At 60.3% G+C, this 55,956-nt stretch carries 57 protein-coding genes, 4 pseudogenes and 1 other annotated feature (2 of these 62 cut by a window edge); of the genes and pseudogenes, 18 read left to right on the top strand and 43 right to left on the bottom strand.

Annotated features, from left to right (window positions below):
- Window positions 1-508, bottom strand: the beginning of a protein-coding gene (locus tag IVB23_RS28400) for an alginate export family protein (protein WP_247800847.1). 917 nt of this gene lie to the left of the window's left edge; 508 of the gene's 1,425 nt are visible here — the first part of the coding sequence; its start codon is at window positions 506-508; its stop codon lies off the left edge, out of view.
- Between the two features lie 265 nt (window positions 509-773).
- Window positions 774-1,445: pseudogene (locus tag IVB23_RS28395) on the bottom strand (IS5 family transposase); the annotation flags it as partial.
- Between the two features lie 78 nt (window positions 1,446-1,523).
- On the opposite strand from IVB23_RS28395, the gene IVB23_RS28390 reads away from it, so the two are divergent.
- Window positions 1,524-2,275, top strand: a protein-coding gene (locus IVB23_RS28390) for an IS5 family transposase (protein WP_247800519.1) whose coding sequence is annotated in 2 segments (ribosomal slippage) — window positions 1,524-1,854 and window positions 1,854-2,275 — 753 coding nt in all. Because the reading frame shifts where the segments join, the coding sequence is not laid out codon by codon here.
- An 18-nt stretch (window positions 2,276-2,293) separates the two neighbouring features.
- Here the strand turns inward: IVB23_RS28390 and IVB23_RS28385 are convergent.
- Window positions 2,294-3,856, bottom strand: a complete 1,563-nt coding sequence (locus tag IVB23_RS28385; RefSeq protein WP_247800846.1) for a site-specific integrase — start codon at window positions 3,854-3,856, stop codon at window positions 2,294-2,296.
- A 129-nt stretch (window positions 3,857-3,985) separates the two neighbouring features.
- Here IVB23_RS28385 and IVB23_RS28380 point away from each other — a divergent pair.
- Window positions 3,986-4,081: pseudogene (locus tag IVB23_RS28380) on the top strand.
- A 193-nt stretch (window positions 4,082-4,274) separates the two neighbouring features.
- Here IVB23_RS28380 and IVB23_RS28375 read toward each other — a convergent pair.
- Window positions 4,275-4,703 (bottom strand): helix-turn-helix domain-containing protein, encoded by a 429-nt coding sequence (locus IVB23_RS28375; protein WP_247800845.1) that lies wholly within the window; start codon window positions 4,701-4,703, stop codon window positions 4,275-4,277.
- A gap of 147 nt (window positions 4,704-4,850) precedes the next feature.
- On the opposite strand from IVB23_RS28375, the gene IVB23_RS28370 reads away from it, so the two are divergent.
- From IVB23_RS28370 to IVB23_RS28360, 3 genes are read left to right on the top strand one after another with little or no spacing between them, the layout of a single operon-like run.
- A complete protein-coding gene (locus IVB23_RS28370; RefSeq protein ID WP_346659119.1) occupies window positions 4,851-5,462 on the top strand; it encodes a cation transporter in 612 nt (203 codons plus the stop codon).
- Window positions 5,459-6,709: an efflux RND transporter periplasmic adaptor subunit gene (locus tag IVB23_RS28365; RefSeq protein WP_247800843.1), complete on the top strand. Its 1,251-nt coding sequence runs from the start codon at window positions 5,459-5,461 to the stop codon at window positions 6,707-6,709. The genes IVB23_RS28370 and IVB23_RS28365 overlap by 4 nt, the downstream gene beginning before the upstream one ends.
- 4 nt (window positions 6,710-6,713) lie before the next feature.
- Window positions 6,714-9,932 (top strand): CusA/CzcA family heavy metal efflux RND transporter, encoded by a 3,219-nt coding sequence (locus tag IVB23_RS28360; protein ID WP_247800842.1) that lies wholly within the window; start codon window positions 6,714-6,716, stop codon window positions 9,930-9,932.
- An 85-nt stretch (window positions 9,933-10,017) separates the two neighbouring features.
- On the opposite strand, the gene IVB23_RS28355 is transcribed toward IVB23_RS28360, so the two are convergent.
- Window positions 10,018-10,812 (bottom strand): nucleoside phosphorylase, encoded by a 795-nt coding sequence (locus IVB23_RS28355; protein WP_247800841.1) that lies wholly within the window; start codon window positions 10,810-10,812, stop codon window positions 10,018-10,020.
- 8 nt (window positions 10,813-10,820) lie between these two features.
- Entirely contained in the window at window positions 10,821-11,462 is a 642-nt protein-coding gene (locus IVB23_RS28350; RefSeq protein ID WP_247800840.1) for a class I SAM-dependent methyltransferase, read from the bottom strand.
- Window positions 11,463-11,606: 144 nt separating this feature from the next.
- On the opposite strand from IVB23_RS28350, the gene IVB23_RS28345 reads away from it, so the two are divergent.
- The gene (locus IVB23_RS28345) at window positions 11,607-11,858 is read left to right on the top strand and encodes an SHOCT domain-containing protein (RefSeq protein WP_247800839.1); all 252 of its coding nucleotides are present in this window, start codon (window positions 11,607-11,609) and stop codon (window positions 11,856-11,858) included.
- Window positions 11,859-11,912: 54 nt separating this feature from the next.
- Here the strand turns inward: IVB23_RS28345 and IVB23_RS28340 are convergent, their stop codons facing one another.
- The 4 genes from IVB23_RS28340 to IVB23_RS28325 are packed head-to-tail and all read right to left on the bottom strand — an operon-like array spanning window position 11,913 to window position 15,406.
- A complete protein-coding gene (locus IVB23_RS28340) occupies window positions 11,913-13,028 on the bottom strand; it encodes a cysteine desulfurase family protein (RefSeq protein WP_247800838.1) in 1,116 nt (371 codons plus the stop codon).
- A 2-nt stretch (window positions 13,029-13,030) separates the two neighbouring features.
- Window positions 13,031-13,384, bottom strand: coding sequence for a DsrE family protein (locus tag IVB23_RS28335; RefSeq protein ID WP_247800837.1), 354 nt, complete (start codon window positions 13,382-13,384; stop codon window positions 13,031-13,033).
- A gap of 12 nt (window positions 13,385-13,396) precedes the next feature.
- Window positions 13,397-14,662, bottom strand: coding sequence for an MFS transporter (locus IVB23_RS28330; protein ID WP_247800836.1), 1,266 nt, complete (start codon window positions 14,660-14,662; stop codon window positions 13,397-13,399).
- Between the two features lie 3 nt (window positions 14,663-14,665).
- Complete coding sequence (locus IVB23_RS28325; RefSeq protein WP_247800835.1) at window positions 14,666-15,406, bottom strand: MBL fold metallo-hydrolase; 741 nt, start codon at window positions 15,404-15,406, stop codon at window positions 14,666-14,668.
- A 72-nt stretch (window positions 15,407-15,478) separates the two neighbouring features.
- Between IVB23_RS28325 and IVB23_RS28320 the strand changes: the two genes are divergently transcribed.
- The 3 genes from IVB23_RS28320 to IVB23_RS28310 all read left to right on the top strand — a co-directional run bounded on the left by IVB23_RS28320 (window position 15,479) and on the right by IVB23_RS28310 (window position 17,710).
- On the top strand, window positions 15,479-16,147 hold the full coding sequence (locus IVB23_RS28320) for a metalloregulator ArsR/SmtB family transcription factor (protein WP_247800834.1): 669 nt from the start codon (window positions 15,479-15,481) through the stop codon (window positions 16,145-16,147).
- A gap of 109 nt (window positions 16,148-16,256) precedes the next feature.
- Window positions 16,257-17,069, top strand: coding sequence for a methyltransferase domain-containing protein (locus IVB23_RS28315; RefSeq protein ID WP_247800833.1), 813 nt, complete (start codon window positions 16,257-16,259; stop codon window positions 17,067-17,069).
- A gap of 53 nt (window positions 17,070-17,122) precedes the next feature.
- Entirely contained in the window at window positions 17,123-17,710 is a 588-nt protein-coding gene (locus IVB23_RS28310; RefSeq protein ID WP_247800832.1) for a Crp/Fnr family transcriptional regulator, read from the top strand.
- Between the two features lie 9 nt (window positions 17,711-17,719).
- Here IVB23_RS28310 and IVB23_RS28305 read toward each other — a convergent pair whose 3' ends face one another.
- A complete protein-coding gene (locus tag IVB23_RS28305) occupies window positions 17,720-18,268 on the bottom strand; it encodes a nuclear transport factor 2 family protein (protein WP_247804980.1) in 549 nt (182 codons plus the stop codon).
- A gap of 20 nt (window positions 18,269-18,288) precedes the next feature.
- Between IVB23_RS28305 and IVB23_RS28300 the strand changes: the two genes are divergently transcribed.
- The 5 genes from IVB23_RS28300 (at window position 18,289) to IVB23_RS28280 (ending at window position 22,045) form a co-directional block, all read left to right on the top strand.
- Window positions 18,289-18,708 carry a transposase gene (locus IVB23_RS28300; protein WP_247800831.1) on the top strand — a complete coding sequence of 140 codons (420 nt, stop codon included), beginning with the start codon at window positions 18,289-18,291 and terminating at the stop codon, window positions 18,706-18,708.
- Window positions 18,702-19,055 (top strand): IS66 family insertion sequence element accessory protein TnpB, encoded by a 354-nt coding sequence (gene tnpB, locus IVB23_RS28295; RefSeq protein WP_247342129.1) that lies wholly within the window; start codon window positions 18,702-18,704, stop codon window positions 19,053-19,055. Before IVB23_RS28300 ends, tnpB begins: the two co-directional genes overlap by 7 nt.
- Before the next feature lie 51 nt (window positions 19,056-19,106).
- Window positions 19,107-20,672, top strand: a complete 1,566-nt coding sequence (locus IVB23_RS28290) for an IS66 family transposase (protein WP_247800830.1) — start codon at window positions 19,107-19,109, stop codon at window positions 20,670-20,672.
- Window positions 20,669-21,271, top strand: coding sequence for a plasmid pRiA4b ORF-3 family protein (locus IVB23_RS28285; RefSeq protein WP_247800829.1), 603 nt, complete (start codon window positions 20,669-20,671; stop codon window positions 21,269-21,271). Before IVB23_RS28290 ends, IVB23_RS28285 begins: the two co-directional genes overlap by 4 nt.
- 240 nt (window positions 21,272-21,511) lie before the next feature.
- Entirely contained in the window at window positions 21,512-22,045 is a 534-nt protein-coding gene (locus tag IVB23_RS28280; RefSeq protein WP_247800828.1) for a hypothetical protein, read from the top strand.
- A 352-nt stretch (window positions 22,046-22,397) separates the two neighbouring features.
- Here IVB23_RS28280 and IVB23_RS28275 read toward each other — a convergent pair whose 3' ends face one another.
- The 8 genes from IVB23_RS28275 to IVB23_RS28240 form a co-directional block, all read right to left on the bottom strand.
- Complete coding sequence (locus IVB23_RS28275) at window positions 22,398-23,756, bottom strand: site-specific integrase (RefSeq protein ID WP_247800827.1); 1,359 nt, start codon at window positions 23,754-23,756, stop codon at window positions 22,398-22,400.
- Between the two features lie 472 nt (window positions 23,757-24,228).
- Window positions 24,229-25,167 carry an NAD(P)H-binding protein gene (locus tag IVB23_RS28270; RefSeq protein WP_247800826.1) on the bottom strand — a complete coding sequence of 313 codons (939 nt, stop codon included), beginning with the start codon at window positions 25,165-25,167 and terminating at the stop codon, window positions 24,229-24,231.
- A 73-nt stretch (window positions 25,168-25,240) separates the two neighbouring features.
- On the bottom strand, window positions 25,241-26,062 hold the full coding sequence (locus IVB23_RS28265) for an alpha/beta hydrolase (RefSeq protein WP_247800825.1): 822 nt from the start codon (window positions 26,060-26,062) through the stop codon (window positions 25,241-25,243).
- A gap of 134 nt (window positions 26,063-26,196) precedes the next feature.
- Complete coding sequence (locus IVB23_RS28260) at window positions 26,197-27,207, bottom strand: nitrilase-related carbon-nitrogen hydrolase (RefSeq protein WP_247800824.1); 1,011 nt, start codon at window positions 27,205-27,207, stop codon at window positions 26,197-26,199.
- A gap of 138 nt (window positions 27,208-27,345) precedes the next feature.
- Window positions 27,346-27,855, bottom strand: coding sequence for a hypothetical protein (locus IVB23_RS28255; protein ID WP_247800823.1), 510 nt, complete (start codon window positions 27,853-27,855; stop codon window positions 27,346-27,348).
- 27 nt (window positions 27,856-27,882) lie between these two features.
- Window positions 27,883-28,257, bottom strand: a complete 375-nt coding sequence (locus tag IVB23_RS28250; RefSeq protein WP_027533783.1) for a hypothetical protein — start codon at window positions 28,255-28,257, stop codon at window positions 27,883-27,885.
- Between the two features lie 43 nt (window positions 28,258-28,300).
- Window positions 28,301-28,753: a hypothetical protein gene (locus IVB23_RS28245; protein ID WP_247800822.1), complete on the bottom strand. Its 453-nt coding sequence runs from the start codon at window positions 28,751-28,753 to the stop codon at window positions 28,301-28,303.
- Window positions 28,750-29,622 (bottom strand): alpha/beta hydrolase, encoded by an 873-nt coding sequence (locus tag IVB23_RS28240; RefSeq protein ID WP_247800821.1) that lies wholly within the window; start codon window positions 29,620-29,622, stop codon window positions 28,750-28,752. Before IVB23_RS28240 ends, IVB23_RS28245 begins: the two co-directional genes overlap by 4 nt.
- A 144-nt stretch (window positions 29,623-29,766) precedes the next feature.
- Between IVB23_RS28240 and IVB23_RS28235 the strand changes: the two genes are divergently transcribed.
- Complete coding sequence (locus IVB23_RS28235; RefSeq protein ID WP_247800820.1) at window positions 29,767-30,723, top strand: GlxA family transcriptional regulator; 957 nt, start codon at window positions 29,767-29,769, stop codon at window positions 30,721-30,723.
- A gap of 169 nt (window positions 30,724-30,892) precedes the next feature.
- On the top strand, window positions 30,893-31,924 hold the full coding sequence (locus IVB23_RS28230) for a GlxA family transcriptional regulator (RefSeq protein WP_247800819.1): 1,032 nt from the start codon (window positions 30,893-30,895) through the stop codon (window positions 31,922-31,924).
- Here the strand turns inward: IVB23_RS28230 and IVB23_RS28225 are convergent.
- From IVB23_RS28225 to IVB23_RS28165, 13 genes and pseudogenes are all read right to left on the bottom strand, one after another.
- Window positions 31,921-33,015: pseudogene (locus IVB23_RS28225) on the bottom strand (tyrosine-type recombinase/integrase); the annotation flags it as partial. The gene IVB23_RS28230 and the pseudogene IVB23_RS28225 sit on opposite strands and share 4 nt — an antisense overlap.
- A gap of 178 nt (window positions 33,016-33,193) precedes the next feature.
- The gene (locus tag IVB23_RS28220; RefSeq protein ID WP_247800818.1) at window positions 33,194-33,382 is read right to left on the bottom strand and encodes a hypothetical protein; all 189 of its coding nucleotides are present in this window, start codon (window positions 33,380-33,382) and stop codon (window positions 33,194-33,196) included.
- 46 nt (window positions 33,383-33,428) lie between these two features.
- Window positions 33,429-34,660 (bottom strand): IS3 family transposase gene (locus tag IVB23_RS28215; protein ID WP_247800019.1). Its coding sequence is split into 2 segments (ribosomal slippage): window positions 33,429-34,369 and window positions 34,369-34,660, totalling 1,233 coding nucleotides; the frame shifts between segments, so codons are not numbered across the junction.
- Window positions 34,260-34,376, bottom strand: a sequence feature (AL1L pseudoknot). It overlaps the preceding gene by 117 nt.
- A gap of 233 nt (window positions 34,661-34,893) precedes the next feature.
- Window positions 34,894-35,865 (bottom strand): GTP-binding protein, encoded by a 972-nt coding sequence (locus IVB23_RS28210; RefSeq protein WP_247800817.1) that lies wholly within the window; start codon window positions 35,863-35,865, stop codon window positions 34,894-34,896.
- A 297-nt stretch (window positions 35,866-36,162) separates the two neighbouring features.
- Window positions 36,163-37,377: a peptide antibiotic transporter SbmA gene (gene sbmA, locus IVB23_RS28205; RefSeq protein ID WP_247800816.1), complete on the bottom strand. Its 1,215-nt coding sequence runs from the start codon at window positions 37,375-37,377 to the stop codon at window positions 36,163-36,165.
- A 125-nt stretch (window positions 37,378-37,502) separates the two neighbouring features.
- Window positions 37,503-38,438, bottom strand: coding sequence for a penicillin-insensitive murein endopeptidase (gene mepA / locus IVB23_RS28200; RefSeq protein WP_247800815.1), 936 nt, complete (start codon window positions 38,436-38,438; stop codon window positions 37,503-37,505).
- A gap of 5 nt (window positions 38,439-38,443) precedes the next feature.
- Window positions 38,444-39,556 carry a nickel/cobalt transporter gene (locus IVB23_RS28195; RefSeq protein WP_247800814.1) on the bottom strand — a complete coding sequence of 371 codons (1,113 nt, stop codon included), beginning with the start codon at window positions 39,554-39,556 and terminating at the stop codon, window positions 38,444-38,446.
- Window positions 39,553-40,161, bottom strand: coding sequence for a DUF1007 family protein (locus IVB23_RS28190; RefSeq protein ID WP_247800813.1), 609 nt, complete (start codon window positions 40,159-40,161; stop codon window positions 39,553-39,555). The genes IVB23_RS28195 and IVB23_RS28190 overlap by 4 nt, the downstream gene beginning before the upstream one ends.
- Before the next feature lie 291 nt (window positions 40,162-40,452).
- The gene (locus IVB23_RS28185; protein ID WP_247800812.1) at window positions 40,453-40,863 is read right to left on the bottom strand and encodes a DUF2946 family protein; all 411 of its coding nucleotides are present in this window, start codon (window positions 40,861-40,863) and stop codon (window positions 40,453-40,455) included.
- A gap of 529 nt (window positions 40,864-41,392) precedes the next feature.
- Complete coding sequence (locus IVB23_RS28180) at window positions 41,393-41,734, bottom strand: hypothetical protein (RefSeq protein ID WP_247800811.1); 342 nt, start codon at window positions 41,732-41,734, stop codon at window positions 41,393-41,395.
- Between the two features lie 45 nt (window positions 41,735-41,779).
- A complete protein-coding gene (locus tag IVB23_RS28175; protein WP_247800810.1) occupies window positions 41,780-42,052 on the bottom strand; it encodes a hypothetical protein in 273 nt (90 codons plus the stop codon).
- Between the two features lie 193 nt (window positions 42,053-42,245).
- On the bottom strand, window positions 42,246-42,689 hold the full coding sequence (locus tag IVB23_RS28170; RefSeq protein ID WP_247800809.1) for a YbgC/FadM family acyl-CoA thioesterase: 444 nt from the start codon (window positions 42,687-42,689) through the stop codon (window positions 42,246-42,248).
- A 199-nt stretch (window positions 42,690-42,888) separates the two neighbouring features.
- The gene (locus tag IVB23_RS28165) at window positions 42,889-43,512 is read right to left on the bottom strand and encodes a class II aldolase/adducin family protein (protein ID WP_247800808.1); all 624 of its coding nucleotides are present in this window, start codon (window positions 43,510-43,512) and stop codon (window positions 42,889-42,891) included.
- Window positions 43,513-43,589: 77 nt separating this feature from the next.
- Between IVB23_RS28165 and IVB23_RS28160 the strand changes: the two genes are divergently transcribed.
- A complete protein-coding gene (locus tag IVB23_RS28160) occupies window positions 43,590-44,999 on the top strand; it encodes a DUF2130 domain-containing protein (RefSeq protein WP_247800807.1) in 1,410 nt (469 codons plus the stop codon).
- Between the two features lie 473 nt (window positions 45,000-45,472).
- Here IVB23_RS28160 and IVB23_RS28155 read toward each other — a convergent pair whose 3' ends face one another.
- From IVB23_RS28155 to IVB23_RS28105, 11 genes and pseudogenes are all read right to left on the bottom strand, one after another.
- Complete coding sequence (locus IVB23_RS28155) at window positions 45,473-45,778, bottom strand: PIN domain-containing protein (protein WP_247800806.1); 306 nt, start codon at window positions 45,776-45,778, stop codon at window positions 45,473-45,475.
- 80 nt (window positions 45,779-45,858) lie between these two features.
- Window positions 45,859-46,110 (bottom strand): annotated as a pseudogene (locus IVB23_RS28150) (helix-turn-helix domain-containing protein); the annotation flags it as partial.
- Window positions 46,111-46,113: 3 nt separating this feature from the next.
- Window positions 46,114-46,842 (bottom strand): ABC transporter ATP-binding protein, encoded by a 729-nt coding sequence (locus IVB23_RS28145; protein WP_247800804.1) that lies wholly within the window; start codon window positions 46,840-46,842, stop codon window positions 46,114-46,116.
- The gene (locus IVB23_RS28140) at window positions 46,839-47,588 is read right to left on the bottom strand and encodes an ABC transporter ATP-binding protein (RefSeq protein WP_247800803.1); all 750 of its coding nucleotides are present in this window, start codon (window positions 47,586-47,588) and stop codon (window positions 46,839-46,841) included. Before IVB23_RS28140 ends, IVB23_RS28145 begins: the two co-directional genes overlap by 4 nt.
- Window positions 47,588-48,577: a branched-chain amino acid ABC transporter permease gene (locus tag IVB23_RS28135; RefSeq protein ID WP_247804979.1), complete on the bottom strand. Its 990-nt coding sequence runs from the start codon at window positions 48,575-48,577 to the stop codon at window positions 47,588-47,590. Before IVB23_RS28135 ends, IVB23_RS28140 begins: the two co-directional genes overlap by 1 nt.
- On the bottom strand, window positions 48,577-49,446 hold the full coding sequence (locus tag IVB23_RS28130; protein ID WP_247800802.1) for a branched-chain amino acid ABC transporter permease: 870 nt from the start codon (window positions 49,444-49,446) through the stop codon (window positions 48,577-48,579). The genes IVB23_RS28135 and IVB23_RS28130 overlap by 1 nt, the downstream gene beginning before the upstream one ends.
- 37 nt (window positions 49,447-49,483) lie before the next feature.
- Entirely contained in the window at window positions 49,484-50,659 is a 1,176-nt protein-coding gene (locus tag IVB23_RS28125; RefSeq protein ID WP_247800801.1) for an ABC transporter substrate-binding protein, read from the bottom strand.
- Window positions 50,660-50,683: 24 nt separating this feature from the next.
- Window positions 50,684-51,856 carry an acyl-CoA dehydrogenase family protein gene (locus tag IVB23_RS28120; protein ID WP_247800800.1) on the bottom strand — a complete coding sequence of 391 codons (1,173 nt, stop codon included), beginning with the start codon at window positions 51,854-51,856 and terminating at the stop codon, window positions 50,684-50,686.
- A gap of 3 nt (window positions 51,857-51,859) precedes the next feature.
- Complete coding sequence (locus tag IVB23_RS28115; RefSeq protein WP_247800799.1) at window positions 51,860-53,344, bottom strand: acyl-CoA synthetase; 1,485 nt, start codon at window positions 53,342-53,344, stop codon at window positions 51,860-51,862.
- 72 nt (window positions 53,345-53,416) lie between these two features.
- Window positions 53,417-54,415, bottom strand: coding sequence for an NADPH:quinone oxidoreductase family protein (locus IVB23_RS28110; protein ID WP_346659118.1), 999 nt, complete (start codon window positions 54,413-54,415; stop codon window positions 53,417-53,419).
- Window positions 54,416-54,458: 43 nt separating this feature from the next.
- On the bottom strand, window positions 54,459-55,670 hold the full coding sequence (locus IVB23_RS28105) for a cytochrome P450 (RefSeq protein WP_247800797.1): 1,212 nt from the start codon (window positions 55,668-55,670) through the stop codon (window positions 54,459-54,461).
- A gap of 130 nt (window positions 55,671-55,800) precedes the next feature.
- Here IVB23_RS28105 and IVB23_RS28100 point away from each other — a divergent pair, with 130 nt between their 5' ends.
- Window positions 55,801-55,956, top strand: partial view of a TetR/AcrR family transcriptional regulator gene (locus tag IVB23_RS28100; protein WP_247800796.1) — the beginning only. Its footprint extends 579 nt past the window's final position; only the first 156 of its 735 coding nucleotides appear in the window; its start codon is at window positions 55,801-55,803; its stop codon lies off the right edge, out of view.

The following is a 55,956-nucleotide window of genomic DNA, read 5'->3' as shown; positions in this document are numbered from 1 at the left end:
CGAGACGCACCGCAACATGGGTGTTGGCGAATACGGGCACGTCGAATTCGGCGAACGCCTGCTCGAGCCACAGCCGATCTTCATCCACCGGACGAGGCCCCCCGTTGCGTCCGGCTTCGGTAGCGCTGGAGAGCTGGCCGAACAGGCGGATTCCGCTGCCCAAATGCCAGTCCGCGTACGCGGAAAGGCGCTGAAGCAGGTAACCGTTGTGGTCCTGCGGCCCGACACCCCAATTAGCGTTCTGGAATACGTCGTACCATTCACGCACCTCGCCGCCCAGGGTCAGATACTGATCTTTCTGAGAACCTAGCGGAATGAATTTGATGGGATCCATATAGTCGTGTCTGCATCTGGCATCTCGAAGATAACTGTAGTCTTCGTCTTGACGCAGCAATGCATAGGGTGGCGGTGCCGGACAGGCCGGGGCTGCCCACGCGCCGATCGGGATCGTGCTGAGGACGAACGTCCAAAACGTTGAGCGGCCCCAATATTTTGTCTGCATCCTCATTGGCGCGGGCTCCACTCTCTCAGGAGGTCAATCGCGCGAACAAGCATCGGGACCGAAATAGGTCTCCCACCGCGCGGCCAAATTCGTGCCGTGGCCGCGATTCTGCTATCCGAGGACTAAAATATTTGCCATGACGCTCCGCTTAGCTCTTACATATCGTTCCGACGCAAGATGAGGTAGTTTCACAATCTGCCAATCTGTGTCGCAGAATGTGGAACGCAGATCTTGGACGCGAACGCTTGTCGAAGTCGCCGATGAGGCCGCCTCGTATCGACGCGAGCTGGACAAAGGCAAGGTCATTCCGCGGCGAGCTTGTCGTACCGCGTCGCGATCCGACGGCTCTGCTTGATTCTGTTGAAGCGTTCGACGAGGTTGCGGGGCTTTATAGAGGTAGGGACTGAAGCAATCGGTTTGTTGCGACTGCTTTTCGGCGAGATGCCATGCTCCCTAGTTGACGACGAGTTCTCTGATCCAGTCGGCGTCATAGCCATGATCGGCAAGCAGCATCGATCGACTTTAGGTGAGACAGAAGTTTGCCGGCAAGCCAATTGTCGTGGGCCTCACCGGCCGTCAGCGCGAGCCGGACAGGCAGGCCATTGGCATCAACCACCGCATGAATCTTGCTCGTCAACCCGCCCCATGGCTGTCTTCCGTTCCGAGTGATGCATGCACCGTGCTGATGCACGCGGACAATCGAGGTGTCGATCATCTGTACAGCGGCATCATGGGCGGCGCCAAGTGCGTCTATGATACGACTCCACGCCGGGCCGCCGCCAGCGAACGAAGCGGTTTTAGCAAGATGTTTAGGGATCGAACGCATCCGGCAGATCGCGCCATGGTGGCTTCGGATCGCAGGACCCAGAAAATGCCATTGAGAACACGGCGATCGTTCACCCGAGGAACTCCACGCGGCTTGTTGGGGCAGAATCGGCTTGATCGCGTCCCATTCATAGTCGGCTAGGGCCTGTTTGGATTCAGGATTCTCATTTGGGCTTGGCTGTGATTCAAGCTTGGGATGAACCGATTCGTTTTGACTGACGCCCAATGGGCGAAGATGGAACCACATTGTCTTGGCAAGCCGGCTGATCCCGGCCGGAGCGGCAAGAACAACCGGCTATTTGTCGAAGCAGTCTTGTGGATCGCCCGGACAGGCAGCCCATGGCGCGATCTGCCGCGCGCCTTCGGCAACTGGATAACCGTATACACGCGTTTCCGCGACTGGGCGAAGGCAGGTGTCTGGAAGCGTCTGTTCGATGCGGTCTCGGACGAGCCGGACATGGAATACGTCATGGTCGATGCCACCATCGTCAAAGTCCACCGCCACGGACAGGGCGCAAAAGGGGGACGCAAAACCAAGCCATCGGCCGCTCGAAAGGCGGTATGACCACCAAAATCCTGGCACTTACCGACGCGCTCGGTAATCTCGTGCGTTTCGTGCTGCTGCCCGGCCAGCGCTTCGACACGGTCGGCGTCTCGCCGCTTATCGAAGGGCTGGCCTTCGATGCGCTGATCGCAGACAAGGCGTTCGACAGCAATGCCATCATCGCCGACCTCGACAAGCGCGGCGCCAAGGTGGTCATTTCCCAGCACCCACGTCGCGCCAAGCCTCTCGCCATCGACAAGGAAATGTACAAATGGCGGCATCTGATCGAAAATTTCTTCTGCAAGCTCAAGGAATTCAAGCGGATCGCCATGCGCGCCGACAAAACCGATTTGAGCTTCGAAGCAATGATCAATCTGACCGCCGCCGTGACAAACTCAAGATGAATCCAAACAGACCCTAGTTCATATCGCTGCTGCTTTGTGATTCTTGACTTGGCTTGCCCGAAGCGTTGACAAGGTCGCGCACGGCCGAATGGTTCTCAGCTTGTCGTTACCGCGGATCGACGAAACGTGTTGGGTGTCGCAGCCGATCGGTCCCAGCGGCCCGCGCACCTCAACAAAGACATCCGCTTCGTTTGAGGTTGCATGACAGGCTTGGCGCACCACCCAGGCGGCCAGGCGGCGCTCCTCTTCGACCTCGTCTGGATCGCTACCCGAAGCCCTCTTGAGGAAGCGGGCCAGCGCGGCTTTTCGTGAGTCGCGGTCCAACGCGTAGGCGGTCTGCTTGAACTCGATGCCGTCAAGGAGTCCTTGAATGTAGCCGGAGATCGTGTCCGCGGCCATGATAAGGGCCGTGTCAAGCGTATGGATGTATTTGCTCGTCACCGAACCCTTGGCATGACCAACGAGCGCCGCGATGGTTACCTCGGTAAAACCGAGATCGTTAGCGATGCTCGCGAAGCTGTGACGGAGCACGTGCGGCGTCACATCGGGTAGCGGGGAATCCTCGAAGAGATGCTTCCAATGGTTCGGGAAGCTGCCGAACGCGTTGTCCTCACCTTTCCCCGGGAAGACGTACGTGCCGACGTCGTCGGTGCGACGTCGTTCGAGATATTCGACGACAGACAATCCGATTGGACGAATGGATTCGCCTTCCTTACTGTCCTCCAACCGCAAGCAACTCGCCTCGGTGTCGGCCTCCGTCCATTTCAGGCCGATCATCTCGCTACGCCGGCAGCCCGTCAGCGCCAACTGACGAACGATATCCACGATCGTGGTGTATTTCTCCTGCTTGGCGGCGTCGCGGAGCACCCGACCCAGTATTCGGTACTCCGCTTCCGAGAGCCGACGCTTCCGCACGTTGTCCTTTGGCTTGCGGATGCCATGAGCCGGGTTGCTCTCGATGATACCCGCATCGACGGCGTAGGTGAGAATGCCGCCAAGGAGACCCACGGTGCGCGTGGCCGTTCCAGCGCCGCCTCGGACGATGGCCTTCCCGCGCAGCTTCTTCGTCTTGACCGAAACGCGCGTCTTTCCGGCCATGATGTCCTTGAGAACCTTGTTGATGTCGGTCTTGGTGAGATCCTTGACCCGCCTCGTGCCTATGAGCGGAATGATGTGACGCTCGATGCGGCCTGTGTCGGTGACGATCGTTGAGGCCTTCTTCGGTCGCCCTCCCTTTCCCAGGATAAGGCCGGCCTGCAGATCAGCGAGATAGCGGGTGCACAGGTCCTTCACAGTGATCGCCTTGTGATCGAGCTGGCGATCTTCGACGGGATCATCGCCCCCAGCGACCCGACCGAGTTGCACCTTTGCCTCTCGGCGGGCAGTCTCTGGCGCCCAAGCTCCGTGTAGGCCAATTGTGTAGCGACGAGAACGACCTCCCGTTCGATACTGGATGACGTAGCTGCGCTTTCCAGAACTAAAGACCCGGAGTCCAAACCCCGGCAGTTCGTCGTCCCAGATCAGGTAGTCCTTCTCTCGGGCATCCGCCGCTTCGACAATCCTCTTCGTGATCTTGACCATGACGTTCCTTCGTTCCGGGCATCATCTCTCGCGTAAGCAGGACGTAAGCAGGCGGGAGAAAATCGGTGCGTGTTTTCGGATAGGAACGTCGCTTGTGTTGTTGAGAATATCCAGTTGCTTCAGCCGGATAGCGTAGTCTGGCGTGCCCTATCGCATTTTTCGGACGGGCACGTTATCTTGCTCCGAAGGCAAAGGTCACACGTTCGAATCGTGTCGGGTGCGCCAGTTTTTTTTTATTTTACAGCGCGATATGTGCGCTCGGACTGAAACTCCAGCTTCGCCTCATTCGACCGAGTAAGCATGTCGGTCAGAAACTCGCCAGTCTAAGAACCGTAAGCGGCTGGATTGGCGCGCTCGCGGGCCGCCGCTCACGCCAAATCCGAGTTGGAAGCACGGCGGCACAAAATTCGTATGTTCTCTAGTTCTGAGGCGCGTGTTTTGGGGCTTCGCAGTTGGAAATTGATTCGATGACGCGGCACTCAGCCACGCGACCTCCTTTGCAGCACGCCAATATGTGCTGAAGTTCCCCACGAAGTGCGACGAGCCGCTGAATTTTGCTATCGACGGCCTCAAGGTGCTCGCCGACAAGGGCGTCGATCTGGCCGCAGGAGTTCTCGGGCTGGTCCTGTAATGTGAGCAAGGTGCGGATAGCCTCGACCTCGAAACCCAACTCGCGCGCGTGCCGGACGAAGACAAGGCGGCGGACGTCACTGTCGCGGTAACAGCGACGGTTGCCTTCGGACCGCGGCAAGCGTGGCAGGAGGCCAATCTGCTCGTAGTAACGGATCGTCGGCACCTTGAGTCCGGTACGCCTAGCAACCTCGCCGATGGGGCATTCCTCGCCCATTTTTGGACCTTTCCCTTGCTCCTCTAGTCACTAGAGGATGCAGGATTTGAGCTCACATGTCGAGGATGAAGCATGGCGGGTTGCTGCAATGACGTTTCGTGTTCCCCTGGCGGGCCAGGGCCTAATAACTCCGCGTGGCGCCGTGTCTTGTGGATCGCCCTCGCCGTCAACGGGGTTATGTTCCTGGCTGAGATCGGAAGCGGCATCGCGGCTGGTTCGGCTTCCTTGCAGGCCGATGCACTGGACTTTCTCGGCGATACGGCGAATTACGCCATCAGCCTCGGGGTCGCCGGCATGGTTCTGGTCTGGCGAGCCCGCGCGGCGCTTTTGAAAGGCATCACTTTGCTGGCGCTCGCCTTCTGGGTGATCGGGATCACGGCCTTTCAGGCGCGGTCCGGGACTCTACCGAAAGCAGAGGTGATGGGTGTCGTCGGCACGCTTGCGCTCGTCAGCAATGCTGCCGTGGCCGTCATGCTTTTCCGCTACCGCGCCGGGGACGCCAACATGCGCTCGGTCTGGATATGTTCGCGTAACGACGCTATTGGCAATCTCGCCGTGCTGTTGGCGGCAGCGGGCGTGTTTGGAACCGGCACGGGTTGGCCGGATATCATCGTTGCAGCGATCATGGCCGCGCTGGGGATTTCCGGCGGTGTCCAGATCATCCGCCACGCCGTCTCCGAACTTCGCCCTTCGACGGCGGTCATACTGCCGGTATCAGCGAGGCAAGCCAGCGGCGCCGCAGGTATGTTAAGCAAATGACCGTACGCTTGAAGGTGGCGCGGTTGGCATTTGTGGGTCTCGGGTTTGCAGTCGGGATCGCCGTCGCAAGCCTGGCGCCCGGCGTTCCGCAAACCGTACGCAAACTCGCCGGATTGGCCTTTGGGCCAGGCACAGTGCAATCGCCCGAGCAGCCGCGTGGCGAAGGCAGCAAGGCGCCCGACGATAAGCAAGCGCTCGTCAGCTTGACCGACGAGCAGTTGACGGAAGCGCACATCGATCTGGGACAGGTCGAAGGCGGCATCCTCGCCCACCGCATCATCGTTCCCGGAACGATCATGCCGGTCGCCGACCGGATCGCGAGGGTGGCCGTGAAACTGTCTGGCACTGTGGCGGAGCTGCGAAAGAATATCGGCGATCCAGTGACCAAAGGCGAAGTGCTCGCCATCCTCGAAAGCCGTGAGGTCGCCGATGCAAAAAGCGAATACCTCGCCGCGCGCCTCGCCAATGAGTTGCAGCAGACATTGTTCCAGCGCGACAAAATGGTGTGGGAAGGCCGCGCATCCACCGAACAACAGTTTCTCAGGTCCCGGAGTTTGACTGCGCAAACTGAAATGAAATTCAATATTTCTCGCCAGAAGTTGTTCGCTCTCGGTCTCAGCGAAAGCGAAATCGCGGCTCTCCCAAACGAGCCGGAAGCCTTGCTGCGCCGTCAGGAGGTTCGCGCGCCGATGGCAGGCCGCGTGGCCGAGCGCAAGGTCGATCTCGGCACAGCGGTCGGACGGGATAATCTGGAAACCGAACTGTTCGTGATTGTCGATCTCGATCGTGTCTGGGTCGAGCTCGCAGTCAGTCCGACCGATCTCCCCGCCATCAAGGAAGGTCAGCCCGTGTCAATTGCGGCGCGCGGAATCGCGGAAAAGGCCGACGGCAAGGTCGTCTTCATCACTCCGCTTGTCGACAAGGACTCGCGCGCGGCGCGGGTGGTCGCCGACGTTGCCAATGGAAGCGGCATCTGGCGGCCGGGATCGTTTGTGACGGCGGCGGTCGCGACCGCCGAACAGCCGGTTTCCGTCGCCGTGCCGACCAATGCCATCCAGACCATCGGTGCCGGAAAAGCCGTGTTCGTCCGCACCGCGGAAGGTTTCGAAAAGCGCGCGGTAGTGACGGGCCGCAGCGACGATCGCCTGGCCGAGGTGCTGACGGGTTTGAAAGTCGGCGAGACCATTGCCCTCACCAACACGTTCTTGCTCAAGGCAGAACTCCTCAAGTCCTCCGCCGAGGACTGAGGAGATGATCGAATACGTCCTCGCCGCATCCGTACGTCGCCGGTGGTTGGTTCTCCTCGTGACGCTTGCTGCCGGGCTGTCCGGCGTGTGGTCTCTTACCAAGCTGCCAATCGATGCCGTTCCTGACGTGACCAACGTCCAGGTTCAGATCAACGCCCTGGCTCCGGCGCTCTCGCCCGTCGAGATCGAAAAACAGGTCACATTTCCAATCGAAACGGCCCTTGCCGGCACGCCCGGTCTGGAATCGACCCGTTCGTTTTCGCGCAACGGTTTTGCCCAGATCACCGCCGTCTTTACCGACAGGACAGACATCTACTTCGCGCGCCAGCAGGTAGCGGAGCGCCTCACCGAAGCAAAGGCGAGCCTGCCGCCCGGTGTCGACGTTCGGACGGGCCCGATCTCGACGGGGCTCGGCGAAGTCTATTGGTGGTCGGTGGAGTATCTGCCCGCCGGGGATACCAGTTCGGCCCGCGACGGCAAGCCGGGATGGCAGAGCGACGGTTCGTATCTCACGCCCGAAGGCGAGCGCCTCGCCGACGAATTTCAACGCACCGTCTATTTGCGGACCGTGCAGGACTGGATCATCCGTCCTCAGATGAAGACCGTGCCGGGTGTAGCGGGCGCCGACGCGATCGGCGGATATGTGAAGCAGTACGTCGTGCAACCGAATCCCGCGCGCCTGATCGCCTACGGGCTGTCGTTCGGCCAAGTCGTGCATGCCATCGAAGCCAACAATGTCAGCCGTGGCGCAAACATTATCGAACGTAACGGCGAAGGCTATGTGGTGCGCACCAGCGGGCGCGTCGAGAACCTCGGCGAGATCAAGGAAATCGTCGTCGCGACCCGCCACGCCGTGCCTGTGCGGATCAGGGATGTGGCGGAGGTAGCGCTTGGCCGCGAACTGAGAATCGGCAGTGCAAGCGTGAACGGGCGCGAGGTGGTGCTCGGGACGGCCCTGATGTTGGTCGGCGGCAACAGCCGGACCGTCGCGGCCGCGGCGGCGAGCAAGCTCGACCAGGTCAACCGCAGCCTGCCGCCTGGCATCCGCGCACGCACGATGCTCAATCGCACGCAACTCGTCGATGCCACGATCCACACTGTGGCGACGAACCTCGCCGAAGGGGCGCTGCTGGTGGTGCTGGTGCTGTTCTTGCTGTTGGGCAATTTTCGCGCGGCAATGGTGACGGCCATCGTCATTCCCGTCACCATGCTGATCACCGCGACTGGCATGTTTCAGGGCAGGATCAGTGCGAACCTGATGAGTCTCGGAGCATTGGACTTCGGGCTGATCGTGGATGGCGCGATCATTATCTCCGAGAATTGCCTGCGACACATGGCGGAACGCCAGCGTGATCTTGGCCGGACATTGTCGTTGAGCGAGCGTCTTGACACCGTGACGATGTCAGCGACCGAGATGATCAGGCCGACCGTGTACGGGCAGGCCATCATTATTCTCGTCTACGTTCCGCTCCTGACCTTCACCGGCGTGGAGGGCAAGACGTTCGAACCGATGGCCATGACGGTCATTATCGCCCTGATCACGGCTTTCGTGCTTTCGTTGACCTTCGTGCCAGCAATGATCGCGATCTTCGTCAGCGCACGCGTGCAGGAGACCGAGAGTTTCATCGTCAGCAGTTTGAAGACGCTGTATCAACCTGCGCTTGGCGCGGCGACACGATCACCCATCGTGGTGATCACCGCCGCGATCTTCCTGTGCGTCGGGGCGGCCCTGCTGTTCGCACGGCTTGGCCAGGTGTTCACGCCAACGCTCGACGAGAAGAATATCGTGATGGAAGTCAGGCGGATTCCCAGCACGTCGCTTGCGCAATCGCAAAACATGCAGTTCGGCATCGAGAAGGCCGTCAGCCAACTGCCGCAGGTCGCATTTGTGTTTTCCCGTGTCGGCACGCCGGACCTGGCAGCCGACCCGATGCCGCCGAATGCGGCGGACACTTACGTCATCATGAAGCCCCGGGACGAATGGCCCGATCCACGGATGCCCAAGGACGAATTGATTCGACAGCTCGAAGCCGAGGCATCGAAATCCCCTGGCAACAAAGTTGAGTTTTCCCAACCCATCCAGATGCGCTTCAACGAGCTGATTGCCGGTGTGCGCGCGGACCTGGCAGTGAAGGTCTTCGGCGACGATTTTTCCTCCATGCTGCGCGCGGCCAACCAGATTGCCGCCATTCTCAAGGAAATCGAGGGTGCGGCCGACATCAAGGTGGAGGAGGTGCAAGGCCTGCCGGTTGTGGAGGTCAGAATCGACAAGCAGAAAATCGCCCGTCGCGGCTTGAACCTAGTTGACGTGCAGGATGTTGTCGGCGTCGCCATAGGTGGCAGCCCTGCCGGGCTCGTGTTCGAGGGCGATCGCCGTTTCCAGATCGTTGTCCGACTTGCCGATTCGCAACGCAGCGAAGTCTTGGCGCTGGAAAATCTGCCGGTCACCCTGCCACAAACGGGGTCGGGCACCGGGGCGGTCACCGTTCCGCTGCGTCAACTTGCGAGCTTCCATGTGGGCGAAGGCCCCAATCAGGTCAGCCGGGAAAACGGCAAGCGGCGCGTGGTGGTGACGGCCAACGTGCGCGGTCGCGACATCGGCTCGCTTGTCGATGAGGCACAAGCCAGGATCGCAGAGCAGGTTACGTTGCCTGCCGGGTATTGGTTGGCTTGGGGCGGTCAGTTCGAGAATTTGACCGCGGCGCGGCAGCGGCTCACGATTGTCGTGCCGCTCTGTTTTGGGCTGATATTCCTGCTCCTCTTCGGCGCGCTGGGTTCTGCCCGCGACGCGCTAATCGTGTTCAGCGCCGTTCCCCTGGCGCTTACCGGGGGAGTGGCGGCATTATGGTTGCGCGATATGCCTTTTTCGATTTCGGCAGCCGTCGGTTTCATCGCGCTGTCCGGCATTGCCGTTCTCAATGGACTCGTGATGTTGAGCTTTATCAGACAGCTCATCCATGACGGAGTATCCAAACAGGAGGCCATTGTCGTTGGTGCGCTTACCCGCCTGCGCCCTGTCGTCATGACCGCGCTGGTCGCCTCTTTGGGATTCGTGCCGATGGCCATCGCAACAGGGACCGGAGCCGAGGTACAGAAACCCTTGGCCACCGTCGTGATCGGAGGTCTGATCAGCGCGACGTTGCTGACGCTCTTTGTTCTGCCCGCGCTGTATGCACGATTTTCGAGCGAGCCCAGCAATGCACGAAAGGAAGGCGACCTTTAGACCCCCCAAGGGCTGCAACGATAGAATGAGCGGTGTCTGAGTCCGATTTGAAGCGGAAGACGTCGACGCGGTTGGCCGGGCGTGGTTATGAAGCGTCCTCAAGCGTCCGGAATACCTCGACAAGGCGCGCAAGCACCCCAAGCGCATCCCGCGTGCCGTCGGCCTCGCCCTTCTCAAAATCGTCGCCGGCCTGTCCCATCGTATTGGTGACATGGGCAAGGCATAGCACTTGGGCCTTGGCCGAAGCAGCGAACGCATAAAGCGCGGCGGCCTCCATCTCGACGGCCAGCACACCCTTCGATTTCGCCAGATCGATTGCATCGGCCGTTTCCCGAAACGGCGCATCAGTCGTCCACGTCGCACCGACAAGCACGTGTTGTACCGCGCCACCGAGCGCATCGGCCGCCATCTTCACCAGCAACGGCTGGGCTTCGGCGTATTCGGCGGGCGCAGCATAGTGGTAGCTTGTTCCCTCGTCCCTCAGCGCCCGGTCGACGATGACGAAATAAGGCGGCGGTGTGCTCGCCGTGATCTGTCCGGCAGAAGTCACGCTGATCAGCAAGCGGCAACCGCTGGCGAAAAGCTGCTCGGCGACAAGCACTGCGAACGGTGCGCCGACCGCGCACCCGACCACGCCGACCGTCTGGCCGGAAAGGGTGAACGTATCGAGTTGCGTATGGTAACAGGCCCACGGCTTGAAAGGCTCGGCCTCGCCGCTCTCCCGCAGCCGTCGCACCATGTCGCCATCGGGATCGAGAATGCAGATCGAGGGGACATCAGCGGTCGGCAATCCCTTTTGCCGGCGGGCCTCGCGCAACAACGCGGCCGGAAGAAAGACCGACGGCGCCGCCGTGTTTTTATTGTCCAGGATGGATGGCATGACTGTCCTCAGGCCGGCTGATCTTGCGCGCGTGCGCCAATCACGAAACTGATTTGCAAAGCGCCGCGTTTATGCCGGCGAAGTTCGACCGCTTCGAAGCCGACGTCTCTTGCCGATTGAGCGACTTCGGCTTCGGGCCTGATGTGGTAGATTTCGCTGGGGAACGTCGCCTGAAACCCGGCATCTTCCGCTGGACGGAAACCAAGAACGAAACGGCCGCCCGGTTTCAACACCCGGCGTGCTTCGGCGAGATGATCGAGCGGCGTCTTCCAGAAATAGATCGTATGGACAGCGAAGACCTTGTCGAACGACTGGTCAGCGAACGGCAGCCGGTCACTGTTTCCGAGATGAAACTCCAATCGCTTCTCGGCCACCAACCGCCGATGCCGGCGGGTCGCGTGTCGGTGCATTACCGGCGAGAAGTCTATTCCAGACAGAGAACCGCGCGAGACGAATTTGGCCGCCTTTGCCAGGGTTTCCCCGTGACCGCATCCAATCTCCAACACGGCATCCTCGGGTTGAAGCTGCAGCAGTTCCAGGGCGAACGCATTTTCGTCGGCCGTTTCCTTCGCCATCACGCGCGCAACGATCCGACCGAGCAGGCCAGACGGCTTGCGGCCTTGTTCGGCTATGAATCTCGGTTTGCGCATTGGTACTCCCGGTATTTCGATTGTAGAGCTGCATGGTTGTTTGAGGGACGGTTTCTCGGGGAGTATCCACCTTGATACAGATCAAAGAGGTAAGCCCTATCAAGGTTTACATGCTCAACAGTCCGCTCAATACGGAGCAAAGCCATGATGTATGGTTGGTGGGACGGTTCTCCTGCACCTTGGTATGGCATGATTTTCGGTCCGATCATGATGATCGTTTTTGTCGTCCTGACGGTCCTGATTATCGCGTGGGCGTTGCGCGCGCTCGGTCTTGGATGGCAATCCGGCACACAGGGACGAGACACCCCCCTCAACACCCTCAAGCACCGCTTTGCGCGCGGTGAAATCGATCGTGCGGAATATGAGGACCGCAGAAGACTATTATCCGATTCCTGACGCGTGACAGCGAGAGCACATGCAGGCGACCCGCCGGAGCGGCACGGATACGGATTAGAGGACAGCACTAAGGCGCTCCGCAACCGAGGCGATTTCCTCGCGCGTCGTCCCGCGCCCGAGACTGAAGCGGATGGCCCCCATGCCTGCTTCGGGCGCGACGCCCATCGCCTCGAGGACCGGCGATAGCTCGATACGCCCGGCATGACATGCCGAACCTGTCGAAGCTGCGACACCGTCCAGCCGATCCAGTATCTCCGCACCGACGCGGCCAATGAAGGAAACGTTGAGCGTATTCGGCAGACGATGCGCAGGGTGTCCGTTGAGGGCGATGCGATTGCCGAAACGTTCCTGAAGGTCGCTCCAGAAGTGGTCGCGCAGGGCGAGCACCCGGTCCATCGACGGGAGATTACGCGCCAGTTCGCAGGCCTTGCCGAGACCGGCCGCCAGCAACGCGCTCTCGGTGCCAGCGCGCCGCCCGCTCTCGTGTCCGCCCCCGTGAAGGAGCGGTTCCAGCCGGACGCCACGGCGTACGAACAGGGCGCCGACGCCCTTGGGCGCATAGAGCTTGTGTCCGGCGATCGACAGCAGATCGACGCCGAATCCGTTGACGTCGGTTGCAATCTTGCCGACAGATTGAGCGGCGTCGGTGTGAAAGAGCACGCGATGTTCGCGGGCGACGCGCGCGCATTCGTCGATTGGCTGGATGGTGCCGACCTCGTTGTTGGCGTGCATGATGCTGACAAGAATAGTGCGCGGCGTGATGGCCTGAACCAGGTCATCGGGATAGACGCGCCCGAATCCATCGACAGGCAGGTAAGTTATCCGCGCGCCTAGCCGCTCAAGAAACCGGCATGGCTCCATGATCGCGGGGTGTTCGACCCGGGTCGTGATGATGTGATCGCCGATGTCGCGTCGCGCATAGTACACGCCTTTGAGCGCAAGATTGTTGGCCTCGCTTCCGCCGCTGGTGAATATTACCTCATCTTCGTGACAGCCGAGCAGAGCCGCGATTTTCCCGCGCGCGCCTTCAATAGCGGCTTTCGCCGGCGCAGCCGCCCAATGCCCGCTCGACGGGTTACCAAAACTCTCAGAAAGAAATGGTATCATCGCAGCGGCGACCGCCGGATCGACTGGCGTACTTGCGTTGTAGTCGAGATAGATGGGCTGCAAGGTCAAAATACCAGAACCTTGTCGGCCGTCGCCGTTTCCGTCGCGAGTTCATCCATGGTGCTCCGGCGCGTGCCCGGCATGAGGGCGGCTTCGTCGAGGCCGCGCGCGTCCATGCAAGTACCGCACAACAGCACCTTGCCGTTGCCGGCGAGCACGCGCTTCAGCATTCGTTCGACGTTGTAGAACCCATCAGGCGTTTTTTGGCCTGATCTGGCGGATGTGACCGCGTCCGCCATCAGGAACACGGTCACGCCCGCCTGTGGGTCCTTTTTGGCGAGCGCGTGCGCCAGCCTCAGGCCGTTGTAGACACGCTCGGTACCGAAGGGCGGATCGTTGAGAATGAAGAGAGTGTTCACGGCAGGACTCCATCAAGGTTTTGTGCCAGGTGCTTGCTCGCGCATCACCAGCGCGACCACGGCTCCCGAGAGAAAGGTCAAGGTAGCAATCGACCCGATTGCCCAAGCCATTCCGAAAATGTCGGCAATGATGCCAGCGGCAAGCGCACCGATCGCGTAGCCGAGATCGCGCCAGAACCGATAGACGCTGAGCGAGCGCGCACGCCAGGTCGGATGTGAGGCGTCGGAGACGGCGGCAATCAGGCTAGGGTAGACCATTGCCGTGCCGAGGCCGAGCAGAAGACTGCCCACAAGCCACCATTCGAACTGGCGCGTCGCGGCGGTGAGGAAAAGGCCCGCTGACTGGATCCACATGCCGGCGACGATCAGGCCCTTGCGGCCCCAGCGATCGCTCAAGGGACCGGTGGCGACCTGCAGGATTCCCCATGTGGCAGGATAGATCGCCTTCAAAATACCGATACGCTCGACGCCGAGGCCGAATGAAGCGAAGAACAATGGGAAGATACCCCAGCTCATGCCGTCGTTGAGGTTATTGACGAGGCCAGCTTGGGATGCAGCGAAGAGATTACGGTCACGGAACGTGGTGAGAAGGAAAATCTCCCGAAAGCTCAATAGCGTTGATTGTTTCGAAGAACCGGTGACTTCGAGCCGAACATGTTCACGGGTGTCGCGGACTAACATGACCGACAACAAGGAGCCCAGGACCGCATAACCGATCCCGAGATAGATCGGGACGGGTCGGAGGCCGTATCGAGAGGCGAGATAGCCGGTCAAGAAGGCCGTGACGCCCACGGCGAGGTAGCCGGCGAATTCGTTGAGGCCGACGGCAAGGCCGCGTGACTTCGGTCCGACCAGATCGACTTTCATGATCACCGTCATCGACCAGGCAAGTCCCTGATTGATGCCGAGCAGCGCGTTGGCGGCGATGATCCATCCCCAACTCGGGGCCCATACGATCATGAAGGGGACCGGTAGCCCGACCAGCCAGCCGAGAACGAGAACATGTTTCCGGCCCCAGCTATCGGCGAGTTGCCCGGAGACGAGATTGGCAAGCGCCTTGACGACGCCGAAGCTTACGATGAAGGACACGACGATCGTCGTCGAGGCAATGCCGAACTCTTCGGATCCAATCAGCGGCACCACCGTTCGCTCGATTCCGACCATGCCTCCGACAAAGGCATTGATCAGAATCAGCAGCGCAAACTGTTGCCAGTTTTCCTTGAGTCCGAGCCTGACGCGCGAGCCTTTCTCCATGGAAGCCGTCGGCGCTTCGCTCATCGGTCAGGCGGCCGCGGCCGTCGCACCGGAATTCGCAGCCCTCAATGCGGCTGCCTCGGGCGGAGCCGGCGGAATTTCGGCGAGCATGAAGCGAATGAACTCGGCTTGCTCTTCGATCCTGAACGCCTCGTTGTGGCGCTTCTCGAAGCCAATGGTCGACCACGGCTTGCCGCTCAGGCGACGGCCGCACACCGAGCCGGCATAGGCACCGGGCAGAATCTCGACGTGGTCCGGCAGTGCCTTTAGCCGGCGGACGCTCTGGAACAGATCTCTGGCGCCCTGCTCGGCGCTGACCGCGAGCTCGGTCCGGCCGAGGTCGCCAACCATCAAGGTATGTCCGGTCAGCACAAACCAGGGCTCGTCGGCCCGGGTTCGATCGGTCACTAGAATACAGATGTGTTCCGGCGTGTGGCCGGGCGTGTGCAGCACCTTCGCAGCGACGTTGCCAAGGGGAAGCACCTCTTCGTCGCGGGCTCCCCTGAAAGGACGCGAAACTTCTGCGCGCGACCCGAGCACATATTCGGCGCCAGAAGCCTCGGCGAGTTGTCGGCCGGCAGAGAGATGGTCAGCATGAACATGGGTGTCGATGACAAAATGGATGCGCATGCCGGCGGTTTCTGCCGCGCGCAGATAGGGCTCGATATCGCCGACCGGATCGACGACCGCGCCGGTCGCATGCCCGCCACAGCCGAACAGGTAAGAGATGCCAACCGGATCCTGGTGCAGGAATTGACGGATAATCATGGCTTGCGCTCCCGAATTTCCTGACGTAATTTGATTCAATCATTCTGCTGAATGTTTCATTGAGAAGAGACCGTGTCAAGCAGCGGACCAAAGCAAGCGATCTTCGCCGGGCTGGCTGAAGTGGCGCAGGCGCTCGGCCACGCCCACAGGCTGGAACTGCTGGAGCACATCGCCCAGGGATCGCGGAGTGTCGAAGAGCTATCCGCGAGGGCCAACTTGAGCTTCGCCAACACCTCGCGACACCTGCAGATCCTTCGGCGCGCGCGCCTCGTCGATACCGAGCGTCGCGGCAAGCACGTGCTCTACCGGCTGGCCGGCAGCAATGAGGTGGTTGAGCTGATGCGGGCGCTCGGGCGCGTGGGCGAGCGCAATGTGGCCGAGATCAATCGCATCATGACCGACTACTTCCACGCCCGTGATGCGCTGGAGGCCGTGTCGAGAAAGGAGTTGATCTCCCGGCTGCGTGATGGCCTCGTCACGGTTCTCGACGTGCGGCCCGAAGATGAGTTTGCGCTCGGACATCTTCCCGGCGCCCGCAACATCCCGCTTGGCAAGCTCGAACATCGCCTGACCGAACTTCCGGCGGACCGCGAAATCATCGCCTATTGCCGTGGCCCTTATTGTGTTCTCTCGTTCGAGGCGGTCGCGGCTCTTCGCGCGCGCGGCTATCTCGTTCGTCGACTTGAGGATGGTTATCCCGAATGGAAGGCTGCGGGTTTGCCGATCGAAGCCGTGGCCTGAATACCCTTTTGCGGCGACTTAGCGTGTAGGACTCAACGAACGGCCCCTTGAAAGACGATCGCTCGCGCAAGCGGCCGCCACGGGCAATTAAATCAGAGGGAGTACTCCAATGAATCCAAACAAAGCACTTTGGGAAAACGGCGACTTCACCCGCATTGCGCAGAGCATGAGAGAAAGCGGAGAGGCACTGGTCAGGAGCCTCGGAATCACCAAAGGGCTCAAGGTTCTGGATCTCGGATGCGGCGACGGAACGACGGCGTTACCGGAGGCAAAACTTGGAGCGGACGTGCTGGGTGTCGATATCGCTCAGAACCTTGTGGAAGCTGGCAACAAGCGTACAAAGGACCATGGCCTCACCAATTGCAAGTTTCAGGAAGGCGATGCATCCAATCTGCACGAGCTGAAAGACAAAACTTTTGACCTCGTCGTGAGCATCTTTGGAGCCATGTTTGCGCCAAAGCCGTTTGACGTCGCCAAGGAGATGGTGCGGGTAACCCGGCCCGGTGGTCGGATCGTTATGGGAAACTGGATTCCGAATGATCCGACATTGGTCGCGCAAATCCTGAAAATCAGCGCCTCATACTCGCCTCCCCCGCCGGAAGGCTTCATTAGCCCCGTGACGTGGGGGATTGAGAACAATGTGATAGAGCGATTTGGGGGCGCGGGGATTGCCAAGGAAAACATAGCGTTTGTCAGGGACACCTATCTTTTTAACTTTCCCGGCACACCTTCAGAGCTCCTGGGTCTATTCAGAACGTACTATGGACCGACCATGAATGCATTTGAAGCTGCAGAAAAAAATGGTCGGGTCGCCGATCTTCAGAAGGAACTGGAGGTTCTGTTCAACAGCCAAAACAAGAGCCTCGACAAGGGAGCAACTTCCATTCCTGCGACCTTCTTGCGCGTTACTGTTGGGGTTTGATAACCAGGCCTTGCGTTTCTTGGAGCTGGCTCGATCTGGAGTAGGGACGCTCCATGCTAGGACTCGACGAACAAACCCTTGAAAGACGTTCGCTCGCTCGAAATGAGGCGCTGTTCAGACAGGGCGAGAAAGTCACCGCTATCTATTTTGTCGAAGCAGGACGCCTGCGGTTGGAGCGGCAAACATTCGACGGCAGGTCATTGGTCGTTGGCACGACTTCGTCCGGCAAGTTCTTCGTTGAAGCGGCGCTTTTTGCCGACATCTTCCATTGTGATGCTGTGGCAACGGAGCCGTCACAAGTGCGCGTATACCCCAAGGCTGCGGTGCTCGACGCCCTTCGCGCGGATCCGGCAAACGCCATGTCCTTCCTGTCACTCGTATCGCATCAAGTGATAGAGCTCCGGCACCGTATTGAGATCATGAAGGTCCGTTCTGCCAAGGAGCGCGTCATGCTCTACCTCGATCTGAACGCCGGGCCCGACGGCCGGACGGTCGAGCTGCGAAGCCAGCTTCAGGACATCGCCGGCGAGCTTGGCTTGACCCGTGAGGTCTTCTACAGAACGCTCGCCGGCCTTGAACAAGCCGGGGCGATCGAACGCGACGATGCCCGTATCCTGCTCAAAAGGTCGATCGGCGCATGATTGCCAGCTTCAGGGTCGGCTCGCGAGTTCCCTGGGCTCCCCGAACATCGGAGTGGCCTGGTGAGACACCAAGAGCCAGCGACCGTCGCGGTTCTCGAAAACGTTCGTCACGAAAGCATCGAAACTTAGCTTGTCGCCATTCTTGCGTAGCAGCTCCACCTTCTCGATTCCAACGGCCCACGCGGCGTTCGCATTGGTGCGAACGTGGGATTCTGACACCGTGATTGTTACTCGATCAAACTGACTGAAGCGCATCTCCCAGGCTTTCCTGACGCTGTCCCAGCCGGTTACCACCGTTGTGCTGAGCGGACCAATGAAGGTCGTGTAAGGTTCGTGCGCCCAGACCTTGTCCATTGCACCGATGTCGCGCGCCGATATCGCCGCAATGAAGGCTTGACTCGCGACGTTGACACGCTGCGCGTCCGAAGTTTGTTGGGCATTTTGTTGGCCGACAGCCGTCGTTATAGCCGGCGGAATTCCCAGAATTAGCGTAAGCGTAGCGCCGCGGCCGTTCAGATTGTTTGTGCGCTGTCTTGGGAGCACCGTTAGAAGAGTCATCTTCTGCAAGGGTGCTCACAATGGACGACCATTCGGACGACATAAGACGACCGTCGCCGCGTATCGAAGTGTATACTGGTGCAGGTCGAAAGCGCTGGCCGGACGATTTGAAGGCACAGATTGCCGCGGAAAGCTTCGAGCGGGGCGCGATTGTCACAGATGTCGCCCGCCGCCATGGCTGCCGGCCCCAGCAGGTGCATGACTGGCGGCGCCGAGCGCGTTTGGGCCAGTTGGTGCTGCCGGCTTCGGCGGATACCTTATCGTTTGTGCCTTTGGTGTCGGAATCGTCGCTACCCGCGGCTGCGGAGCCCTCCGTATCGGCGGAAGCAGCTGTTGTTATGGTCGAGTTCCAGGGTGCACGGGTAGAGGTACGCGGGACGCCTGGCCTTGGGGTGCTAAGTGACGTGTTCACGGCTCTGCGACGGACACGTTCATGCTGACGCCACCCGCGGGCCTCACGATTTACGTTGCGACCCAACCTGTGGACTTCAGAAAGGGTGCGGATGGCTTGGCGCTCTTGGCGAAGGAGACGCTGGGCCAAGACCCGATGAAGGGTGTGGCGGTGGTCTTCCGGGCGAAGCGCGCCGATCGAGTGAAGATTGTCGTCTGGGATGGCACCGGCCTGGTGATGTACTGGAAGCGGCTCGATAGCAGCGGCTTCAAATGGCCTCCCATCGTGGCCGGCATGATGCGCATGAATGCCGCGCAGTTGTCCGCGCTTCTGGCCGGCATGGATTGGACACGCATGCACGCACCTAGAATCCCGCAACCGAAAGCACTTGCGTAGGGAATAAAATCTTCGCTGCATCGAGGCGCGAAGCATGGCAGACTCGGGCCAATGAGTGATTTGCCTGATGAGCTGCCGACCGATCCAGCCGAGTTGCGTGTCTTTGCCGCGGCTCTGCTGGATCGCTGCGCCAGGCTCGAGCGATTGCTAAAGCTTGCGAAAGATGCGCAGTTCGGTCGATCGTCGGAAAAGCTGGACGCTGATCAACTTCAGCTTGTTCTAGAAGACATCGAAGAGGCCGTCGCGGCTCTCGAAGCAGCCGAAGATCGCGCCAATCCCAGAACCTGCGAGAAGAGAACTGCCAAGCACAGGGCCAATCGTGGCAAGCTGCCGGAGCATTTGCCCCGCATCATCGAAACCCTGATGCCGGCTGAAACCTGCTGCCCCTCCTGCAAAGGCGATCTCGTTGAGATTGGTCGCGATGAGAGTCAGAGGCTCGACGTCGTTCCGGTGCAATACCGGGTGATTGTGACCCGCCGGCCCAAACTGGCCTGCCGCGCCTGTCACGGTGTTGTCCTCCAGCACGCCGCTCCCGAGCGACTGATCAGGGGTGGATTGCCCACCGAGCGGCTCGTCGCACAAGTGATCGACGCCAAGTATCATTGGCATTTGCCGCTCTATCGCCAGGCGCAGATGCTGGCGACGCACGGTATCGCCATCGACCGTTCCACGCTCGCCTTCTGGGTCGGCTATGCCGCCCAGGAATTGAAGCCCTTGTGGCATCGTCTGCGAGAGCTTCTGCTCGCCTCCTCGAAGCTCTGTGTCGATGAGACCCCGGCGCCGGTGTTGGATCCGGGGCGCGGCAGAACCAAAACCGGCTACTTCTGGGCGCTCTCGCGTGATGACAGGCCTTGGGCCGGACCTGACCCACCTGGCGTGGTTTACGCCTATGCACCGGGCCGTGGGGCCGTTCATGGCTTGCGGCTGCTTGAGGGCTATCGCGGCATCATCCATTGCGATGGCTATGAGGCTTACAAGACCATGACCCGAGAGACGCGTTCGGACGCACTGTCCGCGACGCTTGCCTTCTGCTGGTCGCATCTGCGACGCCAGTTTGTGAAGATCGAGCGCGAGGCCTCTCCGGCACCGGCTCCGGTTGCCCGCGAGGCCCTCAAGCGCATCGCCCAACTCTACGCGGTCGAGAAAGTACTACGTGGCCGATCTGATGCTGAGCGCCGCGCAGGCCGACAAGCGCATGCCCGGCCTTTAACCGCAGCCTTGAAGCAGTGGTTTGAGGCGCAGTTTGATCACCTTGCACAGAAGAGCGACACGGCGAAGGCTTTGCGTTATGCGCTGCGTCATTGGGACGGCCTGACGCTCTACCTTGATGATGGGCGCATCGAGATGGACACGAATGCGGTCGAGCGCGCGATGCGGCCGATCAAGCTCAACGCCAAGAACTCCCTTTTTGCCGGCTGTGACGAGGGGGCCGAGAGTTGGGCGTTACTAGCTTCGTTAATCGAGACCTGTAAGCTTAATGGCGTCAGTGCAGAGCGCTGGCTCTCCGACGTCCTCGCGAAGCTTGTCAATGGTTGGCCTGCGTCACAACTGGATGAGCTGCTTCCCTGGGCATCGACTTACATGATGCATGCTCACGATCCAAGGTTGGCAGCATGAGCCTCAACACGACCGCTGTCCGGATCAGAGTGACCCTCAAGGACGTGAAACCGGAAGTGATGCGTCGCCTTGTCGTACCTGTCACCCTGCGCCTTGATCGGCTGCATTTGACGCTTCAGGCGGCATTTGGCTGGACAAATAGCCACCTCTTCGAGTTCCATGCTGGCGAAGAGCGTTGGGGCATCCCTGATCCCGACGGTGATTTTGGCCCCCAGCCTATCGATGCCCGCAAGACGCGGCTCTCCAATATCGTTCAAGAGACCGGCGCCAAGACGATCCGTTATCTCTATGACTTCGGCGACAGCTGGGATCATGTGATCAAGCTTGAAAAATGGTTCGACAACACGACGACAGAGGGACTTCCCCTCCTGCTCGAGGCCGCCGGTCGTTGTCCTCCGGAGGACGTCGGCGGTGCGCCCGGCTATGTCGAATACCTCGATGCCATCAGCGACCCCGCACATCCAGAGCACGAATGTATGCGCCTCTGGGGGCCCGAACAGTTCGATCCCGACGTCGTCGACCGGAAGGCGCTCGAGGCCGCCGTCAACGCATTGTCCGGAATTTGGAAGCCAAGACGGCACAAGCTGCGATCAAAATAGGCGTCAAGCGCCAATCGAAAGGGCCGCAGCGCTACGCTTACGAATTAGCGATGCTGTCGTGACAACCACGATACTTAATCGGTTCATCGTGCCTCTCCTATCCCTCCACTTCGATAGCGGAAGTTATTCCAGAGGATTCGGGGAGGCATATGATTGAAATCATGTCCCTGATGCAGTCGCGATGGTCAACATCGTCATGCGGATTGATAGGATCGGAACTCGTATCCGGAGGAGAATATTATGAAGGCCGTCGCTACCACGATCACTATCCTGATCCTCGCCGCGACCGCCGCGCCGGCGCAGTCCCCTTACGCCGGGATGCAAACCCGCTCGATCAAGGCGCTCTCCACACAGCAGATCGGTGATCTCAGGACCGGCCGGGGCATGGGGCTGGCTCTCGCCGCCGAACTGAACGGCTACCCCGGCCCTGCGCATGTGTTGGAATTATCCGAGCGACTGGCGTTGTCGCCCGCGCAAAAGGAACGGATTCAAAAACTGTTCGTATCCATGAAAGCGGAATCCACCCCGATCGGGACCAGGCTGATCGAGCAGGAAGGCGCGCTCGACCAGCAATTCGTCAGCCGCTCCATCACGCCCGACGCGCTGAAGGACGCCACCGCGAATATCGGCGCAACCCAGGCCGAACTGCGAAACGCACACCTCAAATACCATCTCGGAACGGCGAAAATCCTGTCGCCGGACCAGATGAAGCAATATGCCGATTTGAGGGGATACACGTCGAACGCTCCGTCTGGGCACCATCGCATGCATTAGCGGGAAACTGGGCCCGGAATTCGCGAGCATGGACGACGGCCAGTTGAGGTTCCGCCGGCCGATCTTCAAACCCGCAAGCTAAGGCTCGTGCGGACTCTACGACGCAATCGCGTAAGCTCGGCTGATGCCCGCATTTGGCAGCACTTAGCCGACATGGGCATATTCATTGCGCGAAGACCTTTCCTCAACCCTCCCACCGAGCGGGCTATATCGCAGGCAACAGTGGGCTGGCGTAGAAAATCGCAAGAATAAGTAGCGGGAGCGCTAAGAACCCAACCTGGCTGAGTCTCTGCTTCTCAAGTCAGGGTTTGGCTCTCGCGTCTGAGGCAAAATGACCGGCTTGGCGCAGCACCTAGGCAGCCAAGCGTCGCTCCTCTTCGCCCTTCTCAAAATCGGCGTCCGAAGCCCGCCTTAGAAATCGGGCCAATGCAGCCTTGCGTGAATCACGATCCAACGCGTAGGCGGTTTGCTTGAACTCAATGCCGTCAAGGAGTCCTTGAATGTAGCCCGAGATGGTGTCCGCAGCCATGATGAGCGCGGTGTCAAGCGTATGGATGTATTTGCTCGTCACAGAGCCCTTGGCATGACCAACGAGCGCCGCGATGGTTACCTCGGTAAAACCGAGATCGTTGGCGATGCTTGCGAAGCTGTGACGGAGCACGTGCGGTGTCACATCCGACAGCGGGGAGTTCTCGAAGATATGCTTCCAGTGGCTCGGGAAGCTGCCGAACGCGTTGTCCTCGCCCTGCCCCGGGAAAACGAATGTGCCGACATCATCGGTGCGCCGTCGCTCAAGATACTCGACGACAGGCAGCCCAATGGGACGGATGGATTCGCCTTCCTTACTGTCCTCCAACCGCAAGCAACTCGCCTCGGTGTCCGCCTCCGTCCATTTCAGGCCGATCATCTCGCTTCGCCGGGAGCCGGTCAGCGCAATTTGACGGACAATGTCTACGATTGTGGCGTATTTCTCCTGCTTGGCGGCCTCGCGGAGCATCCCACCCAAAATTCGATACTCCGCCTCCGACAGTCGACGCTTTCGCACGTTGTCCTTTGGCTTGCGGATGCCATGTGCCGGGTTGCTCTCGATGATCCCTGCCTCGACGGCGTAGGTAAGAATGCCGCCGAGAAGACCAACGGTACGCGTGGCCGTTCCAGCGCCGCCTCGGACGATGGCCTTTCCGCGCAGCTTCTTATTCTTGACCGAAACCCGCGTCTTTCCGGACATGATGTCCTTGAGGACCTTACTGATGTCGGTCTTGGTGAGATCCTTGACCCGCCGGGTCCCTATGAGCGGAATGATGTGACGCTCGATACGGCCAGTGTCGGTGACGATCGTTGAGGCCTTCTTCGGTCGCCCTCCCTTTCCCAGTATGAGGCCGGCCTGGAGATCGGCAAGATAGCGGGTACATAGCTCCTTCACGGTGATCGCCTTGTGATCGAGCTGGCGATCTTCGACGGGATCATCACCCCCAGCGACCCGACCGAGTTGCACCCTTGCCTCTCGGCGTGCCGTTTCTGGTGCCCAGGCTCCGTGAAGCCCAATTGTGTATCGACGAGACCGACCTCTCGTTCGATACTGGATGACGTAGCTGCGCTTTCCGGAACTAAAGACCCGGAGTCCAAAGCCCGGCAGTTCGTCGTCCCAGATTAGGTAATCCTTCTCTCCGGCATTCGCCGCCTCGACAACCCTCTTCGTGATCTTGACCATGACGTTCCTTCGTTCCGGGCGCGATCTCCCAAGTAAGCAACGCGTAAGCAGGCGGGAGAAAATCGGCGCGTGTTTTCGGATAGGAACGTCGCTTGTGGGATCGAGAATATCCAGTTGCTTCAGCTGGATAGCGTGGCATAGCGTGCCCTATCGCACTTTTCGGACGGGTACGTTATCTTGCTCCGAAGGCAAAGGTCACACGTTCGAATCGTGTCGGGTGCGCCAATTTTCCTTTATCTTACAGCGCGATATGCGCGTCCGAACCGAAATTCCGATTCTGTTTCATTCGAACGAGTAAGCAATCTCTGCAAAGTCATTGTCGATTGCAGATACACTGCGTTCGGGACGCGAGGAGCTCCCCCCGAGGGACCATCTTGGCAGATCGTGACTTGAAGTGAATGTCGGTATCGGTGGTTGCGTGCCCTCACAACCACGCTCCTTTGCGAAGCCGTACCCCTGTCTACGATGCCGTTTATTGAGCCGCGCTCGAAGGCGCGACCGGTGCGAACGCATGCGCGTTCTTCTGCACGAATTCCCGAACGCTCATCGGACGTATGCCGGTCAGCCTTTCGACATCATTGCTGAACCGATCGTACCGGTTGTCCTGATGTAGCCCCGCCATGGTCGCCACGTGCGAAACGACATGCGGCGGCATTCCGAAGGCGGCGAGTTGCCCCTTCATGACCTCAAGTGGAACGTTGACGTACGAGATCGTGCGACCAAGCGCGGCCGAGAACTCGCGTGCAACCGCGTCCATGTCCTGCGAAACCGGGCCGGTCAGATGGTAGGTCTGGCCGATATGCTCGGTGGGCTCGCTCAAGATCTCGGCGATCACCCGAGCGACATCGGCTGCAGCGATGGCTGAGTTCTTGCCCCTTCCAAAAGGCGCCATGATCTTGTCCTGCATGGAGACGGTTTTCGCGGTTTGAAGCAGTAGCCCTTCCATGAAGGCCGTTGGTCGTACCTCCACCACTGGCAGCCCGGACCAGGATAATATCTGCTCCGCCAACCAATGCTGCTTTTGCTGTGGGCTAGGGGTCGTATTGAAAATGTCCATCTCGTTGACGGTCATCTGAGAGAGATTGACGAACGCCTTTACGCCGTGGTGCTTCGCGACGACGGCGACGTTGACAGCCGCTTCGAGATAGGTCGGCGCGACCGACATTGCGAAGCAGAGACGTTCGCACCCTTCGATCGCCCGATGTACCGCCATAAGATCAAGCAGATCGCCAACCACGACTTCTGCACCGAGCGCGCGCAACGTTGCGGCCCGCTCGTCGTCCACACGAACCTGCGCTCGTACCCGGAACCCACGGGCGAGAAGCAGCTCCGTCACGGAGCGGCCCACCGAGCCGATCCGTCCAGCTGCCCCGGTCACGAGAATCGGAAGTTCATGTTGTGCCTTGCTCATCTTTCGCCTCACTCAGTGCTGCGCGACATATCCACTTTGCCGCCGGTCGATCGGCAGGAGGACTTCGTCCCCGTCATCCTTTGAGGAAGGCCAACAGGTCTGCGTTCACCTGGTCGGCGTGGGTGACGCACAGGCCATGCGGAGCACCGGCATATTCCTTCAGGCTCGCGTTCGGCAGGATCTTCACCGAACGCCTGGAGGCAATGTCGATAGGAACGATCTGATCGTCATTGCCCTGCAGCAGCAGGGTCGGGATCGTCATCTTCCTGAGATCATCCGTGAAATCGGTCTCGGAGAAGGCCTTGATACAATCATACTCGCCTTGGAGGCTCCCCATCATGCCCTGAAGCCAGAAGGAGTCGATCTGGCCCTGCGAAACCTTTGCGTTGGGACGGTTGTAGCCAAAGAACGGCATCGCTAGTTCTTTGAAGAACCCCGCTCGATCGGCAATTAGGCTTGAGCGCAGGCCGTCGAACACGCTCATCGGCGCGCTGTTAGGGTTGGTGGGCGTCTGCGCCATATGTGGAGGCACCGCTGAAATCAGGACTGCTTTCGATACACGCGATGTGCCATGGCGGCCGATATAGCGCGCCACCTCGCCTCCACCGGTCGAATGGCCAATCATCGTCGCACCCTTCACGTCGAGCGTATCGAGTAGTGTGGCGAGATCGTCGGCATAGGTGTCCATGTCGTTGCCGGTCCAGGTCTGATCCGATCGACCATGGCTGCGTCGATCATGGGCAATAACGCGGTAGCCGTGGTTAGCCAGGAACAGCATCTGGGCGTCCCAGGCGTCGGAGGTCAGCGGCCAACCATGGGAGAAGGTCACGACCGGACCGATGCCCCAATCCTTGAGGTAGATCTTCGCGCCGTCTTTCATTGTCGCGGTGGTCATCAACTTTGATCCTTTGTGAGCAGGTTGGTGGGCTGGCAGCTCGGCGACCTTCGTCGCGTCCGCAAGCGCCGCTTTCGGGAGGCCGAGCGCGGCGACGAGACTGCCGCCAGTGAGAAGGAGATGCCGGCGTGAAGTCATGAGATTGCTGCCATTTCCGGACGCGAGCCGACCTCTTCCAGCCGATCGGCCGGGTCCAGGGATTCCAGCGCTGGATGCGCGTTACGCTCGTGCACGTGGGACTTCGGCGTGCGGTCGATCAGCAGGCTGAGCAGTTCCGGGCGGCTGTAGTGACCGCGCGAGTCCATCAGACGCTTGCGCTTGTCGATGGCCCAGAAATCGAGATCGGCGATGACCTCGCCTTCGCCCGATCGCAGCGGCGCGCCCATCAATGCGCCCTCTGGAGAGACGATCCCGGTGAAGCAGCCGCTAGAAATCGGCTCGATGCTGCAGCCGGTATCCTTCATGATCCGGGCCTGCTGCTCAGCGTTCAGCCAGGCGGTCGCACAGACCACGAAACACCCGGCCTCCAATGCGTGCTGGCGGATATTGACTGAAGTCTGCTCGGAGAAACCGTCGCCCGCGAACGAGCCAGGATACATAGCCGAGTGAATCTGCTCGCCGTCAGCGATCAAGGCGTAGCGGGCTAGAGGGTTGTAATGCTCCCAGCAGGCCAGTTGACCGATGCGTCCTACGGCGCTGTCGACACAGCGCAGCCCAGAGCCATCGCCCTGACCCCAGACCATGCGCTCATGATAGGTCGGAGAGATATTGCGACGGTGCTGGATGAGTGTGCCGTCAGCATCGAACAGGAGTTGCGCGTTGTAGATCGTGCCGCCATCACGCTCGTTGACGCCGACCGAGACAACCATGCCGGCCTGCTTAGCGGCCTCGCCGATAGCCCTGGTGACGTCAGACGGTACGGTCACCGCTTGATCGAGCAACTTGTAGTGCTCCGCGCCCATCAGGTAGGGCGCTTCGACGAAGGAAAAATAGGGGTAGTAGGGAATGACCGTTTCCGGGAAGGTCGCGAACTGAACGCCTTGGCGCCCAAGCTCGATAATTTTCTTGACCACTTTGCCAACAGTGCCTTCCCGGCTGTAGAGAGCGGGACTGATCTGCACGGCTGCGGCTTTGACAATAGGCATCGTGACGGGTCCTTCTTGGCGGGTTGTTGATGTAATCTTTGGTCCGCGCGACGCGGCTTCACCATGCCCAGTCGGCTTCGATCGGTTGGCGATAGAGCTTGGAGCGCTCCAAGGTCACAACGAGGCCCGCGGGTCGCATTACGAACGCGGAGGTTCGGCGATGAGCATGGCGAGCGGCGCAAGCGGCCCGAGAGCGATCAGCTCGAATTCCATCATTCCGGCGATGCCGAGTGGAAGCTTCTCCAGGACTTCGTGCGCCTCTGCCGTGCTGGTGGCGTTCACGATAAAGACAACGCCGCGGCCCTCTGTCAGGGAGAACCACTGCTCGATTTTTCCAGCGAGATGATTGCGAACCGTAGCGCGAACCTCGTGGGGGCGGACCGAGGCGATCGCCTCGGGTGTGCCCTTCGCAGTGACCGAGCCGATCGCCAGGATCTTAGTTGCCGGAGCGACAACGGCGGCGGCGAGCGCGGGCAATATCTCGGCATGAACGCGCGGGTTCTTGACTTCAGGCATTTTGCTATTTTCTTTCGCCGCATCGGCGTCGGAGCCGAGAACTACTTCGCAGCATCCCTCAAAGCACCCGAAGCGCGATCGGGCAGTCGCGAAGCTACGAAAGGCGGTCCATAGAGCCTGGAGCACGACCAAACTCACAGTCGAGGCCCGCGGGTCGCATTACGAACGCGGAGGTTCGCCGATGAGCATGGCGAGCGGCGCAAGCGGCCCGAGAGCAATCAGCTCGAATTCCATCATGCCGGCCACGCCCAGAGGAAGTTTTTCCAGGAGTTCATGCGCCTCTGCGGTGCTTTTGGCGTTGACGATAAAGACGACGCCGTAGCCCTCCGTCTGGAAGAACCACTGCTCGATCTTGCCGGCGAGATGATTGCGAACCGTTGCGCGGACTTCGTGAGGCAGGATAGGGGCGATCGCCTCGGGCGTGCCCTTCGCGGTGACCGAGCCGATCGCCAGGATCTTGGTTGTTGGACCAACGACGGCGGCAAGCGCAGGTAGTATCTCAGCGTGGACGCGTGGATTCTTGTTGTCGGGCATTTGGCTGTTTCCTTTTGTTGAACTGGTTCTTGGTAGCTGCCAGCTACTTCGCAGGCTCAGTCAAAAGCACGCGTAGCGGAGCGATCGGGCCAATCGGGATGATCTGAAACTCCATCAGTCCGGCTCGGCCGAACGGAAATCTGCCCAGCAGTTCCAGAGCCTCCTTCGGATCGGTGACATTCATCATGAACACCACGCCGCTCTGGTCCTGCTTGAGGTACCACTGGTCGATTTTCCCAGCGAGATAGAGCCGTACGGTGTCGCGCACTTCAGCAGGCAGGAGCGGTTTCCATTGGTCCGGCGAACCCTTGGCTGTGAAAGTGCCAATCGCGAGCAATTTGGTAGTCGGGACATCAAGGCTCGATGATGGTGGCATCGACTGAGCGAACGAAGTGGCCGGGCCGAACACTGCGACTACCGCGACGATGGCGCCGAAGCAGGCGAGCCTCGTCAAGCGGGTTGCGCGCACGGCGAGCTTGTCGAGGACGCGGCTCATGACAGCATCGCCTTTGCCACTTGCGCGGGCTCGTCGGCCTGCAGCCAATGGCCTGCCGGAATGACGGTGAGGGACGCATTCTTGAGTTGAGACTGGCGCCGCTCGGCCATGGCCGCCGGGAAGTAAGGATCGTACCGTCCCCAAATCAGCTTGACTGGAATATCCAGCGTCTTGAGCGCCGTCAGATGTTTGGCGTTTCGGGCATGTTCATCGAAGAATTCCGCGGCCAACTGCACGAAGGCGGGACCGGCGCCAGGTTGGACGATGAAGTTGTCGCTGATCAGCGGACCGATGAACGCGCTGAAATGGGACTTTTGCGCCTCGGGCAAAGAATCCAAGAATTTCTTCTGTTGCCATCTCAGCAGCCAGCCAAACTGTTCGGGGCTCTGGGCGATCGCCATGGCCAGGGACTGCATGCTCCGGGTCGCAAAGAGCGTGATCATCTCGGGCCAAACAACCGTGGAGTCCTCGCTATAGGCCGAGTTGAGCATGATCGCGGAATCGACACTGTCCGAATGGGTGAGCGCGTAGTTGAGCGTCGCCATCCCCGAGGAGTCGTGAGCGACCGGGACGATCGTCCCCAGACCCAGACCCTCGACCACCGCCTCAAGGTCGCCAAGTTGCTGCTTGAAGCTATAGACGGTGCTGGCAGGCTTGTCCGAGGCGCCGAAGCCCAGGAAATCGAACGTCACCACGCGCCGGCCGCTGGCAACCAGGAACGGGATCAGGTCATCCCAGATATTCAGGTTGTCAGGGAAGCCGTGCATGAGCACAAAGGCCGGGCCAGAACCCGCATAATCTCGAGCGTAGACTTTTCCTTCGCCCCTGGAAATGCGATGCTCGACGAAGGCGGGGTGATCGGAAGACATGCATCATCCTTTCTTCCTCACGGAAGCGGTAAGGGTGTCGCTTGGCGGCGAGGAGCCAGTGCGAGATTTGTTGCTCAGACTCTAGCGATTGCGGTGGGGCTGACGTAGGTCGTTCTTGCCACCATTCGTGCCACAGGAGCGAAAATGCATCGGGTCGGTTTCATCGTGCCGCAGCGGTTTCAGTTGATGAGCCTTGCGGCCCTGACGGCATTCGAAATCGTCAATCTGCCTCCTGCCGACCAGCGCTATGACATCCATTTGCTTTCGGAGCATGGCGGTCCGGTTCGATCTTCCTCAGGAATGATGCTGCAAACCGAACCGTTCGGAGATCCCGCCTTCGACACAGTGATCGTGGGTTCGATCACCGAGATGGACATGCCTTCCTCTGATGCGACTATGATCGCGTTCGTGCAGGAAGCCGCCAGGGCGTCGAGGCGAGTCGCCTCAATCTGCAGCGGAGCGTTTGTGCTGGCTGAAGCGGGCCTTCTGAATGGTCGACGCGCGACGATGCACTGGGCTCATGCAGCCAGCTTCAGGGCTCGGTTCCCGGATGTCAGGGCGGAGGAGGACCGCATCTACATCAATGACGGTCCGGTCTGGACGTCAGCGGGCATGACCGCGGGGATCGACCTCGTTCTGGCGTTGATTGATAATGATCTCGGTCCCGAAGCCGCGAAAATAGTCGCCAGGCTTCTGGTCATGAACCAGCGTCGGATGGGTGGACAAAAACAGCATTCCGCGCTCCTGGATATGACGCCGAAGTCCGATCGCATCGAACTGGTGCTGGCGCACATCCGTCAAAATTTGCGGAACCCGCTTACGATCGAGGAGCTTGCGGCGGTCGCCAGCCTCAGCCCCCGTCAGTTCAGCCGCGCCTTTCTGGCCGAGACCGGTCAGTCTCCAGCAAAAGCCGTAGAGCGGCTCCGACTGGAGGCCGCCAGGTTCATGATCGAAGAGGGACGGCACACGGTCAATGTCGTGGCGCAGGAAACTGGTTTCGTAGACCGCGAACGCATGCGTCGCGCGTTCCTCAGGACCTTCGGCGTGCCACCGGAGATATTGCGGAGAAACGCTCGACGGGAGGCGGAGGCGGCTGCCTGACTTCGGGCTGTCAAGAAATGTAGGCTTTTGGTCAGGCACTCAACGTGGCGCCGAACGCCGCTCTCGATCATCCGGCTCGCACGTGAGCATCCGGGTTCGACATCAAATCGTGCCTCCTAGATGACATCCACCCGGCTATTATCAACGTTTCGGACACTAGGAGGCAGCCATGCATAGGGTAGGTCTTATCGTCCCGCGCGGCTTCCAGCTCTTGAGCCTTGCGCCCCTGACGGCATTCGAAATGACGGGGTTCGGACTTGCAAAGCCGCCCCCGGCCGATTCTCACTATGACCTTCATCTGTTGTCGGAACACGGCGGTCCCATTCGATCCTCTTGTGGTTTGACAGTTGAAACCGAAGCATTCGACGATCCGGCTTTTGATACAATTATTGTCGGCGCGGTCACCGCGTTCGAAATGGCTCCATCGAGCGAAAACCTGATCGCCTTTGTGCAAGAAGCTGCCAAGGTATCAAGGCGCACTGCTTCATTTTGCAATGGGGCGTTTGTTCTCGCCGAAGCCGGACTTCTCGATGGTCGCCGCGCGACGACGCATTGGATCCAAGCGACAAGTTTCAGGGCTCGGTTTCCGGATGTCAGGATGGAGGAGGATCGGATCTATATCAATGACGGTCCGATCTGGACGTCAGCCGGAATGACTGCAGGAATCGATCTTGTTCTAGCGATGATCGATAGGGACTTGGGTTCCGAAGTTGCGAAGGCTGCTGCCAAACTTATGGTCATCAATCAACGTCGGATGGGTGGACAAACGCAGCATTCCGCGCTCCTCGACATGACACCGAAATCCGATCGCATCCAGTTGGTCGTCGCGTACATCCGCCAAAATCTGCGGAATCCGCTCACAATCGAGAACCTTGCGGCGGTCGCCAACCTCAGCCCTCGCCAGTTCAGCCGCGCCTTTCTGGCCGAGACAGGCCAATCACCGGCAAAAGCAGTGGAGCGGCTTCGGCTGGAAACGGCCAGGTTCATGATGGAGGAAGGGCGGCACACGGTTAATGTCGTGGCGGAGGAAGTGGGTTTTGCTGACCGCGAGCGCATGCGGCGGGCATTCCTCCGGACCTTCGGTGTGCCCCCGGAGGTGTTGCGTAGGAATGCTCGACGGGAGGCGGTGACGACTGCCTGCCAAGATGACCGCCAATTATACAAGAAGTTGCCAACCGCGAGTGATGGAAGACCAGACTAGGCCGCCATGCGGCGATGATCTTCTTCGTCGCCTTCGTGGTCGCTGTTGGAAGCCCGCGTCAGGAAGCGGGCCAGCGCGGCTTTTCGTGAATCGCGGTCCAACGCGTAGGCAGTCTGCTTGAACTCTATGCCATCAAGGAGCCCTTGAATGTAGCCAGAGATCGTGTCCGCAGCCATGATGAGCGCTGTATCAAGTGTATGGATGTATTTGCTCGTTACCGAACCTTTGGCATGACCAACCAAAGCCGCGATGGTTACCTCGGTGAAACCAAGATCGTTTGCGATGCTCGCGAAGCTATGACGTAGGACGTGCGGCGTCACATCCGACAGCGGCGAGTCCTCGAAGACATGCTTCCAATGGTTCGGGAAGCTGCCGAACGCATTGTCCTCGCCCTGACCGGGGAAGACGTATGTCCCGACAGCGTCGGTACTCCGCCGTTCGAGATATTCGACGACAGCCAACCCAATGGGACGGATGGATTCGCCCTCCTTACTATCCTCTAACCGTAAGCAGCTCGCCTCGGTGTCGGCCTCCGCCCATTTCAGGCCAATCATTTCGCTACGCCGGCTCCCGGTCAGCGCAATTTGGCGGATGATGTCCACAGCTGTAGCGTATTTCTCGTCCCTAGCCGCGTCGCGGAGCATTCGACCCAATATTCGATACTCCGCTTCCGATAGTCGACGCTTTCGTACATTGTCCTTTGGCTTACGGACACCATGGGCCGGGTTACTTTCAATGATGCCGGCCTCGACGGCATAGGTGAGAATGCCGCCGAGAAGACCTACCGTCCGCGTGGCCGTTCCCGCACCGCCTCTGACAATTGCCTTTCCGCGCAGCTTCTTGGTCTTGACCGAAACCCGCGTCTTGCCGGCCATGATGTCTTTGAGCACTTTGTTGATGTCGGTCTTGGTGAGGTCCTTGACCCGTCGTGGCCCCAAAAGCGGGATGATATGGCGCTCAATACGGCCAGTGTCGGTGGTGATTGTTGAGGGCTTTTTCGGTCGACCTCCTTTTCCCAAGATTAGGCCGGCCTGCAGATCGGCGAAATAGCGGGCGCATAACTCCTTCACGGTGATCGCCTTGTGGTCGAGTTACGGCTCAGATTTCGCCTTCACATCGGGGACCTGCAACTATCTCAAATTGCTATTTCAGGCGGTCGCTTAGCGTTGCCCTCCGAAGGAAGGCCACACGTTCGAATCGTATCGGGTCGAGCGATTGCAAAAGGGCAAACTGTCCCTTCACGAGGAATTTCCGACGACGTCGCTTCTGTCATCCGACCGTTTCTTTTCGAGGAAACAGGTCCTTACCCGGTTGTGTCCCTTCCCTGTGGCACCCATCTGGCCGTTCTCCGACCGCATCAGTCGGCGGGAATATACTGTCGTATATCGCGCGAGCCTCTCGGATCAAACGAATCCGCTCAAGCTCAGATTTTGGAATGAGTTGAATCACGTCGCCCATATGGGTTTGAACCGCCCCGGGTTTGCCGGAGGCCATTTGGTTTAAGTTATGCCGCCATGGCCGGTTGTTCCAGCATGGCGTAGTAGCGTTGCTCGGCTTCGGCCGGCGGGATGTTGCCGATGGGCTCCAGGAGCCGCCGGTTGTTGAACCAGTCCACCCATTCCAGCGTCGCGAACTCGACGGCCTCGAAGCTGCGCCATGGTCCGCGCCGATGGATCACCTCGGCCTTGTAGAGACCGTTGATGGTTTCGGCGAGAGCGTTGTCATAGGAATCTCCGACGCTGCCGACAGAAGGCTCGACGCCAGCTTCAGCCAGGCGTTCGGTGTATTTGATAGAGACGTATTGGCTGCCCCTATCGCTATGATGCACGAGCCCGCCGCGATGGACCGGTCGGCGATCGTGCAGGGCCTGCTCCAGCGCATCGAGCACGAAGCCTGCGTGCGCCGTGCGGGAGGCCCGCCAGCCCACGATCCTGCGGGCATAGGCGTCGATCACAAAGGCGACGTAGACGAAGCCGGTCCAGGTCGCGACATAGGTGAAGTCGGAGAGCCAGAGGACGTTCGGCCTTGGTGCCTTGAACTGGCGATTGACGTGATCCATCGGGCATGGCGCGGCCTTGTCGCTGATCGTGGTCTTGACGGATTTGCCGCGGATGACCCCTTGCAAACCCATGTCCCGCATCAGTCGCGACACCGTGCAACGGGCAACATCGAAGCCTTCGCGCTTGAGCTGCCGCCAGACCTTGCGCACGCCGTAGACGGAGAAGTTTTGATCGAAGACGCGCCGAACCTCGATCTTCAGCGCGGCGTCCAGCCTGGCGCGCGCCGACCGCGTGGCCGGATCGCGCCGCTTCGCGACATGGGCGTGGTAGGTCGAGGGGGCAATCGGCAACACCTTGCAGATCGGCTCGACCCCATGCGCCCCACGATGATCGTCAATGAAGGCGATCATGGCTTGGACCGGCGGTCGAGCTCCGCCATCGCAAAATAGGCGCTTGCCTTGCGCAGGATCTCGTTGGCCTGCCGAAGCTCGCGGTTCTCCCGTTCGAGCGCCTTCAGCTTCTCGGCCGTATCGGTCGGAACGCCGGTCCGCTGCCCGCTATCGACCTCGGCCTTCTTGACCCAGTCATGCAGCGTCTGCGGCGTGCAGCCGATCTTGGCCGCGATTGACGTCACTGCCGCCCAGCGCGACGGGTGCTCGCCGGCGTGATCCAGAACCATCCGAACCGCTCGGGTCCGGACCTCGGGTGAAAACTTGTTCGTTGTCTTGCTCGTCATGGCTCCATCCTCTCAGGAGTTGGAGCCTCCGGCAAACCCGGGGCGGTTCAGTTCCCACCTAGTGTTTGAATGCGCGTAAAAGATAGACGCAGGCCGAGAGAGCGCCCGCTTACTTCATCGCTTCGAGCCCTGTGCCGTCCGCCTAACCGCCAGCGATACCCCGGGGTGCTCCGCCTCGGATTTTCCTGACCACCCACGTCAGGGCGGACGCCTCGGGCTCGGCAATTCCCTGGTTAGGCGCGGCAGGCCTCAAATCCTTTCTTCAGCAGGTCCACTGGTAGATCCCGGCCGATGAAGACAAGCCGGGATTTGGGCGCCTCGTTCTTCTTCCATGCGCGCTGACTGCCGCCCTCGATCAGCATGTGGACGCCCTGCACGACAAATCGGCGGTCATCATCAGCCATTGCGATAATGCCCTTCATGCGCAGGATGTTCGTGCCGTAACGTTGAGTGGTGTCCTGAATCCACGAGACGAACCTGGCGGGATCCATTGGATCGTCGGCCACCAGTGACAGGCTGGCAATCTCGTCGTCGTGCTCGTGAGCATGCTCCTCGGTGAGGAATCCCGGCTCAACCTCGAGGATACGATCGAGATTGAAAGCGTCTCGCCCCAGAACCTTGGCGAGGTCGAGGCCGCAGCGCTCCGTTCGGTGAATGGTCGCATAGGGATTGATCTTGCGGATTCGGCGTTCGACCGTCGCTAGGCCGTTCTCATCGACCAGATCGACTTTGTTGACGAGGACGACATCGGCGAACGCAAGTTGCTCCTGCGCTTCGGGGGTCCGATCGATCTGCTCCAGGAGATGTTTGGCATCCGCGACCGTGACAATAGCGTCAAGCTTGGTCTTGCGGCGGACCTCCTCGTCGACAAAGAAAGTCTGTGCCACCGGCGCGGGATCTGCGAGCCCCGTGGTCTCGACCACGATGCCGTCGAAGGCGCGGCTTCGCCGCATCAGGCCAGAGATGATACGAATAAGATCGCCGCGGACCGTGCAGCAGATGCAGCCGTTATTCATCTCAAACATCTCTTCGTCCGCGTCGACGATGAGATCGTTGTCGATACCGACCTCGCCGAATTCATTGACGATGACCGCAAACCGCTTGCCGTGCGTCTCGGTGAGAATGCGGTTTAGCAGCGTCGTTTTCCCGGAGCCGAGATAGCCGGTCAGGACTGTGACCGGAATCGGCGTCGCAGTTTCAGGCATGGGTGCGTCCTTATGTCAGGGTGTCAGTAAAGATGATCAGTTGGCGATCGCCGTTCGCAGCGGCCCGCGTAGCGTCGTCCTCCCCAGAATGAGCGCCAGGGCCGTGCGCAGGCCGCTTTCGTGACGGTGTTGGGTCCTCTTCGAAGGTCGGACGCCCGGCCGCATGACGGACCGTCACGGGAGACCTCGCTAGTCAATTGTAATGTTATAACATTACATACCTGGTGCGGAAAGCGCAATATCGTTTGGCGCGCAATGCAAAGCTTCAGTTCCGTCCCCTCCTATCACCAGTGCGGATCATGAGGCTGGCTCCTTTTGTGTCTCGATCGACGGCAGTGGCTCACCGTGGATCTTTGCCTCAAAACCGCGCAGCCGCTGATAGATCGAGATCAGTTCGACGATCGTGCTCCACGAGTTGATGAGGTACTGAAACGAGGTTCGCACTTGCGTGAACGCGTTGAGGATCTGGTTCATCGCACCGAGGGTGATCTTGCCCGCGATGATCGTGGGCGCGAGCAGGACGTAAGGAAAGATGACGTCAGTCTGCAAATAGACGATCCGACCGACATTGAAGTACATGAAGTTCAGATAGAGCCGGAAGTAATTCCTGCGAATGTCGCTGAAGAGCACGCCTAATGTCGGCGGATTGGCGCGCGCCGCATCGTCCTCGCCAAGCACGAGCTCCTTGCGATAGGCCGCTTCGACCCGCTGGTTGAGAAATTCGATTCTGGGCAAGCGGATGCCAATAAGCGCGAGAACGCCGGTACCCAGTATCGACCAGATGACTGCAGCGAACACCAGCGGATAGGGAATCGAGCCGAGCAGAGGCAGCTCCGTGACGTTACTGGACAGCCTCAGCAAAACCGGCAGGAAGGCCAAGAGCGTCAGCACCGCGCTAATGAGATTGACCCCTAGACCTTCCATGGTGCTGGCGAAGCGCATGGTGTCTTCCTGGACCCGCTGGGAGGCGCCTTCGATCGCGCGCAGCCGTGGCCAGTTGGCGACATAGAAATCGTTCATCGCCGTCCGCCAGCGGAAAATGTAGTGACTGACGAAGAATCGCGTCATCACGCCGACCACGACGGCCACGAGCGCGATGCCGGTAAAGGTCAACAATTCGCTATAGAACTGCTCGACCGTGACCGGCGCCGACTTCGACAGCGCGGCCTGGACCAGGTCGTAGAACGGTCCATACCAGCTGTTGATCGCGACTGAGACCTGAACCTGAAAGTAAGAGGTGAACAGGATCAGCGCGGAGCCAAGAATGGACCACGTCGCCCAGGGATGCGGGGCAAACAACATCCAGGCAGCTGCGAAGACCGCAACGGTCAGCGCAAAATACAGATCGAACCACAGGGCCGGCGCCGACCAGAACGTCGCAAGCCCAACCGGCTTTTCCGGGGCTTGAAAGAGATTGCCGGCAAATCCATACCAAACCGCTATCGCCAACGCGGTCCAAAGAATTGACGACGGAAAGAACAACTTTGGTCGGGGGAAGAATGAAACGAACATGCTCGCTGTCCTGATCGACTTGGAACTTTAGCTCAGAAGATGAACACACCGCGGTCGTTGGCCAACCCTTGCCTCTACATGGGGCTCACTCCTTCTTGCGCGTAACGCAAGCGCTCTCGCGGAGGTCACGGAGCAATCAGTATCTGGCGGCAAGCGGCAGGAAGGTCAGCGAGCGTTATCGGCGGCCTTGGCTTTGGCGGCGTGGTGGGAAGCCTTGGGTGGAGAACGCGTTCGCTGAACCAAAAAGCAAAATCCTTTGCATTGCATCCCTCATCTGCCGAGGGCGGAGGTTGCGATTCGCATCCTCTATCGGCCGCAGGACATTTAATGCGGATATGGAAGTGATAATCATGCCCATACATCGGACGAACCTTGGAAAGCCAGGTTCGGTCTCCTTTGGCCTCACGACAAAGTGCTTTTTTGATTGCCGCGTTGACGAAGATCCGCTCGACCTGCGGCTCCTGAGCCGCCGCTCGAATGACGAGCAGATGGCTTGGGGTCCACGCCTTTGGATCGATATCGAGGCGGTCGGGCCGCACCATCATTGTCGCTGACATTTCTTCGCGCTCGACGTGGGACAATTCTCGACCTGGCATCGGCGTAAGCCAGATATCTGCATCGAGCCCCACTTGATGACTGGTGTGCCCGGTCAGCATGGGGCCACCCCGCGGCTGCGACAGGTCGCCCACAAGTAATCCAGGCCAACCCGCGACCTCGTGCACCTTGTCAGAAAGGCGCTCGAGCAGCTTGATCATGTCAAGATGGGCCCAATTGCGGTTGCGCGACAACCGCATCACCTGCCAGGTCTCTCCATTAATGGGCAATGCTTGAGCACCTGCGAGACAACCTTTTGCATAAAACCCGATGGAATGCACGGCCAGCGAAGCAGGCAGGATTTTGCGGGCAAAGAGTTCTTTTGCGCCAAGGTGCGGATCGTTGGGATTGGCCAATGGTGGCAGCGGTTTGGGGTCGACGCTACCTTTGTCCTGAGCCGAAGCGAGGCCAGTCATGATGACCAGGACAATCGCGGAAATCAGAATCTTCAGCAACTGATTGCCCATCACCTCTATCCCGTGAACATCCAGAGTTGCTCGCTCGCCATGTAACCTGCCAACAACAATGTGCCGAACGCGACGATAAGCGCCGCGGCGCCGACCTCGATAGCTCTCATCGTGAGCACGCCGAATCCGGCCCGGGCCTTGGCGAGGCGGCTTGCGATCTGTCGCGCGCTCATTGCGAGCGTCGCGATCGCTGCAACCGTCACCGCTGTGCCAAGCCCCATGAGCAAGGTGGCGCCGACACCGGTCCAGAACAGGTCCTGGGCCAGCGCGAAGATGAGGACGATGATCGCGCCGGAACATGGCCGCAATCCAACCGCGACCACCGCCGACAGGCCTCGGCGCCAGCCCCCCGCGCCGGCGAGTTCAGCGGGCTCAGGCCCGTGGGCGTGGCCCCAGGCCGACGCATGACGCTCGTCGTGACAGTGAAAGCCGCGCTCATGATCGGCGCATCCATCGACCATGCATTGTCTGCCACGCATGGTCATCGCGCCAAGGCGCGGCGGGTGAAGCGGAAACGTGTTGCCGCTGTGCCCTGACGCGAGGGAGAGGACGGGCGCCTGGGTCCACTTCAGTTCACGGCAGGCGAGGAGAAAGCCTCTGCCTTTGACGTACAAAAGCCGTAGGCCGATCAGGATGACCAGACCATAGCTGACGATCTCGACGAGATGAACGGTCAGCCCGATCGCCTTCGCCGTCGCGCCGAGAAGAACCGCAGCGATGGCCACCACGACAATGGCAACGACGGATTGGATGCCCGCGGACGCGAATGACATGACAACACCGCGACGCCAGGTCTCTTCGTTGGCGACGAGGTAGGAGGAGATCACGGCCTTGCCATGCCCTGGGCCTACGGCATGAAAGACGCCGTAGAGAAACGAGATGCCGAAGAGGCTCCACATCGCGGCCCCATCCTCCTTGCTCGCCCGGATGAAGCCCGACAGCGAACGATAGAAGGCCGCTTGCTGTGCAAAGATCCAGCCCGTGAGGCCCGATGCCGACATGGCGCCGGCAGGATGAGGGGCTCCGAACGGCGCAGCCTGCGCCGATACGATATCAATTGCACGGGCGAGGAGGACCGCCACCAGCACTGTCAAGATAACACCGCGCGATCTGGTCATGGGCACTTCACCAGGATCTTGTTGGCGAAGGTCTCTCCATAGGAGCTGGATGCGTCGAGCGGGTCACTATCGAGCTGACTGAGCCGCAACTGTTCTGCCGGTGTCGGCTGGTGTGGCAAATCATAGGTCAGCAGGCATTGTGGCGCGCCGCTCACGGAGACCGGCTTGTCCTTGGCAAATTCGAAATCAACGAAGATCGTGGGATCGTAGACCTCGATCTGTATCGCCTTTGCCGTAGCAGCCGCCTTCAACGGTAAGCTGAAATGCAGGGTGAGGGTGGCGTTCTTGTATTCGAGCCAATAGTCGCCGGGATCGGAAAACTTCAGCTTCTTGCCGTCCGCGCGCGCGAAGGTGAAATAGCCATACTCCTTCAGCGAATCCATGTTGACCTGGGCGAGCGAGGCCAGCTCTTCCCGCGTGTACTGCCCCTTCTTCGCGTGGGGGATGCCCTGCAGCGCGTAGGCGGAAAACATGTCATCGAAAGTCCAGGCGTGGCGAACGCCCGTCATGCTGCCGTCGGCTGTGTAGAGAACTTCGCTGTGGAAGGTGACCCAGACATGGGGATGGGCCTCCGCGCGATCGAAGGATAGAAAGAGCAAGAGCACTGCGCAGGTCCAGGAACATGCGTGTCTTATCATTGGCGTGTCCACCGACTGGAGGTTCGATGTGAACGCCGCACACGAGGAGAGGCGAACCAGCTTCTGGAGCATACCGCATCGATTGCGGGTAAGGCCGGGCGCTGCAGCATCTCGAGACGTGAGCCGATTGCATTGCTTCCGCCGCGAACTTCATGAGGATCAATGCGGCGCGACCACAGGCTCTCGTTCCGTAAGGGGGAATGCCGAGCCCCAAGCTGAGCACGGCCAGAGGCGCCTGCAGCGTCCGCGAATTGGCTATCAGCCGAGCGGTGGTGCGCGCGATTGAAATGGCGCGCGGTGAGTTTTCAGGACGCCATCGAACGTCAGTGCGAACGGGTGTCCGGCGTCCGTGAGGTCAAGTGATGGCGACGCCTGCGCCGCATCCGCGATGAAGGAAGTCGCGAGTAGAAAGCCCGAAAAACAGATCGGACAGTCCTCGTCATCGTCCGCCAGCTTCGCCGGAAGGCGTGCCACAGATTGTTGCTTCATCGGCCCGCGCCACGCGCCCGCAACATCTGCTGTCGAATGGTGGATGCCCGGACCGGTGAAGTCTCGGGCATGGATATGCCCGTGCGACATCCCGAATTGCAGCGTCAAGGCAAGCAGCGCAAGATAGGCACCGCATCGCCGCGTGAAGATACGCCACAACGTTAAGTGGGTCGGCCGCAAGCTGCGCACCCCTCCTCACATCACTAGAGCTGCGCCGCACGACGGCGCAAGCATCGCTATCCAGAACGGGTGAACGATGTGCCTATCCAAAGACGAGTAAACAATGGAAGACATTCTTTTTCCAGCCGTGCTTTTTACCAGCCGTGTCGCGAAATCCCGATTGACCCGCCAACGCTCGACCGAAAGCGAATGCATCCGAGCCCATCAATTTGACTTCTGTTGGGCGCGTAACGTTATAACATAACGTGGACCGTTTCAAGGCGAGCGCAACGAGCTCGGGACAGACTTCCGCGGCTGCGAGGGCTTCGCCGTGTCGTAAGGACATGCCTCGTTGCGGGCGAGATCCGGCGCGTTGTGGGAAGCCGTTGATTCCAGCCGGAGGCCAGCCGAGCACGGCTTTCCTTCGATGGGATTGCTAAGCTGATCGGCTGGTGCGACGTTATTTGCGCGGCCCGCTGTGCCTCCCTAGGAGGATGGAATGAGAGCGCGATCGCTATTGTTGGCTCTCTGCCTTTTGCTGTGTTGGGAGCTACCGGCTCTTTCCAACGGCAGCGCTGTACGTAAGGAAGACCCTTGGGATCCTCACCACATCGACGATTTGCCCGTTGAGGTTCGCCATTACATCGCCAGTATCTGCAAGGGACCGCCCACCGGCCAGCATGATTTCGCGACCTACTCTCCGCACGAGAAACGCTGGCGGATCAATCTCGAATACCTTCAATGCAAAGGCTTGGGCGAATTTCGCCACGGAAATCAGTGTCTCGACGTTGACTTCGCTGCGATAGGTTCGCGTTGCCGGTTGATCCGGAAGAGTTACGCGGCCTGCGGCTTTTAATTTGCAACGGAAGGCGCACATAGCCTGTTTCGCCAACTCAGTTCGGCGGGGCTGGCATTTTCGGATAATTCCTCTCCGGCCCTAGCCGCGGAGGCGCGTGGTGCTTGATGTTAGCAGGCTTTCCGTAAAACCGACGAGCTGCTCAAGCGTATCGATGAGTGCGACCTGAAGCGGGAGAACGTTGATGCGCGCTTGGGGCTGCTGGGCGATGGGAGCGAGAATTTGATCCCGTTCGACCACTCGAGGTTCGGTGAGCTTTACCGTTCGGACGTTAAGAAACTCGTCACCGCGCTCAAGATCAATCCCAAAAGTGATAGAAACCCGCGTCGCCTTCCGTAACTTGATTGACTGCATTGTGGTGCATCCGGGTCGTAAGCGGATGGGCATGCAGTAGGGCTGTGGAGTAGGCTCGGTCGCTATAGGATAAAGCGGGAGCCGTCATCGTATGATAGCGTAGAGAACTCTGACTTGACGATATCGCAACAGAAGGCCAGCGCATTGATTTCCTTGGGTCGCTGGAGCGTTAAAGCGTGAACAGAAGTCGATTTTATCTGTGTTCTTCCATAGCAAGCCTCAGAGCCTTTGGGATGCGCTGCGCTTTTCCCCCTGAGATAAACGCGACCCGGACACGCGCCGCGACCAAAAGATCGCCCCCGCGCCTGCACTCCTGTAGCAGGCCAATCGACGCGCCTCTCACCTCTTGCGGGACCGTGACAATGTCGAGCAGGTCCTCCAAGACTGCCGGTTTTAGAAAATCAATTGTCATGGAACGGACAACGAAGGCGAAGCCCGGCGCATTGTTCCGCGTTTCCTCGAGCAGCGCTTGCTGGTTGATGCCGAGCAGGCGCAAGTAATTCGTTCTGCCGCGCTCCATGAAACGCAAAAAATTCGCGTGATAAACAATCTGGCCGGAGTCGGTATCTTCGAAATAGACGCGGACCTGCATGTAGTGCCGCCCGTCTCGAATTTCGCCATCCAGAGAGACTGTCACAGCGCAGTTCCCCTGTTGCGCGTATAGAGACCCATTCTCTTGCACAGAGGCCGTTTTCTGAGCAAGCGCGATAATCTTGATCTTCGCCCTTGCTGCCGGAAGCTGATGAGAGGGCCGAGGCTGTGGAGCTTTTCCTGTCGTTAGCCATCACTCTTGCCCGAAGCCTAAATGTGATTTGTGTCACATATGACGGCAGTTCTTAAGCCGGCGACTCGGCTTGGGGTTGAGGACGTCTGGAACTTCCTCGATAGACGTTGAACTTTCTGACCTGTGTTTCGGCATGGAGTAATTTTGCATGCCGAATGACACGCAGTCGTCCTGAAGCGGTGTTATGTCCCATCTGGGAGATGACCAACGGTTCGCGCTCCGCGGCGAGTGCGGAAGCCCACGGCGAATGCGTGTGGATTATCGAGTTCACGTCCGGACGGGCCTCGAGGACCCACAAATGGAAGCGCGTTGCCGGGTTCGCCATGCCTTCGCCGGCCATCGTCTTTAGGTCGGCGCCGACCTCGATGAAGCCTTCGGGCGTCGCCCCGCCGAAACCGAGGCCGAAACGCAGCGTCCAATAGCACTTCGGCCGTTCCGACCGGGCGGTAAGCTGGCCGGCCAGGCCGTCGCCTGACCAGTCATCGCCAGTATCCGCGCAACGAAGGCGAGGCCAGCTAGGACGGACCGAAGGCTCGTCAGCGACCTCCGACAACTCACCGACGGGCACGCAGACTGAGCGGCGCTTCTGAAAGTGGGGGATTGCCAAAGCAAAATGCGCACAACCGCTGCTTCTGGCTTGACCCACCAAACGGGCGCGTTCTAACTTTGTTCTCATGGCAGGCAGGTTGATTCCGCCAGCCCGTGGCCACTCCTTGAATAACAACAGCAGTTGACCCGATCCGGACAGGAACCATGCACGACATCATCTGTCCCCACTGTGAGAAGGCCTTCAAGGTCGAAGAATCCGGTTATGCTGACATTCTGAAGCAGGTGCGTGACGCCGATTTCGAGAAACAACTGCACGAACGGCTGGAATTGGCCGAGCGCGACAAGCAAAGCGCGGTGGAGCTGGCCAAGGCCAGGGTCAGCAGCGATCTGCAGAAGACCGCAGCTGCCAAAGACGCCGAAATCCAGGAGTTGAAGTCCAAGCTTGAGGGAAGTGAGGTCGCTCAGAAGCTTGCTGTCACGGAAGCGCTCAGTGCCGTGGAAAAGGAGCGTGACACGCTCGCGAACGCGCTTGCCCAGTCCGAGCGCGAAAAGAAAGCGGCCTCGGAGCTTGCTGAAGCGCTCATGGCGAGCGAGCAGCACAAAATCTCTGCTGCTAAAGAAAACGAAATCCAAGAGCTGAAGGCCAAGCTCCAGGCCGTCGAGCTTGAGAAGAAGCTCGCGGTGACTGAAGCGGTCGGCGCCATCGAGAAGGAGCGCGATGAGCTGAAAAACGGTATCAAGCAGGTACAGCTTGAAAAGCAGCTCTCTGAACAGTCGCTCAAGGACAAGTACGAAACGCAGATCAAGGATCGCGATGACGCTATCGAACGCCTTAAAGATATGAAGGCCCGTCTATCAACCAAGATGGTTGGCGAGACCCTTGAACAACACTGCGACACCGAGTTCAATCGGGTGCGGTCGATGGCCTTTCCGCGGGCCTATTTTGAGAAAGACAACGACGCGCGGACCGGCAGCAAGGGCGATTACATCTTCCGCGACTCGGACGAGGCCGGCACCGAGATCATCTCGATCATGTTTGAGATGAAGAACGAAAGCGACAGGACCGCAACGAAGAGCAAGAACGAGGACTTCCTTAAGGAACTCGATCGAGATCGGACCGAGAAGGGCTGTGAATACGCCATCCTGGTCTCATTGCTCGAACCGGACAGTGAACTCTACAACGCCGGCATTGTCGACGTCTTCCACCGCTACCCGAAAATGTATGTCATCCGACCGCAGTTCTTCCTGCCGATGATTACGCTTCTGCGGAATGCGGCGATCAACTCACTCAAGTACAAGACCGAGCTAGCGCTCGTGAAGGCACAGAATATCGACATCACTCAGTTTGAGAGCCAGCTCGAGACGTTCAAGACCGCATTCTCGAAGAACTACGATCTTGCTTCCAGGCACTTCCAGACGGCGATCGCTGAGATCGATAAGTCTATCGATCATCTGCAGAAGACGAAGGATGCGTTGATCGGCGCGGACCGCAACCTGCGCCTCGCGAACGACAAGGCGCAGGACGTGACGATCAAGAAGCTGACCCGGGATAATCCGACGATGGTCGCGAAGTTTGCGGAGCTTAAAAGCCATCCCGCTGAAGCCGCGGAGTGAGGCCGCCAAAAGCACCCTCAGGACGTCACGTTCGGCTTCGGGGTCGTGTTGTCTGCCGGTGATGAAACTTGCCTCCGGCGACAAAAGAAAACGCATCGCCTTCGCGACGCTCTTGCTCGGTGCAGAGCCTTGTTGGACTTGCTGGTGTTTTTGGTTGCATAACTTTCATTATGGACGACTTTGAATTACACATCTGGTTCGCGTCGGTTTTCCAGTCAGGCGAAGTCGCGGTGGACCGAACCGCTCACTGCAGCTGTGGGACTTCGTTCGATTAGAGAGCGATTCGACGTGTGGCCTCAGCAGGTCAACCGTTTCGATTAGTCCCGCAGCCTCCATCACGAGCAATAGCTCCCCTGGCGTCATTTCCGGTTTTTTGAAGCGTTCGCGCATACGCCGAATGGCTGCAACGGCGCGAGCTTCGTCGAGTGCAATGGTATCCGCAATGAAAGCGTGGGCGGATTTAGCCTCCATATTCAGGTCGATAAGAACTGCCGCCGGAAAGTCCTTAAGGTTACGATCATTGCCGCTTGCGTTTTAGCCGCCGCAGCAACAACGTGGTGATCGCCGGGGTCGGGCAGACCCGCCGCAACCGGCAAGAAGTTGTCAAAATCTGTAGCCATAGCGTCTTCGAAGGCAGCTTCCATGCTGGCGCGCGCCCACTCGGCGCGCGCCGCTGCATCGTCAAAGCCTTTGCCGCTCAAGATTTCCGCGATAGCTGCTTCGGTCTCATCCAGAACGCGGCTCGACCAACGGAGACGATAAAATTCTGCCTCCGCCACGGAGAGCAGCAGGTTCCTTTTGAGCGCGCTCGCAAGCGAGCACGCATCTACGAACGCGGTGAAACGGTTTGCAAACGAGCTTACAGATGCTCCGCGTCCAGCTCGGCGAGATTCGCAAGCGCGTTGCCTCGCTTCTCATCACGCGTGCGCTTATAGGCGAATAGGTCCTCTGCCCTAATCCTGCGATGACGCCCCACTGTCACGTGCTGAATTTCGTTCTTCTCAAGCAGCGAGATCAGAAACGGACGTGAGACATTCAGGATGTCGGCAGCTTGCTGCGCGGTCAACATCTCATGCACAGGCACGAGCGTCACCGCATCGCCGCGACCGATTCCCTACCGTGGCGTCTTTTCGAAGCCGATCGCTTGATTAAGGATCGTGGGATCTTCCCTAAGTTCATTCGCTGCTCCCAAAAATACCGGCTTGCCACGCTCGAGAATGAGAACGTCGTCGGCGAAGTCCAACACCACGTCGACATGCTGCTCGACGAGAATGCAGCCGATCCCCGACAGCCCCACCATGTTGCGGATCGCATCCATCAATTCGTCGCGAAGCCGTGGCGCGAGCCCCTCCATGGGCTCGTCCATCAAGAGAAGCTTTGGACCTGAAATCGTGGCTCGCGCCACCGCGAGCATTTGCTGCTCGCCGCCGGACAGCTGCATCCCGTTATTGTTGCGCCGCTCACGCAGCCGCGGAAAGAGCGCGAACGCCGCCTCCACGCGCTTGTCGTCATCGGAGGTGCGGACCGCGCTCAGGAGATTTTCCTCAACGCTAAGCGATTTGAAGATGTCCCGGGTCTGCGGCACGTAGCCGAGGCCAGCGCGAGCCCGCCGCCATGTCGGGAGTGTTACGATATCTGTTCCGCCTAATGTGATGCGGCCGCTGTGAATCTGAGCCAGCCCCATGATGCAGGCGAACATCGTGGTTTTGCCGACGCCGTTGCGGCCGAGCACGCCGAGCTTGCCGCCAGCGCCGACGCGAAACGAAATGCCGTCGAGCACCAGCGTTCCTGCATAGCCGCCGCGCAGGTTCTCGACCCGAAGTTCACCCACTTCGAGACTCAATGGCCCGCCCTCCCGAAATATATCTCGCGGATCTGCTGATTGTCGGCTACCTCCGCGGGCGTGCCTTCGAACAGGATGGCACCAGCAACGAGAACGATGACGCGGCGAGCGAAGCGGAACACGAGTTCCATGTCGTGCTCGATCAACAGGATCGGCAGGTCGGCCGGCAGCCGTGAAAGCAGATCGAGGATGACGCCGGACTCGCCTTCCGGAACTCCGGCCGCGGGTTCGTCCAGCAGCAGGACGCGCGGCTTCGGCGCTAGGGCGATAGCGATCTCAACGAGTCGCTGCTCGCCATAGGCGAGTTCGCCCACTCGTCGGCCAGCCCTATCAGCAAGGCCCAGCGGTTCGAGCAGGGCGATTGCCTCGGTTTCGATGGCACGGTCGCGACGCGCCGAGGGCCAGAGTCGGAAGGCTGCGCCGTGGCGCTGGATCAGGGGCAACGACACGTTCTCGAGGACGCTCAGGTCGCGGCAGAGTCGGCTGACTTGAAACGTTCGCACGATGCCGAGGCGGCTCCGCGACGCCTGGTCAAGTGCATTCATCCGGACGCCGTCGAGATGGATGTCGCCGCTCGACGCAGCCAGCGCCCCACTTATGAGATTAACCAACGTGGTCTTGCCGGCGCCATTGGGACCGATCAGCGCCGCGCGGTCGCCGCTGTTGAGCGAGAGGTCGATCTGGGAGGCGACCGTCAGGCCTCCGAACGATTTGGTCAGGCCGCTGAGTCGAAGCCGCTCGGTCATCAGCTGCTCCGCTCGGCGTGGCGGCGCCATTTGTCGACTATGCGGTAGAGGCCTCCCGGCAGAAACAGCACCGTGACCACCAGCAACACGCCGATTACCAGCAGCCAATGATAGGGATTGATGGTCGCGGTGACGTGGCGGACGATCATGAAGACCGGTACGCCCAAGAGTGCGCCAGCGAGATGGCCCACTCCGCCGATCGCCAGCATCACCAGGCCTTCGGCGGAAAGTTCAAACCCGAGATTGCTGAGGCCAACCACCTGTGTGGTCTGCGCCGACAGTCCCCCCGCGATTCCGGCGACTGCGCCGCCGACAGCATAAACGCAGAGCAGATGGCGGACCACGGGGGCGCCGATCGCGCGCATGCGCACGCGGTCTCCCATGATGCCCCGGCAGGTCAGGCCGAACGGCGAGGCTACGAGACGCCGAAGGCAGAAATACACGGCGACGAGGACGGCCAACGTATAGCCGAAGCCGGCCCGGCCGTGAAAATCAAACGCGATGACACCGAAGATCGGATTGACCGGAATGTCTGCCAGCCCGTCGTCGCCGCCGGTCACGAATGCGGCCTTGTTCGCGATCTCGAGCAGCACCTGTGCGAACGCGATCGACACCATGATAAAAGTGAGGCCGCGGGTGCGCAACATCAGGATCCCGCTGGCTGCGGCCACCCCGGCGCCCGCAAGTGCACCGATGAAAATCCCGCTGAGCGGTTCCGGGGAAACGTGAAGTGCCCACAACGCCGTGGCGTACGAGCCGCTACCGAACATCGCGGCTTGCCCCATCGTTCCGATCCCAGCCTGCCCGACCACGAGCGCCATCGAAAGCGTGAAGATCGCCATGATGTTGATCCGCGTGATGAAGCCCAGATCGTCCGGAAAGACGATGGCAGCCACCAGGCCGACCGCGACGACAGCGAATTCAGGGCTGGCGACCGCGCGCCAGCGCACAGGTGCCGCGCGCGCGCGGCTACTAGCGATGTCTGCCATCACGCAACATCCTTTCTGCCGAGCAGGCCCTGCGGCCGCAACGCCAGCACAAGCAGCATAGTGAGATAGAATGAGATCGATGCTATACCGGGCAGCAGATACTTCGAGGCGGTGTCGACTAGGCCGAGCAGCAACGCCGCCAGGAAAGTTCCGAATAAGGTGCCCTGACCGCCGACGGAGACGACGGCGAGAAAAAGGACAAGGTACTTCACCGGATAGTTCGCTTCCATCGGTAGCAGCTCGGCACCCGCGATGCCGCCAAGCGCGGCCAACCCCGCGCCGATCGCGAACGCCAGCAAATAGAGCATCGTGGTGTTGATGCCGACCGACTGGGCTATGCCGGGATTGTCCACGGCGGCCCGTAGCTTGATACCGAACCGCGACCGCTCGATGAACAGCCACAGCGCGGTGCTGACGAGGCATCCGAGCACGATCACAGCCACCCGGTGACGCGGGAACGACCGAAAGCCGAGATCGACTGGTCCGGACAGCCAGTCCGGCAGATCGATCGAGGAGAACGACGCGCCGAGCCAAAGATTGACCAGCGCGATCGCGACGAACGCGACCCCGATAGTGAGAAGTGCCTGGTCGAGCTCGGGTCGGCCATAGACCCGCGAAATCACGAGGCGCTCGATCGGTACCGACACTATCGCGCTAGCGATGACGGCGAGCACGAGCGCGAGTTCGAAGCGCAGGCCCACCCGTCTCATGAGCTCGACCGCGGCGAACCCGCCGAGCATCGCGAACGCGCCATGCGCCATGTTCACCACATGCATTAGGCCGAGCGTGATCGACAGGCCCACCGTTATCATGAACAGGATCATGGCATAAGCAGTGCCGTCGACCAGAATGCTGGCGAACAGGGTCACGCGCGGCGTCCTCGGCTAAAGCTGGTTGGGATCTGATTCACTTCGTATCGGCGCGGCCATAGTCGGGCTGTTGCTCGTAGGTCTTGAACTCCTTGTGGAACAGCTTGCCATCGGCACCCTTCTCGACCTTGCGGATGTAGACGTTCTGGACAATGTGACGGGACTCGGGATCGATGCGCACAGGTCCGCGGGGGCTCTCCCAGGCGAAGCGGCGGATCGCGGCCATCGCGGCATCCGGATTGCGCTGCCCCTTGGTCGCGTCGACCATGTGATAGATGGCGGCCATGCCATCGAATCCCTCGAGCGCGGTGGCGTTGGCTGTTGCCGTGGGCGCAACCGCTTTCAGGGCCGTGACGAACTCCTCATTGGCCGCTGAAGCGTGCGCGCCGGAATAGAACATCCCGGATTCGAGGCCTAGCGCGGAGTCCCCGATGGCGGGGAGATCCTTCTCGTCGGCCTCCGAAGTGCCAAAAAAGCGGATGCCGCTACTTCTGAGATCGTTGTCCTTGTAGGCCTTGATCACACCATAAGATGGTGGCCCGCCTGGAAAAAAGATAAACAGGGCCTGCGGCGCCGATCCTTTCACCCGCTGCAAAAACGGTCCGAAGTCGGTCGTCTTGAGCGGTACGCGCACCTTCTCGATCACCTTGCCGCCGCCTGCCTCGAATGTCTTGATGAAGGAGCCCTCGGCATCCGCGCCCGGCGCGTAGTCCGACACCATGGTGACCGCGCGGTTGATGTGCTCGTCGAGCATGAAGCGCGCGATCGGCACGGTAATCTGAGGCAGCGTGTACGAGGTGCGGACGAAGTATTTCGACTTGTCGAGCACGCTAGAGGTGGCCGCGTTGAAGATCACCGTCGGTATCCTCGCTTCCTCCACCACCGGCGCGATCGCGAATGCGTTGGGCGTGAAGACGATGCCGCCGAGATACTGAACCTTCTCCTTGATGACCAATTCCTGCACCAACGCCTTGGCCTCGGATGGATTAGGACCCGTCAAGTCGCGGAAAATCAGCTCGATCTCCTGGCCACCTGCGCTTTTACCGTGCAGCTTCTGATAGGCGTCGATAGCTGCTTTCCAGCCTTCACCGAAATTCGAGAACGGACCCGAAAACGGCCCGATGATTCCAACTTTGACGGGTTCGGTGTGCACTGACGTACTGCCGAGGAGCAACACGCCAGCAAGCGCGGCAAGGTACTTGAATGTTGTCATGGCGTATCCTCCCTTGTTCGGGCACTATCCCAACAGGGTGCGCGCGATTGTTCGTTTCATCATCTCGATACTGCCTTCGGCCACCAAGCTGATCCGATTCTGGAAGAAGGCCTCGCCCAATCGGCTTTCCTTTAGCAGGCCGATGCCACCGAGGATCTGGATCGACCGGTCGATCACGCGACAGGCCATCTCCGGGCAATAGGCCTTAGCCATTGCGGCCTCGAGCCTCGCATCCTGTCCCTGGTCGATCTGCCAGGCCGCCTTGTAGGCCAGCAGGCGCCCGGTCTCGATGTCCATTGCGGACTCGGCGATCTTCCATTGGATCGCCTGGTGTTCGGCCAAGCGCTTGCCGAACGTCTTGCGCCCGCCGGCATATTGGATCGCAATGTTCTGGCAGCGCTGGGCAAGGCCGACGGCTCCCATGCCGATCACGACGCGGTTGCGGTTGAGCTGGTCCTGCACATAGTGGAACCCCTCGTTGACGAAGCCAAGCAGGTTCTCGGCCGGGATGACGCAGTTGTCGAACTTGAGATCGCAGACCTTGCCGAGGAACGTTCCCGGCGCCACCGATTCCATGGTACGCACGACCGTCACTCCGTCGGACGGCCAGTCGACCAGAAAGGTACTGATGCCCTTGGCGCCGCGGCCCGGATCGGTGACGGCATAGACGAGCAGATAGTTCGGCAACAGGAACGGATGGAACGGGTCCGGCGACCAACGCTTGACGCCGTTGATGACCCAGGTGTCGCCCTTGCGCACCGCGGTGGTCGCAATCGAGGCGACGTCGGAGCCGAAATCCGGCTCCGAAATGCAGATGTGGTACTGCGCCGTGCCCTCCAGGATCGGCCACAGGTAGCGCTCCTGCTGCGCCCGCGGTGCCTCGTAGAGCGCCGGGTGCGGATCGAGAAACGCGGGCCAGGTAACGACATTGCCGTAGAGCACCCAGCTCTGCTTGAACTGCTCGAAAGCAAGCGATTTCGCCAGTGTGCCGAGACCGTGCCCGCCGGAGGCCTTCGGAATCGCCATGCCGCGAAAGCCCGCTGCCTGAAATTTCTTGCGCAGTGACGTCATAAGCTCCGGCGCGACATCGTAGTCGCTGAGCGGCCAATCCTTCTCGATCGGATCGCATTCGTTTTGCACGAAGGCCTTGGCCCGATCGACGATATCCTGCTGCGCCTTGTCGAGTTTGAAATCCATCGTTTAGCCCTTTATTACATGCGAGCGGGCGTCGCCGCCGTCGAGGTACCGTTGCTTGAGTGCCGTCTTGTAGAGTTTGCCGTTGTCGAGCCGCGGCAACTCGTCGACGAAATCGATGCTGCGGGGGCATTTCACGTTGGATAGCCGGCTCCGGCAGAACGCCAGCAGCTCTCCGGCCATGGCGCTGTCCTGCCTTCGGCCGCGCTGCAACTGCACCACGGCCTTGACCTCCTCGCCGTAGTCCGGGTTCGGAAGGCCGAACACGGCCGCGTCGGCCACAGCTGGATGCAGCACAAGCGCGTTCTCGATTTCGGCCGGGTAGATGTTCACACCGCCGGAAATGATCATGTGCGCCTTGCGATCGGTGAGATAGAGAAAGCCGTCGGCGTCGAGATGGCCGATGTCGCCGAGCGTGCTCCAGCCCTGCGCAGTGCGCGCCTTTTCCGTCTTGCCGGGATCGCCGTGGTACTCGAATTTCGGCCCGTCGAAATAAACCTGACCAGTCTCATTGGCGAAGCACTCGCGCCCCGTATCGTCGACGATATGGATCTTGCCGAGCACGGCGCGTCCGACCGAGCCCTTATGCGCGAGCCAATCCTGGGGCGAGATGCAGCAAACACCGTTGCGCTCCGAACCGGCATAATATTCCCAGATGATCGGCCCCCACCACGCCATCATCTGCTCCTTCAGCTCGACCGGGCATGGGGCTGCCGCGTGCACGGCGACGCGGTGCGACGCGAGGTCGAACACGGCGCGCTCTTCGGCCGGGAGCGCCAGCATCCGGACGAACATTGTCGGCACCCACTGGGAGTGGGTGACCCGGTGGGTCTCGATCGCGCGGAGCGCGCCCAGCGCCTCGAACTTCGGCAGCACCACGACCGATCCGCCGCCGTCGATCACCTTCATCGAGAACCGCAGCGACGCGGCATGGTAGAGCGGCGCCGGCGAAAGGTAGACCGTGTCAGCACCAAACCCGAATAACCGGACATTCCATTCCGCCTTGTCTGCGCCGGTCATCGGCGGTTCGCCGAGCCCTTGCTTGATGCCCTTGGGCTGACCGGTGGTGCCCGAGGAGTAGAAAAAGTCCTTGCCCATCGGCACGACCGGCAGGGCGACGGCCTCTCGAAATGTTGAGATCAGGTCATCGAGTCCGCCCGCACCAACGAAAACGGTAGCGCAACGGGCGCGGAGGTCTGCCGGAAGCGCCTCCAGCACCGGCGCAAACCGCTCGTCTGCCAACAGAATTTTCGCACCACAGTCGCGCACCACATACTCGATCTCGCTCTGCTTCAGGTGCGTGCTGATCGGCGTGTAGTAAAGCCCCGCACGTCGCGCGGCCCAAGCCAACTCGAAATAAGCCGTGCTGTTATCAAGCAGCATGGCAATGCCGTCGCCGGGACGAAGGTCCAGCGACAGGAAGAACTGCGCGATGCGGTTCGATCGCATGTCCAGCTCCGCGAAGGTCCGCGCGCCTGAGCCGTCGGCCATCCGACAGGCGACCTTCGCGGGACGACGTGCGGCGAGATCTTTCAGGATTGGCATGGCGGATTGGGTCCTCTGTCAGCCTATCATGACGACGAGCTTGCCGATGGCGGTTCGACTTTTGAGTCGAGCGATGGCGGAGGGCGCTTCGGCCAAGGTGAAGCGCTCGGAGACCAGCGGTGACAACTTTCCCGCGCGATAGAGTTCGAGCGCGGAAGCAGCATTGGTCTGCGCGCCCGCCGGATCACCGCGAACGAACGCCCCCCAATCGACACCGATCACGCTGCACGACTTCAGCAGCGGCAGATTGAGCGGAATGGCGGGGATGCCGGCGGTGAATCCAATGACGAGATACCGACCGTTGCGCGCCATCGCCCGCAGCGCCGGCTCCGCATAAGGGCCGCCGACCGGATCGAGCACCACGTCGGCGCCGGTCGCGCCGCAAGCCTCCTTGAATTCGGCCGCGAGTGCGCGTGCCGCATCCTTATTGTCGAGCGATCGCGGATAGACCACACCACGTTCGGCGCCGTTCGCGAGCGCCACGGCCAGCCGCTCCGCGCTCGATGCCGCTGCGATAACCCGCGCCCCCAGCGCCTTCGCCGTCTGCACTGCGGCGATGCCTACCCCGCCCGAGGCACCAAGAACGAGCACCGTCTCGCCTGGCATAACCTCGCCCCGGTCGACCAGCGCGTAATGGGCGGTGCCATAGGTGAAGATGAAGGCGGCCGCCTGTTCGAACGGCATTTCCGCATCGATTGCGATGCAGCGATCCTCGGGCACGGCCACCCGCTCCGCCAATCCGCCCCAGCCGAGCCGGCCGATGACATGCTGGCCGGGCTGGAAGCGGACGACGCCTGCGCCGACCTGCGCGACAACGCCGGAAATCTCCGACCCCGGCGCAAACGGGCGCGGCGGCCGGATCTGATATTTGTCTTGGATCAGCAGGGCGTCGGGAAAATTGATGCCGCAGGCCTTGACCGCAACGAGCACTTCTTTCGGCCCCGGCACAGGCTCGGGCAGTTCCGCAAGCACGAGCGTCTCCGGATCACCAGCGTCGCGGCTTAGCACGGCCTTCACGACGCGTTGCCCGACGCTGCAAAGGACCGTTCCACTTGTCCAGTCATCTACGCTCCTGCTTCGTCGTGACGCGAACGGGCAAGGAGCTCAACGCCCGCAGGCCGCTGCTGTCGCGGTAGATCGCATCTCCGGTGATCTCGATGGACGCCACGCGCGCTGCTAGCGCAGCGAGCACCGCCTCGGCTTCGAGGCGCGACACCATCTGGCCGACACAGCCGTGAATGCCGGTACCGAATCCGAGATGCCCCGCGACGCGGCGCGTGATGTCGAGTTCGTCGGGCCGCTCCCAACGAGTTTCGTCCCGGTTGCCCGAGGCCACCAGCAGCAGCACCTTTTCGTGTCGTCCGATCCGCACACCGGCAATTTCCGTTTCGTGCGGGGTGGTCCTGAAAACATAAGGCGCCGAGGAATCGTACCGCAGCGTTTCGTCGAATGCTGACCGGGCAAGCGTAGGATCGGCGGCGAGAATCGCCCACTGCTTCGGATGCCGCGCGAGGTTGTAGAGCGCCATGCCGATTGCGCTGATGGTGGTATCGAGCCCCGCGGACAGTAGGGAGCGCACCAGCAGCGCTGCTTCTTCCAGCGTGATCTCGCCGGCGTCGGCGGCTTCATAAACCTGAGCGCCGAAACTACCAGGGGCCAGGGCCTCACGCCGGCACTTCGCCTCGATCCAAGCCAATACCCTGGGCGCCTGTTTCATCAGCTCGCGAAAATAGCCGTTTTCCGGTCCGAAGCCCGCGAACACCATCGCGCCGTAGGTGAGAAAATTCTCGCGACCCTCCTGATCTATGCCGAGCGCGTCGGGAAAGACACTGATAGGGAACACCTCGGCGAGGTCGCGAATTGCGTCGAACGATCCCTTATCGACCAACTCATCGATCAGTGTGACCGCTTTGCGCTTGAACTCGTCGGCGAGCAGCCGCATCGCGCCTGGCGACAGGACGCGCGCCAGCACCTTGCGCGTGCGCGTATGCATCGGCGGATCGACTTCGAGGATGATGCTCGGGGGTCGCCAAGGCGCTTGCTTGAAGTAATTGACGACCCCCGATCCGCCGGCGTTGCTGAAGTTGGTGTGGTCGGCGAAGACGGCCTTTATCTCCGCGTATCGCGGGACCGCCCAGATGTCGTATTTCGTGAGGCGAACGACCGGCCCCACTCCACGTAGGCGCTGATAGGTGAGATAGGGATCGCGCCTCGTATTCGCATCGAATGGGTCGAAGTCACTGCGAACGTGGTCAAGAGCGTGCGTCGCCATCCGATCCTCCCATGTATTGTTAATTGACCATAGTCAATTACGGCGATCTGTGCAAGGCTCAAAATCGTGAGCGCGGCCTCGGTTGTTTTTTCGTTCGTGAAGCGGCATGAAAGCGACCACGGAGTTGTTCATGACCGATGTCGAGCAGCCGAAAACGGCTCAAGGATCTACACGGCGGTTTCAGCACCGCGCACGTCAGGAGGCCGACAAGCAAGCACTGCGGGTGCTGATACTCGAGACTGCGCGCCGGGAATTCGCCAGCGGCACGCTGGACACCGTCTCGATC

Origin of the sequence: Bradyrhizobium sp. 191, from assembly GCF_023100985.1 — a bacterium.
Lineage (GTDB): Bacteria > Pseudomonadota > Alphaproteobacteria > Rhizobiales > Xanthobacteraceae > Bradyrhizobium > Bradyrhizobium diversitatis.
This window is presented reverse-complemented; position numbering and strand designations above follow the sequence as displayed.

What these genes read in the sequence shown, in the direction of transcription:
- IVB23_RS28160 (WP_247800807.1), top strand. Translation starts at nt 43,590, where the DNA reads ATGCACGACATCATCTGTCCCCACTGTGAGAAGGCCTTCAAGGTCGAA.
- IVB23_RS28210 (WP_247800817.1), bottom strand. Translation starts at nt 35,865, where the DNA reads ATGCCTGAAACTGCGACGCCGATTCCGGTCACAGTCCTGACCGGCTAT.
- sbmA (WP_247800816.1), bottom strand. Translation starts at nt 37,377, where the DNA reads ATGTTCGTTTCATTCTTCCCCCGACCAAAGTTGTTCTTTCCGTCGTCA.
- IVB23_RS28385 (WP_247800846.1), bottom strand. Translation starts at nt 3,856, where the DNA reads ATGGTCAAGATCACGAAGAGGATTGTCGAAGCGGCGGATGCCCGAGAG.
- IVB23_RS28315 (WP_247800833.1), top strand. Translation starts at nt 16,257, where the DNA reads ATGAATCCAAACAAAGCACTTTGGGAAAACGGCGACTTCACCCGCATT.
- mepA (WP_247800815.1), bottom strand. Translation starts at nt 38,438, where the DNA reads ATGGGCAATCAGTTGCTGAAGATTCTGATTTCCGCGATTGTCCTGGTC.
- IVB23_RS28220 (WP_247800818.1), bottom strand. Translation starts at nt 33,382, where the DNA reads ATGGGCGACGTGATTCAACTCATTCCAAAATCTGAGCTTGAGCGGATT.
- IVB23_RS28350 (WP_247800840.1), bottom strand. Translation starts at nt 11,462, where the DNA reads ATGCGCAAACCGAGATTCATAGCCGAACAAGGCCGCAAGCCGTCTGGC.
- IVB23_RS28300 (WP_247800831.1), top strand. Translation starts at nt 18,289, where the DNA reads ATGGACGACCATTCGGACGACATAAGACGACCGTCGCCGCGTATCGAA.
- IVB23_RS28105 (WP_247800797.1), bottom strand. Translation starts at nt 55,670, where the DNA reads ATGGCGACGCACGCTCTTGACCACGTTCGCAGTGACTTCGACCCATTC.
- IVB23_RS28360 (WP_247800842.1), top strand. Translation starts at nt 6,714, where the DNA reads ATGATCGAATACGTCCTCGCCGCATCCGTACGTCGCCGGTGGTTGGTT.
- IVB23_RS28275 (WP_247800827.1), bottom strand. Translation starts at nt 23,756, where the DNA reads ATGGTCAAGATCACGAAGAGGGTTGTCGAGGCGGCGAATGCCGGAGAG.
- IVB23_RS28310 (WP_247800832.1), top strand. Translation starts at nt 17,123, where the DNA reads ATGCTAGGACTCGACGAACAAACCCTTGAAAGACGTTCGCTCGCTCGA.
- IVB23_RS28250 (WP_027533783.1), bottom strand. Translation starts at nt 28,257, where the DNA reads ATGCCCGACAACAAGAATCCACGCGTCCACGCTGAGATACTACCTGCG.
- IVB23_RS28345 (WP_247800839.1), top strand. Translation starts at nt 11,607, where the DNA reads ATGATGTATGGTTGGTGGGACGGTTCTCCTGCACCTTGGTATGGCATG.
- IVB23_RS28330 (WP_247800836.1), bottom strand. Translation starts at nt 14,662, where the DNA reads ATGAGCGAAGCGCCGACGGCTTCCATGGAGAAAGGCTCGCGCGTCAGG.
- IVB23_RS28325 (WP_247800835.1), bottom strand. Translation starts at nt 15,406, where the DNA reads ATGATTATCCGTCAATTCCTGCACCAGGATCCGGTTGGCATCTCTTAC.
- tnpB (WP_247342129.1), top strand. Translation starts at nt 18,702, where the DNA reads ATGCTGACGCCACCCGCGGGCCTCACGATTTACGTTGCGACCCAACCT.
- IVB23_RS28195 (WP_247800814.1), bottom strand. Translation starts at nt 39,556, where the DNA reads ATGACCAGATCGCGCGGTGTTATCTTGACAGTGCTGGTGGCGGTCCTC.
- IVB23_RS28280 (WP_247800828.1), top strand. Translation starts at nt 21,512, where the DNA reads ATGAAGGCCGTCGCTACCACGATCACTATCCTGATCCTCGCCGCGACC.
- IVB23_RS28115 (WP_247800799.1), bottom strand. Translation starts at nt 53,344, where the DNA reads ATGGCCGACGGCTCAGGCGCGCGGACCTTCGCGGAGCTGGACATGCGA.
- IVB23_RS28260 (WP_247800824.1), bottom strand. Translation starts at nt 27,207, where the DNA reads ATGCCTATTGTCAAAGCCGCAGCCGTGCAGATCAGTCCCGCTCTCTAC.
- IVB23_RS28230 (WP_247800819.1), top strand. Translation starts at nt 30,893, where the DNA reads ATGCATAGGGTAGGTCTTATCGTCCCGCGCGGCTTCCAGCTCTTGAGC.
- IVB23_RS28240 (WP_247800821.1), bottom strand. Translation starts at nt 29,622, where the DNA reads ATGTCTTCCGATCACCCCGCCTTCGTCGAGCATCGCATTTCCAGGGGC.
- IVB23_RS28305 (WP_247804980.1), bottom strand. Translation starts at nt 18,268, where the DNA reads ATGACTCTTCTAACGGTGCTCCCAAGACAGCGCACAAACAATCTGAAC.
- IVB23_RS28365 (WP_247800843.1), top strand. Translation starts at nt 5,459, where the DNA reads ATGACCGTACGCTTGAAGGTGGCGCGGTTGGCATTTGTGGGTCTCGGG.
- IVB23_RS28285 (WP_247800829.1), top strand. Translation starts at nt 20,669, where the DNA reads ATGAGCCTCAACACGACCGCTGTCCGGATCAGAGTGACCCTCAAGGAC.
- IVB23_RS28245 (WP_247800822.1), bottom strand. Translation starts at nt 28,753, where the DNA reads ATGAGCCGCGTCCTCGACAAGCTCGCCGTGCGCGCAACCCGCTTGACG.
- IVB23_RS28125 (WP_247800801.1), bottom strand. Translation starts at nt 50,659, where the DNA reads ATGACAACATTCAAGTACCTTGCCGCGCTTGCTGGCGTGTTGCTCCTC.
- IVB23_RS28375 (WP_247800845.1), bottom strand. Translation starts at nt 4,703, where the DNA reads ATGGGCGAGGAATGCCCCATCGGCGAGGTTGCTAGGCGTACCGGACTC.
- IVB23_RS28140 (WP_247800803.1), bottom strand. Translation starts at nt 47,588, where the DNA reads ATGACCGAGCGGCTTCGACTCAGCGGCCTGACCAAATCGTTCGGAGGC.
- IVB23_RS28120 (WP_247800800.1), bottom strand. Translation starts at nt 51,856, where the DNA reads ATGGATTTCAAACTCGACAAGGCGCAGCAGGATATCGTCGATCGGGCC.
- IVB23_RS28270 (WP_247800826.1), bottom strand. Translation starts at nt 25,167, where the DNA reads ATGAGCAAGGCACAACATGAACTTCCGATTCTCGTGACCGGGGCAGCT.
- IVB23_RS28265 (WP_247800825.1), bottom strand. Translation starts at nt 26,062, where the DNA reads ATGACCACCGCGACAATGAAAGACGGCGCGAAGATCTACCTCAAGGAT.
- IVB23_RS28165 (WP_247800808.1), bottom strand. Translation starts at nt 43,512, where the DNA reads ATGAGAACAAAGTTAGAACGCGCCCGTTTGGTGGGTCAAGCCAGAAGC.
- IVB23_RS28235 (WP_247800820.1), top strand. Translation starts at nt 29,767, where the DNA reads ATGCATCGGGTCGGTTTCATCGTGCCGCAGCGGTTTCAGTTGATGAGC.
- IVB23_RS28290 (WP_247800830.1), top strand. Translation starts at nt 19,107, where the DNA reads ATGAGTGATTTGCCTGATGAGCTGCCGACCGATCCAGCCGAGTTGCGT.
- IVB23_RS28135 (WP_247804979.1), bottom strand. Translation starts at nt 48,577, where the DNA reads ATGGCAGACATCGCTAGTAGCCGCGCGCGCGCGGCACCTGTGCGCTGG.
- IVB23_RS28175 (WP_247800810.1), bottom strand. Translation starts at nt 42,052, where the DNA reads ATGCAGTCAATCAAGTTACGGAAGGCGACGCGGGTTTCTATCACTTTT.
- IVB23_RS28355 (WP_247800841.1), bottom strand. Translation starts at nt 10,812, where the DNA reads ATGCCATCCATCCTGGACAATAAAAACACGGCGGCGCCGTCGGTCTTT.